A 53,785-nucleotide genomic window follows, 5' to 3' on the forward strand; every position below is an offset into this window, starting at 1 on the left:
TCGCGATCTCAGAATTGGGTCGCGCCGCCGTCGCCGCGGCAGGGCGGGCCGCGGTCGGCCGGGGCGTGTGGCGCCGGAGCGCCGTATAGGGGATCGGGCCCTTGGGGCCGGCGGCTGTCGTCGCCGGCGCATCCTGGGCCAAGGTCGCCGCGGGGATCAGCAGGAGCGCCGCGAGGGCGGCGAGGGCGGTCTTGGCGGAAAGGCGCATATCTAAGGGGACGGCTCGGAAGTCGGTGGGCGACGGGAGGTGGTTGTAGGGCGCCGAGCCATGGCCTCCAACCGCCTATGGCCGCTCACCCCCCTTTCGGTGGCGGAGTGGGGAAAGCATACAACGGCAGCATGGGCCTAAGCTGCGGACCGATGAACAGCTGGGGCTCCGAGGGCGGCGTCATGCCCTCCTTGATCTCCCGCGCGGCCACGCAGGCCCGCACGGCGCCCGCCAGGCTCGGAAAGTCGCGGGCCTGGGGCGCCGAGGACAGGAAGCAGTCGTCGAAATAGGGATAGCGGTCGGCCTCGCCGCAGCCGAACGAGGTGCGGTCGGGCCGCGCGGCGGTCAGCACCATGCGGTTCGGCTGAGCCAGTTCCGGGATGAACACGCCGGAGAAGCAGGCGGAGATCACCACCACGGTCGGCCGCGCGCCACAGGTGCGATTGAGGATTTCGCCCAGAATGCCGGGCGGCAGGATCTTCTGATCCACCACCACCCCGGTCGGGGCGCCATGGCTGGAGAAATAGACCATGCAGCCGTCGGGCGCCTTGGCGGTCAGTTCGACCAGGGCGTTGTAGATGCCTTCGGGATCGGACTTGGCCAGGCCCGCATCCTTGTAGCGCTCGGGCCGGACCGAGAACTGGCGCAGATTGGCCTTGTCGAAGCCGATCCGCTCGAGCTGGCCGACCACATCGTGTCGGGCGTTGTCGAAGGCTTCGGAGGGGCCGCCGGAATGGGCGTGCCAGTCGCCGGCCACCACCACGGCGGCCCAGTTGGCGAACGGTCCGGCGGCAAGCGCCGGTCCGGTCCAGGCCAGGGTCAGGGCTACGAGCAAGCCCGCAAAGCCCGCCCGGCCCATGGCCCTACTTCTTGTAGGACTGGAACGGGGTCGGCACCGCCGTCCCCGTGGCCTTGGCCAGCAGCCGGCCGTCGGCGTCATAGAGTTCACCCTCGGTGAAGGCGATGGTGCGGCCCCACTTCGCGACCCGGCCGATCCCCTTCAGGGTTCCCGGCATGGCGGGGCGGAAGAAGGTGGTCTTCATCTCGGCGGTCGGCGCCACATGGGTCATGCCCGACGCGACCATGCAGGCGACGCTCATGCATTCGTCCAGCATGGCGCAGAGATAGCCGCCCTGGATCTGCTTCATCGGATTGAGCAGCAGCTCGGCCTTGGCCTCGAACGCGACCTCGACGGTCTTTTCGGCCTGGTTCACGGCGACCATCCGGAAGCCCAGGGTCTGGGAGCCGGTCGGCTGGTTCTTGGAGCGCAGGAACCGGGCGAGGATCGCCTCGTCGGTCAGGGCTTCGGGTTCGCTCGCGGCGACGTCGGTCATCGGCCGCTCACTTCTTGCGGAAATGGTCGAGGGAGACGACGTTCGGCGCGTCGGGGTCGGCCGGCGCGGACTCCTCGGCCGAAGCGCCCGCCTGGGCCTGGGTCGCCGCAGCGGCGGCTGCGGCGCTGGCGGCGGCCGCGGCCGGGGTCTCGAACTGCAGCAGGAACTGCACGCTCGGATCATAGAAGCGGGTCAGGGCCGCATAGGGCACCGAGAGGCGCTTGGGCTGGCCGCCGAACTTCAGGGTCACGGTGAAGAAGGTCTCGCCCGGCGCCAGGTCCCAGTACTGGTGCTGCAGCACGATGGTCATCTCGTCCGGGTACTTGGAGAGCAGATCGGCCGGACCGGACACCCCCGGCGCCTCGGTCTTGAAGGTGATGTAGAAGTGGTGCGCGCCCGGCAGGCCTTCCGGCGCCGCGGCCTTTTTCAGCGCAGCCTTCACCACGCCGCGCAGGGCCTCCTGGGCCATGGCCTCGTAGTGCATCTGGTCTTGGGCCGGCGGGTCCTGGGCCATGTGATCTCCGAGAGCGTTGCGCCCATACAGGGTAACGCGTCGCGCCGGCCGCGCAAGGCGCGTCCAGCCACAACGCCGCCGCTTTTGCGCAGCTTGTCGAAATGAGAGGCGCGTGATCGGCGGGAGAGGTGAGTGGGGGGGTTCTGTTGCCAGGCCCCCCCCGGGCCCCGCCTAGAGGAGCTAAACCCCCTAGGGCTTGATGTCGAAATCAGTCTGACGCTTACGCGGCCAGACGGACTTCTTCAGCGAAGTTATCGTTCGCATTTAGTTTAAAGCCCGAAACGGTGGGCAAAGCCGAGAGAAAGCAACCCCTTTAGACGTCTGTCGATGCTGATCGGCCCCGCACTTTCCGGCGAATAACCCGGAGGAAGATTGGTGGAGCCGCCGGGAATCGCACCCGGGTCCAGTCCGCTTATTACGAGCGCGTTTATCTCCATAGTCCGGCGAACCGGACAGGACTGATATAGGCGCTTACGCGCCGACTTAGAAGGTCTGACGCGAAATTCGGGGCTTGAGCCGTTCGCGAAGCGTGGGCGGCGGGGGCCGTTTCGCCGATCGACGTCGAACCTTCGCGGACGGATTTCCGGTTTTGGTGCCTGCGCCGCTAGCTTCGGGTCATCGCTTTTCGAGTTCCCGAGGACGCCATGAACAACCTGATGTACGCCGCCCGCCCGCTCCTGGAAGACTTCTTCTCCACCCTGATCTTCCTGGTCCTGATCGCGCTCAAGGTCGATGTGCGCATCGCCACCGCCGCCGCCATCGGGGTGGGCGTGCTGCAGCTCGCTTGGCGCGTCATGCGCGGCCAGCCCATTCCCGGGCTGCAGTGGATGGGCCTGGGTCTGGTGGTCGTGTTCGGCACGGCCAGCCTGATCACCCACGACGTCCGCTTCGTGATGTTCAAGCCCTCCATCATCTATGTGATCGTCGGCGGCGCCATGCTGCAGCGGGGCTGGATGCTGCGCTACATGCCGCCGGTCGCCGCCGGCCACGGCCAGGAGATCATGACGCTCTTCGGCTATGTCTGGGCCGGCCTGATGTTTCTGACCGCCATCCTCAACGCCGTGGTCGCGATCCGCTTCACCAGCCAGTGGGTGGCCTTCGCGGCCATCTTCCCCCTGGCCTCCAAGATCGGCCTGTTCGTGATCCAGTACGTGACGGTGCGCGCCATCGTGAAGCGCAAGATCCTCGCCGCCCGCGCGACGGAGGGCCTGGCCCAGGCGGCGTAAGACCGCACACCCCTCTCCCCGTTCATGGGGAGAGGGCCTCGGCTCAGGCGCTGGCCTTCTTGGCTGCGGCTTCCGCCATCAGCCGGTCGACGAGATCTTCCTTGTAGCGCTTGAGCAGGCCATAGGCCCGCTCGATCCGGGCCGGATCGTCGGTCAGCAGCATCTCGAGCGACAGGCCGCGCATGGCGGCCATGTGCAGGGTGACCATGCTCTCGATCGCCTCGGCGTCGTCCACCCCGATCTCGCGGGCGAAGTCGATCATGAAGCTGCGGCGGCGCGCCTCGATGGCGTTGAACATGGCGGGCAGCTGATCGGCCAGCTGGGGGTCCGACCGCGCCGCGACCATGATCTCCAGCTTGGCCATCACCGCGGGCGTGGTCTGGGCGCGCCAGACCGTGTCGGTCTGGTCGATGAACTGGGCGCGCTTGTCGCCGTCGTCGTTCAAGGCCCTGGGCGCCTGGGGCCGCTCGTCATAGCCCGAGGCGAAGGCGACCACCGCCAGCATCAGGTCCACCTTGCTGGGGAACTGGTGCAGCATGCCGCCGCGGCTGACCCCGGCCTCCTCGGCGATGGTGGCGAGCGTTGTGGCCGAATAGCCCAGGCGATTGAGACAGACGACCGCCGCATCGATCAGGCGCGCGCGCATGGCCGCGGTGCGTTCCGCCTGGCTGCGGCGCGGGGTCTTGATCGCCTCGGTCATGGCGGGGTCTGACGCCATAGGGGCACGGTTCTCCTCGGTTACGGCCATGCTTGGCGCAAACTCACCCCGAAGCAAGCCTACCCTTAGGGAAAGCCGCCGGCGCGACGTTGGCCGCCGCGCCGACGCAGTAAGCCCACCGGCAAGGGAGGCCAATGGGGGGATCAGGAGAGATCAGGTCGTAACGCCGACCAAGCGTGGGCGCGACGCGCGATTGTCGCCAATCGCGCGCCGGCGCCTCAGGTCGTCTCGACGTCCGGCCGCGACCCCGAAATAGGGGCCGCTGAGAGGCCGGGCCGTCCTGTAGTCACTATCGTTCCTGAAAAGGTCCGGCGCGCCCCCGGCCACGGAGGGTCGTGGGCGCTGAAAGGTCTAAAAAATCGTCAGATCAAAATAACGAGCCCCGGCGGCGAACACCTCGCCCGTCGCCGGGCGGAGCGACCGCGCCGGCCCTCGACGGCGAATGGATCACGGCCGCCGAAAGCCGTCAATAAACAAACCGACCAATCGGTCGGTGTTTGGATTGGGCCCCGCCCTCCCAATTTGGGGCAGGCGTTCGCCACGACGGCCCCGCTCGCTGCTAGCCTCGAATGAAACAGGAGGGTCCGACATGTCGAAGTACATCGCCGAGTTCGTGGGCACGCTGAGTCTGGTGTTGTTCGGTTGCGGCGCGGCCGTGCTGGGCGGGGATCACGTGGGTCAGCTGGGCATAGCCCTGGCCTTCGGCCTGGCCATCGTCGCCATGGCCTATGGGATCGGGCCGATCTCAGGGTGCCACGTCAATCCGGCCGTGAGCCTGGCGGTGTTCATCGCCGGCCGGATGAGCCTGCGCGATATGGCCGGCTATTGGGTGGCGCAGTTCTCCGGCGCCCTGGCCGGGGCGGCCCTGCTGGCCGCTATCGCCGGCACGGCGCACGGCCTGGGCCAGAACGGCTGGGGGCCCGGCTATCTGGGCGAGTTCCCGCTGTCCGCCGCGGCGATCTTCGAGGTGGTGATGACCGCCCTGTTCGTGATCGTGATCCTGGGCTCCACCGGGCCCGGCGCCCCGGCCGGCTTCGCAGGCCTGGCCATAGGCCTGACCCTGGCGGTGATCCACATCGTCGGCATCCAGGTGACCGGCGTGTCGGTCAATCCGGCCCGCAGCTTCGGACCGGCCGTGCTGGTGGGCGGTCACGCCCTGTCGCAGTTGTGGCTGTTCTTCGTGGCGCCGGCGGCCGGGGCCGTCCTGGGCGCCGCCCTGTTCCGCTTCCGAGTGCTGGCGGCTTAGACGCGGTCTCTAGATCGCCTCGCCGCCGCGGGTGATCGACAAGACGCCGGTGCGCGACAGTTCGACCAGGCCGAGCGGCCGCATCAGATCGACGAACTTGTCGATCTTGTGCGAGGCGCCGGTCAGTTCGAAGACGAAACTGTCGATGCCGGTGTCCAGCACCTTGGCGCGGAAGATGTCGGCGATGCGCAGGGCCTCGACCCGGTCGGCGCCGGAGCCCTTGACCTTCACCAGCGCCAGCTCGCGCTCCAGGCCGTTGGGGTCGCGGCTGACGTCCTGCACGTGGCGGGTGGCGACCATCTTGGTCAGCTGGGCCTCGATCTGGGCCAGGACGTGCGGGGCGCCGCGGGTGACGATGGTCACCCGGCTGGTATGCGCCCGCCGGTCGGTCTCGGCCACGGTCAGGCTTTCGATGTTGTAGCCACGGGCGGCGAACAGTCCGACCAGCCGGTGCAGCACGCCCGGCTCGTTGTCGACCAGGATCGCGTAGGTGGCCAGGCTCTCGGCCTCTTCCTGGTGGGCGAGGTCGTAGACGGAGGCGGGCTGGGCGTCGGACATGGCGGCGGTCCTAGGAGGCGAAGACAAGGCCACGACCTGTCACATGCTGGGCCCGCCTGCAACCGACCGCATCAAACCGGGGCGGGTTCCGGGGCTTGCGCGGCGCGCGGGGCTGGTCCACTCCATCGGCCGATGGCGGATCAGCACGACAGCAAGACGGTCGCGAACCCAGGGCGCGCCTGCCCGGCCTGCGCCCGGACCCTCGCCCCGTGGCGCCATGACTGGCTGTTCCGCTGCCAAGGCTGCGGACTGCTGCACGCCGACTTCGCCGTGGAGATTCCGGACGTCGCGGGCGGCGACCTGGTCGACGAAACCCGCCGCGAGGCCGGCCTGGAGGCGGTGCGCGACCGCAACAACGCCCGCCTGCTGGACACCCTCAAGACCCTGGCGCGGCCTGGCGCCCGGCTGCTGGACGTGGGCGCAGGTCCTGGGTTCCTGTTGCAGCACGCCGCCGGCCTGGGATTCTCGGTCGAGGGAATCGAGCCCGACGCCAATGTGATCGCCGCCGCCCGCGCCCGCGGCGTTCCGGTCCGGCATGGCTATTTCCCCGACGCCCTGGACGACGCCGACCGGTTCGACGTGATCGTCTTCAACGACGTCTTCGAGCATATCCCGGACATCACGACCGCCTTCGCCGCCTGCGCCCGGCACCTGAATCCCGGCGGCGTGCTCTGCCTCAACTGCCCCAACCGCGACGGCTTCTTCTTCAAGGTGGCCGAGGTGCTCGACCGGCTGGGTCTGGGCGGCGCCTATGACCGGCTGTGGCAGAGGGGCCTGCCCTCGCCGCACCTGTGGTACTTCGCGCCGCGCGATCTCGCCCGCGCCGCCGCGACCGTCGGGCTCACGGCCGAGCGCCGCCTCGACCTCGACACCGTCCAGATCAAGGGCCTGTGGAGCCGCATCCGCTGCGTCCGCGACGAGCCCCTGCTGCGCTCCATGGCCGCCTATGGATTCGCCGTAGCCACCTATCCGGTGGCGCGCCTGGCGCCGGCCGACGCGGTCGCCTCGTTCTTCCGCAAGCCGGGCTGACCCCGATGATGAGTCCGGGCGACCTGATCCTCTGCTCGGTCTTCGCCCTGACCCTGCCGGCCGGCCAGCTGATGTTCAAATGGGCCGCGCTCGGCCGCGACGCGGACCGCCCGGCGGTGGGGCTCGCCATGCTGACCAATCCGCGGCTGATGCTGGCCGGGGTCTGGTACGGCTTCACAGCGCTCTTCTGGTTCTATGTCCTGACCCGGGTGGCCTTCACCCGCGCCTATCCCTTCGCCATAGCCGGCTCCGCCCTGGTTCCCGTCCTGGCCCGGCTAGTGTTCAAGGAGCCGCTGACCCGGACCATGCTCGGCGGCTATGTCCTGGTCTTCTCCGGCCTGGCCCTGGTCGTCTGGGGCAAGATCTAGGCCCGGCGCAAAAAGCGCTGGCGCCGACCCGCCCGCCTCGTCGATAGGGGAGGGATAACAAAACCCCTGGGGAGGCCCGCATGGCCATTTCGCTCTACGACGTCAGCGTCACTTCGTTCCTGCAGGTGCTGGGGGGCGTCTCCGGCTTCCTCGACCGCGGCCTGTCCCATTGCCAGGACAACAACATCGATCCCGAAGAGATCGTCGCGGCCCAGCTGTTCCCCAACATGCTGCCCTTCCGCTTCCAGGTGCTGTCCGTCGCCCACCATTCGATCGGGGCCATCGAGGGCGCCAAGAAGGGCCTCTATTCGCCCTCCGCCACGATGGAGCCGCTCGATTATGCCGGCCTGCAGAAATACGTCGCCGACGCCGCGACCGCGCTGAAGGCCCTGACCCCCGACGAGGTCAATGCGCTTGAGGGCAAGGACGTCACCTTCCAGTTCGGCGAGCACAAGATCCCCTTCGTCGCCGAGGGCTTCCTGATGAGCTTCTCCCTGCCGAACCTGCATTTCCACGCCACCACCGCCTACGACATCCTGCGGACCAAGGGCGTGCCGCTCGGCAAGCGCGACTATATGGGCCAGATGCGCATCAAGGCCTGATCGGCCTTGCGGAGGTGGGGGCCTTAGTCCCCCATCTCCGCCATCCGGTCGGCGACCCGGCGGGGATCGAGGCGGCTGGCCGCCAGGGCCACGTCGACGCTTTCGCCGACCTTGCCGGTGGCGGGCGAGGCGGTGCGGCTGCGGCCCACCTCGTGCTGCATGCGGGTGACGAAATCCTTCAGCGCGTCCTCGGCGATCAGGCTCAGCTGGGCCCGTGTCCGGGCGTCCGCGCCCTCCAGCCTCAGGGCCGCCTGGTGGGCGGCGATCAGGTCGTCGAGCAGGGCGGGACGGCGGCCGCGATAGGCCAGCGGCTTCTTCGCCCCATAGTCGCCCCAGGGCTTGTTGCGGAAGAACAGCCGCCCGCGCTCGACCAGGATGGAGGTGTCGAAGATCACCTCGGCCAGCCGACGGCCCGCCTCGTCCGCGGGGATCCGGCCCGGTGGCAGGGCGGTCAGCAGCACCAGGCTCTGCAAGGCGGTGATCGCCTCATTGGCCCAGTCCTGGACGTCCTCGCGCCGCAGGGATTGCTCGCGCCAACGGAACACCGCGCCGCCGACCGTCAACAGGCCGATCACCGCCGAGACGATGGCGGCGATCCCCTCCCAGGAGGTGAAGTCGGTCAGGTTCACGCGAGCGCCCCATCGTTCGAGGCGGCCAGACTAGACCATTCAGTAGACGATGGGCGCCGGCTTGGCCGGATAGTGCTCGCAATTGTCCTCGGTCCAGCGCATGCCGCGCCGGGCCAGGTCGGCCTTCTCCCGCTCGATGTCGGGATTGTCCAGGCAGGGCAGGATCTTGGTCATTGGGATCTGCTGCTGGGCTGAGAGCGCCAGGACGAACTTGGCCAGGCTCTGCTTCATCATCTGAAAGTCGGCCTGCTTGGCCCGGGTCAGGCCGTCGCGGGCGCCGAAGCCTCGCGTGGCCAGGTCGCCCTCGCGGGCGTGGGCGCGCACCTCGGCGTTGCGGCCGAAGGTGTTGGGCGAGGCGATATAGTTGGACGGCGAGGCGAGGTTGGCGGCGACGAGCGGCGCGCCGATCACGCTGTAGGCCAGGATCGCGTCATCCTCGTTCAGCCCGACGAAGCGGGCGCTGAAGCCCGCGTCGACCGTGCTGGTGAAGGCGACGCGGCCCGTGCGGCGCTCGACGATGCGATAGACCGCCCGGCTGCGGCTGTCGAAATCGGTCCCGAACACCGAGCCCTTGAGGTCGACGAACTCGATCTGCAGGCCATAGCGGGCGGCGACCGGCGTCGGCGCCATCATGCCGGACTCGACCAGCAGCTTCTCCACCTGCGGGCGGAAGGCCTTCTGGTTGGCCTCGGCGAACCAGAAGGAGTGCTGCGACATGCCGGAGATGTAGTCGAGCACCACGGTGTGGGCGAGCGGGTGGGTCGGCGGCACCGAGAAGGTCAGGGCGTTGGCCACCGGCGGCGACTGCAGGGCGAGCGCCGTCTGGTGGGAGGCGCAGGAGGCCAGTCCCAGGCTCGATACGGCCACAAGGCCCAGCAACCAGCGCATGCGCATTCCCCCTGCTCATCCGCCTCTAACGCGCTCATGGATAACGGAAGATTACGCGCGCGCCCTGTCGGGGCGGGCCGTATCGCCGCGTCTTCCAGTTGACCGCCCACCCCGATAAGGTTCGCTCATGTCCATCCTGCGCCCCATCGCCGCCCTGTGCGGCCTGCTCGCCGCCCTGACCTTCGCCGGTCTCGCCCAGGCCGCCTGTCCCACGGGCCTGCCGCCCGGGGTCTATTGCGGCGACAAGGATCCCGCCGCCGCCGTGGCCGGGACCTACAAGCTCGATCCGGGCCATGCCGGCGTCATCGCCCGGGTCTCGCACATCGGCTATTCGATGAGCATCTTCCGGTTCGACACCGCCCAGGCGACCCTGGTCTGGGATCCGGACCACCTGGACAAATCCAGCTTCAACGCCGCGGTCGACACCGGCTCGGTGGCGACCAATGTGCCGGGCTTCGCCAAGGAGATCGCCGGCACCTATCTGAAGTCGGCCGACTTCCCGAAGGCGACCTTTGTCTCGACAGCCTTCCGCCGCACCGACCCCCTGCATGGCGAGATCGACGGCCAGTTCACCCTGCTGGGCAAGACCAAGCCGGTGACCTTCAAGGTCGAGCTGATCGGCGCCGGCAAGGGTTTCGGCCATCCGCGCCTGGGCGCCCAGGCGATCGCCTGGATCAACCCCCAGGACTACGGCATGTCGCCCTTCTTCCTCGACCCGATCCAGCTGGTGATCGACGCCGAGTTCGAACGCACGACCTGATCCTCCAACCGCGGAGCCCCCCGCCATGATGCTGATCGGTCAGTACGATTCGCCCTTCGTGCGGCGGGTGGCGATCGCGCTTCGGCTCTACGCCATCCCCTATGACCACAAGCCCTGGTCCACCTTCGGGGACGCGGAGACCATCGCCGCCTACAACCCCTTGATCCGGGTGCCGACCGTGGTGTTCGACGACGGCGTCGCCCTGATGGACTCTTTCGCCATCCTGGAGACCCTGGACGAGATGGTGGGCCCGGACCGCGCCATGATCGCCGCGGCGGGCCCCGACCGCCGCCAGGCCTTCCGCCTCATCGCGCTCGCCGCCGGCGCCGCCGACAAGGCCGTCTCGCTGCTCTATGAGCGCGCCCTGCGCGGCGAGGCCCTGCAGATGTGGGTCGACCGCTGCCGCACCCAGGTGTCCGGCGCCCTCGACGCCCTTGAGGCCGCCCGCGCGTCGCGCACCACCCCCTGGCTGTTCGGCGACCGGATCGGCCATGCCGATATCATCCTGGCGACCATGCTGCGCTTCGTCCGCGAGGCCCTTCCCGGCGTCTTCGATCTCGCCGCCTGGCCGGCCATCTCCGCCCACGCAACGACCTGCGAGGCCCTGCCGGTCTTCCAGGAGATCAGCCAGCCCTACCACCTGGTGAAGCCGGGGGAGGGATGATCCTGCCCCGGGTTCGCTCATGGCGTGTCATTTGGGCCACAACCATGGGCTGTTCGGTCGGCGAGGTTAACCTTGGTCTTGCCGGCTGCGGGTCGTCATGACACACGCCGCGCTCCCGAAAGGACCCACGACCATGGCCTGCAAGCCAGCCAAAGAGATGAACGTCCGCAGCTTCGACTATCAGGTCGAGGGTCTGCGCGCGCGCGTCCGGAGGAAGGCTTCGAGCTAGGTCGGCGATCCGATCTGGACTGTACGAAGGAACCCCTCCCGGCCCGGCCTGGAGGGGTTCCTCGTTTCTGGGGCTCCGTTCAGCCGCGACGCCGGGAGGGGCAGAGCAAAGAAGGGGGAACCCCATGAGCGGGTTCGATCTGATTGAAAGCGACGGCCGGCCGATCAAGGCCTGGACCAAGGGGGTGCCGATCGAGGAATCGGCGCTCGCCCAGCTGCGCAATGTGGCCAGCCTGCCGTTCATCCACAGCCACGTCGCGGTGATGCCCGACGTGCACTGGGGCAAGGGCGCGACCGTGGGCTCGGTGATCGTCACCTCCGGCGCCATCATCCCGGCGGCGGTGGGGGTCGACATCGGCTGCGGCATGATGGCGGTGCGGACCTCGATCCGCGCCGAGCAGCTGCCCGACAACCTGTCGGGGATCCGCTCGGCCATCGAAGCCGCCGTGCCCCATGGCCGGACCGACAATGGCGGTCGCAATGACGTGGGCGCCCATGCCGGCGACCCGCCCGACCTGGCCAAGGCCAAGTGGGCGGAGCTGGCGGACGGCTATGCGGCGGTGATCGACAAGCATCCCAAGGCGGCGCACCCGCGGGGTCTCGGCCACCTGGGCACGCTGGGCACGGGCAACCACTTCATCGAGCTGTGCCTCGACGAAGCCGGTGACGTGTGGGTGATGCTGCACTCCGGCTCTCGGGGCGTCGGCAACCGGTTTGGCAGCTACTTCATCGAGCACGCCAAGCACGATATGCGCCGGTGGTTCATCAACCTGCCCGACGCCGACCTGGCCTATTTCCCGGAAGGCTCGGACGGCTTCGTCGACTACATCCGCGCGGTGAGTTGGGCGCAGAAATACGCCGCGGCCAACCGCGAGGTGATGATGGACCAGGTGCTGGGCGTTCTGCGCGCGGCCTTCCCGGATCTGTGGACGACGGAGAGCGCGGTGAACTGCCACCACAACTACGTCACCACCGAAACCCACTTCGGCAAGAAGGTGTTCGTGACCCGCAAGGGCGCGGTGCGGGCGGGCGAAGGCGACCTGGGCATCATCCCGGGCTCCATGGGCGCACGAAGCTTCATCGTGCGCGGCAAGGGGAACGCCCAGTCCTTCTGCACCTGCTCGCACGGCGCCGGCCGGGCCATGAGCCGGGCCGAAGCCAAGCGGCGGTTCAGCCTCGACGACCACATCGCCGCTACGGCGGGGGTGGAGTGCCGCAAGGACGCCGAGGTGATCGACGAAACGCCGATGGCCTACAAGGACATCGACGCGGTGATGGCCGCCCAGGCCGACCTGGTCGAGGTGGTCCACACCCTGCGCCAGGTCGTGTGCGTGAAGGGGTGAGACGCGACGGCCCGCCGTTCAGGCGGGCCGTATGCGATCGTGAACGCTTTCACGATCGCCGCGTCGAACGCCCGAAGCGCCAGCGGAGGGCCGGAAGAGACGCGACAAGAAAAGTCAGATTTCGTGTTGCATTATGCAACATATGCGGATATCAGACCGGCCTCGTCGCTTCGGCGGCGAGAGATGTTGGCGGCGTAGGGCACGAATACTTCGTGTCGCGGGTTCGAATCCCGTCACGGGATGCAAATTCCGTGTAGCTCAGCCCGGTAGAGCAGAAACCGCGCGCCCGCCTGTACCCCAGCATCTCGACGACAGTGGCGTAGAGATCGGCTTCATCGTTGGACCCTGGTGTCGCGGGTTCGAATCCCGCCGGAGGGCGCAAGCTCGCCGTAGCTTAGTTGGAAAAGCTCCGGGCTGCCGGTCTCGCCTGTTCCCTGTCGTCGACCCCAGCGCCAGGCTGGCCTGTGGGATCCGGAAGCGGCGGGCTTGGAACCGCGCGCACGGATCAACAAACAGGCTTGGCCGACGTGCTGGCGGTGACGTCGTCCGCGGTGGCGATGATCCCGGATTCATCGCTCCAAACCCGTGGGCGGCCAGAGTCCAAGCTGAGGTCTGACGTGGCGAGCGTCGGCGGAAGCGCCCCCCGGGATCGCATATTCCCCGCGGACGACGTCATCATTTTTGTTGCATTATGCAACAAGACGGACTATCAAGATCGTGTCCTGGCGATCGCGATTGATCGGTGCGGTTTGAGCCGCGTCGCTCCGGCGCGTTCGGCAGGACCCAATCTGGGGGCGAAGAGAACGAATACTTCGATGGTTAAGGCTGCAAAGCTGAGCGGGTTCGAAACCCGCGTCCCGACGTAAGGCCGAAGGGTCGATCGTCGGGAGAGGCGTTCTCGCCCTTTCCCCGGATTGGCCCTTTCAACGACGTCAGGAGGTTGGCGCCATGCGTTTCAACATCTTTTCCCCGCGCCCGGGCGTCACGCACGAAGGCGCTCCGGCCGCGATCCTCTCGGCCGAACAGAAGCTGCGCCGGTCGGTGCTGTCCTGCCTCCTGTGGGAGAGCGAGTTCTATGAGGACGGCGAGACCATCGCCGACCGCATGTCCGCTCTGGCCGCCGAACTCGATCCCGCGATCGTCGCGGCGCTCGCCGTCGAGGCGCGCGAGCGCTTCAATCTGCGCCACGCGCCGCTGATGCTGCTGTCCGTCCTGGTTCGCACCGGGTCTGGGACCTCGCTGGTCTCGGAGACCATCGAGCGCGTCATCCAGCGCGCCGACGAGATGTCGGAGTTCCTGGCGCTCTATTGGCGCAACGGTCGTCGGCCGCTGACCAAGCAGATGAAGCGCGGCCTCGCCCGCGCCTTCGCCAAGTTCGACGGCTATCAGCTCGCCAAGTACGATCGCGACGGCCCCGTGAAGCTGCGCGACGTGTTGTTCCTGGTTCACGCCAAGCCGAAGGACGAGGCTCAGGCCGCGCTCTGGAAGCAGGTGGCGAACCGTGACCTGCCGTCGCCGGACACCTGGGAAGTCGCCCTGTCGGGCGGCGCGGACAAGCGCGAGACCTTTGAGCGCCTGCTCGCCGAGCGCAAGCTTGGCTACCTGGCCCTGCTGCGGAACCTCCGCAACATGGATCAGGCGCAGGTCGACGAGGGTCTGGTGCGCGACGCGATCATCGCCCGGCGCGGCGCCGAGCGGGTGCTGCCGTTCCGCTATGTGGCGGCGGCGCGCGCCGCGCCGCGGTACGAGCCCTTCCTCGATCAGGCTCTGATGGAGGCGGTGCTTGCGGAGCCGGTGTTCGAAGGCCGCACGATTGTCCTGGTGGACGTGTCCCCCTCGATGAACGTGCGTCTGTCGGCGCGATCTGACCTCACCCGGATGGACGCCGCGGCCACCCTGGCCTCGATCGTTCCGGGCGATGTGCGGGTCTTCTCGTTCTCGAACGAAGTGGTTGAGGTGCCGGCTCGCCGCGGCATGGCCGGGGTCGATGCTGTCATCCGTTCGCAACCGAGCAACGGAACCCTGTTGGGTAAGGCGGTGGCGCATGTGAACCGGCTGCCGCACGACCGCCTGATCGTGATCACCGACGAACAGTCGCAAGATCCGGTTCCGGCGCCTAAGGCGGCCAAGGCCTACATGGTCAATGTGGCCAGCGCCCGCAACGGCGTTGGCTACGGCGACTGGACCCGCATCGACGGCTTCTCGGAGTCGGTGCTGCGGTACATGCGCGAACACGAGGCCCCGCTGGCGGAGATCTCTCAGGCATGACCCCTGAGGAGCTCCGTCTGGCGGCGATCCTTCTCTTCGGCGACCGGGGCTGGATGTCCCGGCTCGCCGAAGGGTTGGATGTCGACCGCTCGACGGTCTCGCGCTGGTTCGCCGGCCTGCCGATCCCGGGCCCGGTGGCCGCGGCCCTGCGCAGCTGGGTCAAGCTCTACGAACTGACCGGTGAGAAGCCGGAGGCGCTCAAGGTCACTGGGCGACGCTAGATACTCAGCGCCGCCCTTACCCCAGATGGGTGTGCTTGAACCCAGTCGCGTATTTCAGGCCGTAGCCCATCAGTCGGTCGAAGCCGATGTGGGCGACCCAGATCAGGGCGATTGAGACGCAGAGCGGCGCGGCGCTCCACAGGCCGTAGGCGGCCAGGGCCGCGGGGCCCAGATAGCTGTGGCCGAGATTATAGCCGAAGGCCCCGATCCGGCGGCCGGCCAGATAGCCCAGCATCGAGAGATCGGGGACCAGGAACAGGATCGCGAACAGCAACCAGCCGCCGTCCGTCTGGGCGTAGGCGGCCGCGGCGGCGAGCACGACGCCGCCCTCGAGACGCAGGAGGGCCTTGGGCCCGCCCACGGCCTGGCCGCGGGTCTGAGGGGCTTCGACCGTCTTGGCGCGGCGGGCGGGGCGGGGATCGGCGGTGGGGGACAGGGTCGACATGGCGGGGATCCGTTCGGGTGGCTGTGGAGCCCCCCGATCATGTCGGATCTCAGCCTATTCGGAATTGCGCAAATTCGTGGCGCAGAAGTTCACAAGCGCATGGGGCTCCTAGCCCCGCCATCTCAGATACAGGCGGTCGCCCTTCACCTGGAACGACTCCAGCTTGGTGAGGAAGCTCATGCCGAGCAGGGAGCTATCCATCGCCGTCTGGTTCACCACCATCGGCATGTCGGTCATGCGGATCGGGCCTATGGCTAGGCTGTCGGCCTTGAAGTCGGCGCCGAAGCCCAGGCCGTTGGCGGTCTGGGCCGGGCGACCATAGACGAGCTTGGCGGTGTCCAGGCCCAGGCGCCGGGCGTCGGCGGGGCTCAGCACCGTATCGGTGGCGCCGGTGTCGACCATGAAGCGCACGGTCTGGCCGTTGACCTGGCCGATGACGAAGAAGCCGCCCTGTTCGCGGCTGACCACCAGCTCGTGGTCGCCGGCCGCGACCGGATGCGCCCCGGTCAGTTCGCCCTGCAGACGCTGGCCCAGCCCGGCCAGCTCGCCGCGATAGCTGTAGCCCAGGATCAGCACCATCCCGACCGCGACCCACATCGCCGCGTGCCGCGCCTTTTCCCCCCAGCGGATCGGTCCTCCGCGCAGCAGGGCGGAGGAGAGCAGGGCCACGATCGCGACACTGCGCGCCGTCCACATCCAGTCCTCCTCGGAGCTCACCGCCCCGGGATTGGCCCGCGCCAGCCCCCAGACCGCCGCGCCCGTGGCGACCATCACCCCGACCCAGATCAGCAGCCGCTGGCGCGGAATGGGCGGGCGCGACGGCGCGGGCTTGGGCGCCTCCGGGCGCGGTCGCCCCCACGGTCCGCCGTCATCGGTCATCTGAGGTCGTCTCCCTGGTGCGGCGGTCAGGCTAAACCAGGACGGGTGGGGTGGCTATCGGCGGCAGTTCCGCGCCTGGGTTGAATTTATTCGCGACACTCGCAAGATTGCAGTGGCGCCCTGGGGCGAGGATTGTGGTGTGAGGTAAGGGCGAATGACTACAGAAATCGTGATCCTAAATCGTCAGGGCATTGCGCTTGCAGCTGACAGCGCAGTAACGACCGGTAGGCAGCGGGTGTGGAAAACAGCCAACAAGCTCTTCTCTCTTGGTCCGGCGCACGACATCGGGATCATGATTCATGGATCCGCTGACGTGTCTGGCGTTCTGTGGGAGAACATCATCAAGATGTTTCGGAGAGAATGTCAGTCAAAATGTTATAATACGGTCGAGGAATGTTCTGAAGATTTCATAGAATTTTCTAATAGACCTATATTCGATGATTTGACATTGCAGCAAGTTGGCTTGGCGGCAAGATTTATAGATATTCTAAATTCTGCGAAATCCCATATTAAGTATGAATCGAAGAAAGAGTTCCGTGAAAATGCAATTTCATACATGAAATCAGCGAGGGCAAGCTTGGATGATGAGTTCCAGATAGTTGATATCCAGCTTTCTTTAGAAAAATTCTCCGAAGAGTGGTCGAAAGACATAAAAGCGCTGGCTGGCGAGGTCTTTGAAGAAGTAATCACGGCGGCTGTGTTGAATGCGATTCTAGGATACCTGCACGCATTTGTAATTAGAAACATCCAATCGGAATACTCCACGGGAATAGTAATGGCGGGGTTCGGTGATAGTGAAATACTTCCCGTGGCCAACGTGACGATTTTCGACGGAAAATTTAAAAGCATAAATAGATGCTGGAGGGACAGTCGGTCTCAAAATCTAAACACAGATGAGGATCCGGGGGGCGTGGTGCTGCCATTCGGTCAGATGGATATTATATCGCTTATAATTGAGGGCATTAGTGCCGAAACGAGAAGTTATATAAGTAGCCTATTTGGTAGAATATTAAAGAACAAAAGCGACTCTCTTGTAAGGAGATACATATCTGATGCAGATGAGAGGGTCGTGGAGGGCGGTATTCAATCCGGTGAAAATCGGAAAATAATGGAGATGTTTAAGGAGGAGCTGGGAAAATTTCATCAGATTAATTCAATTAATCCCATTCTGAGTGTCGTAAATGCGCTTCCAAAGGAAGAGATGGCAAGTATGGCGGAGGCTTTGGTTGATATTACGGCCCTTAGGCGCCGGGTCGACTCCTCTCTGGAATCTGTGGGTGGCCCGGTGGATGTTGCTGTTATATCTAAAGGGGATGGATTTATTTGGATTAAGAGGAAGCATTATTTTAATATTGAAATGAATCGGGATTTCCTTTATAGAAAACATCCGCGTGGAGGTTCGTGAAGTGAACGCTGAAGTTCGGGCGACTTTGGCCCCTGCATCTCTCGTTGCCGCCGTTGAGCAGATGCTTGACGGTAAGCGGGCAGCAATCAGTGCGCTTGATCCCGTTGATGCGGCACGAAGATCGGCCGATCGGATCATAGCGGAGTTGGAGCGCGGTAGGCGTGCGTCCCGTCGAGAGAAATCGCTCTAGCGGCTGTTAAGGTGTGGCTTTGAGCTAAAGCTTCCGCCGCACCGCCACCACCAGCCCCGACGCCCAGGCCATCTCCACCACGGCCCAGCCCTCTCGGCCCTGCAAGGCTTGCAGCAACCCCGCTACCCGCGCCTCATGCCCATCAGGCCAGTTGCCTTGGAGCAGCATGTCGTCGCCGATCCAGATCCCGCCGGGTCTCACCCGAGCCAGGGCGTCCTCCAGCCCCTCATACTTGCCCGGCATGGCGTCGGCGAAGATCAGGTCATAGCTGGCGGGAGTCTGGCGCTGCAGGAAGGCCAGGCCGTCCTCGATCACGAACTCCACGCGGGGATCGTCGCCCAGCTCGGCGCGGGCCACGGCCTGCAGGTCGGGCGCGACGTCCACGCTGGTCAGCCGCGCATCCGCATCCATCCCGGCCAGCAGCCAGGCGGTGGCCAGGCCCGTACCGGTGCCCAGCTCCAGCATCCGGCCGCCGGGCTTGGCGGCGGCGAGCATCTTCAGGAAGGCGCCCGTCCTGGGCTCCGACGGCATGTCGAAGCCCAGCCGGGCGGTCGTTTCGGCGATCCGGCGCCAGGTCTCTGGAGCGCCGGTCTCGGGGGTCCGATCCAGCGCTGGCATGGGATCAGACCAGACGCTTGCCCGCGTCGTCGATGATGCCGCCAAGATCGCGGCCGTCGTCGGCGAGGATCATCTCGTTGTGGGCCTTGCCGGACGGGATCATCGGGAAGCAGTTCTCGTCCTTGGTCACCCGGCAGTCGAACAGCACCGGGCCGTCATAGTCGATCATCTGCTTCAGCTTCTCGTCCAGCTCGCTGGGATGCTGGGCGCGCAGGCCCAGAGCCCCGAAGGCCTCGGCCATCTTCACGAAGTCCGGCAGGCTCTCGGAATAGGAGTGCGAATAGCGCTCGCCGTGCAGCAGCTGCTGCCATTGGCGCACCATGCCCATCCACTCGTTGTTGAGGATGAAGATCTTGATCGGCAGGCCGTACTGCATGGCCGTCGACATTTCCTGCATGGTCATCTGCACCGAGGCGTCGCCGGCGATGTCGACCACCAGAGCGCCCGGATGGGCCATCTGCACGCCCAGCGCGGCCGGCAGGCCATAGCCCATGGTGCCCAGGCCGCCGGAGGTCATCCAGCGGTTCGGCTCGTCGAAGTGGAAGAACTGGGCGGCCCACATCTGGTGCTGACCGACCTCTGTGGTGATGTAGACGTCCTTGTCGCGGGTGAGCGCGTACAGGCGCTCGATGGCGTACTGCGGCTTGATGTACTCCGCGTCCGGCGCATAGCGGAACGACTGGCGGGCGCGCCAGGCCTCGATCTGCCGCCACCAGTCGCCCATGGCCGCCTTGTCGATCGACAGGTTGCGGGACTTCCAGGCGGCGATCATGTCCTCCAGCACGCTGCCGGCGTCGCCGACGATGCCGATATCGACCCGGACGTTCTTGGAGATCGACGAGGCGTCGATGTCGATATGGATCTTCTTGGAATGCGGGGCGAAGGCGTCCAGGCGGCCGGTGACCCGGTCGTCGAAGCGCGCGCCGATCGCCACCATGACGTCGCAGTCGTGCATGGCGTTGTTGGCCTCGAAGCTGCCGTGCATGCCCAGCATGCCCAGCCACTTCGGATCCGAGGCCGGGAAGGCGCCCAGGCCCATCAGGGTCGAGGTGACCGCGCGCCGGTCAGGGTGGCGAACTCGCGCAGCAGCTCGGCCGCCTTGGGGCCGGCGTTGATCACGCCGCCGCCGGTGTAGAGGATCGGCCGCCGGGCGCCGGCGATCAGGGCCACGGCCTCGGCGATCCGGCCCGCGTCGCCCTTGGTGCGCGGATGATAGTTGTGCGCCCAGGTGACCTCGTTCGGCCCCTGATAGCCGGCCTTGGAGAACTGGACGTCCTTGGGGATGTCGATGACCACCGGGCCCGGACGGCCCGAGGTGGCGATGTGGAAGGCCTCGTGCATGATCCGCGGCAGCTCGGCCACGTCCTTGACCAGGTAGTTGTGCTTGGTGATCGACCGCGTGATGCCGATCGTGTCGCATTCCTGGAAGGCGTCGGTGCCGATCAGGTGGGTGGCGACCTGGCCGGTGATGACGATCAGCGGGATGGAGTCCATCAGGGCGTCGACGATGCCGGTGATGGCGTTGGTCGCGCCGGGGCCGGAGGTGACCAGGACCACGCCGGGCTTGCCGGTCGAGCGCGCATAGCCCTCGGCGGCGTGGGTCGCCCCCTGCTCGTGACGGACCAGAACGTGCTGCAGCCGGGGCTCGTTGAAGAGCGCGTCATAGATCGGCAGCACCGCCCCGCCCGGATAGCCGAACAGCACCTCGACCCCCTGGTCGATCAGCGAGCGGACGACGATCTCCGCGCCGGTGAGGATCTCCTGATCCTGCTTGGCGGTGTCGGCTTGGATGGTTTGGTGGGCGGTCATGACGTTCGGCCTTGATGGGGCAATAAAAAAGGCCCTCTAGGGGCCCGGGTGCAAGCGACCTTTCACGGCTGACGACATCGTCAGTCCGCGGCGGGTCGCCTTACGAGTACAAGGATGCGGCGCAACGGTTTGCTCCAAACGCTATCGTGGGGGTCATCGCATGCCCCGATCAGAGCGTCAAGCCGGGGTCGAGGGCAATAAACTGCCTCCACTGTTCCTCGGGCGCGACGGCGGTGATCCGCGACCAGTCGGCCATCTGGCCGCGCATCCAGGTGGTCTGGCGCTTGGCGTAGCGGCGGGTCTCCATCTGCGCCGCCGCGATGGCGGACTTCAGGCTGGTCTCGCCCGCCAGATGAGCGGCGAACTCGCGATAGCCGACCGCCTTCAGGGCGGGCAGGGCGGGGGCCAGCCGGCGCGCCGCCAGGGCCTCGACCTCGGCCAGGACGCCCGCCTCGACCATGGCCTCCAGCCTCTGGTCGCAACGGTCATAGAGGGCGTCGCGAGGCGGCTCGAGGGCCACCGCCGTCCAGCTTCCGGCAGGCAGGGCGCCGGTGCTGTCGGCCTGCCAGTCGCTCAGGCTGCGGCCCGTCGCCTCCAGCACCTCCCAGGCGCGCGCCAGCCGCTGCTTGTCCCCGGGCGAGATCCGCGCGGCGGCAAGTGGGTCTCGTTGTGCAAGTTCCTCACGGAAGTCCTGTTCAAGAACTGTATGAACTTTCCGCCGCGCAGCCTCCCGCAACGTCTCGGGGATCGGCGGCACCTCGGCCAGGCCGTGGGTCAGGGCCCGGAAATAGAGCCCGGTCCCGCCCACGATCACCACGGATCCGGGGATCTCGGCCAGCCGCGCCAGGGCCGCCCTCTGCCAGTGACCGACCGACCAGCCCTCGGCGGCGTCGACCTCGCCCACCAGGTGGTGGCGGACCCGGGCGCGCTCGGCCGCACTGGGGGCGGCGCTCAGGATCGGGATGTCGCGATAGAGCTGCAGGGCGTCGGCGCCGATGATCTCGGCCCCCGTCGCCTCGGCCAGACGCAGCGCCAGGGCCGACTTGCCGCTTGCCGTAGGCCCGGCGATCAGCCAGATGCGGCGCGTCATGCAGATCGCTCTCACCCTCGTCAGTCCGCAACCGGACCAGGTCCAGGCCGCCCTCGGCCGTCTCGCCCCAGCGCTCGCAGCCGCGGGGGCCCGCGTCAAGGAGCCAAGGCCGCTCGGCCCCGGCGCCCTCGACCTCGCGCTTGAGGGCGAGCACATCGACGCCATCCGCGCCGCCGCCGCGACCGTGCTGGAGGGCGCGCCCATCGACCTCTGCGTCCAGCCCTGGAACGGCCGGCGCAAGAAGCTGCTGGTCGCCGACATGGACTCCACCATCATCGGCTGCGAATGCCTGGACGAGCTGGCTGACTTCGCCGGGGTGAAGGCCCAGGTCTCGGCGATCACCGAGCGCGCCATGCGCGGTGAGCTGGAATTCGAGGGCGCTCTGCGCGAACGGGTGGCCATGCTGAAGGGGCTGCCGGTCGCCGATCTGCAACTGGCCTATGACCAGCGCGTCCGCCTGAACCCCGGCGCCCGGACCTTCGTGCGCACCATGGCCGCCTCGGGCGCCCGCTGCCTGCTGGTCTCCGGCGGCTTCACCTTCTTCACCTCCCGGGTGGCTGTCGCCGCAGGCTTCCACGAGGATCGCGCCAATACGCTGGGCGAGGCGGACGGCGCGCTCACCGGCACGGTCGGCGAACCGATCCTGGGCCGCGAGGCCAAGCTGGCCGCCCTGGCGGGCGAGGCGAAGGCGCTGGGCCTGGACCTGTCAGAGACCCTCGCCATCGGCGACGGCGCCAATGATCTCGCCATGATCGAAGCCGCGGGGCTCGGCGTCGCCTATCGGGCCAAGCCGATCGTCGCCGCCCAGGCCGACGCCAAGGTCGACCACGCCGACCTGACGGCGCTGCTCTATTTCCAGGGCTACGCCCAGGCCGACTTCGTCACGGACTGAAGCGCGGTGTGATTTCCGCCGGGTCGCAACCTGCGCTAGTCAGCGGCCCATGAGCCTTCCCCGCGTTCCCCAAGCCGTCGTGTTCGACATGGACGGCCTCCTGGTCGACACCGAGACCGTCTATCACGCCGCCGTCGTCGCCACGGCGGCCGGGATGGGGCTCGAGTTCCCCAAGGCCCTGTTTCTGAACATGGTCGGCCTGACCTGGGCCCACAACGAACACCAGTTGCTGGACCACTTCGGCGCCGACTTCGACGCCACGGCCTTCCGCGCCGCGGCCAGCCTGAAGTTCCATGAATTGGCGGCCGTGGAGCTGGCCCTCAAGACCGGAGTGGTGGAGATCCTCGACCGGCTGGACGAACTGGGCCTGCCGCGGGCCATCGCCACCTCCTCGCATCACCGCGAGGTCGAGCACCATATGGGCCATCACGGCCTGCGCGACCGCTTCCACGCGGTGGTGGCGCACGGCGACTACGCCCGGCCTAAGCCCAATCCGGATCCCTACCTGCTCGCCGCCGAGCGGCTGGGGGTCGCGCCGCATCTGTGCCTGGCCCTTGAGGACAGCCACAACGGCGTCCGCGCCGCGGCGGCGGCCGGCATGATGACGGTGATGGTGCCCGACATGCTGCATCCCACCGACGAGATGCGCGAGCTCTGCGTCCGCATCGCCACCGACCTGCACGAGGTGCGGGGCTGGCTCGGCTAGAGCTCGATCCAGAAGTGCATGGCCTCTTCGCCTGGCCGCCAGATGTGCGGGACGGTCTGGGTGTGAACCCCGCCGTTCTTCTGGATGACACGGATCGAATGCGAGTTGCTGGGATTCACGGTCAGCAGCACGCGCTTCAAGGGAAGGTTCGCGCGGATCCAGTCGAGGCCGGCCGCCAGGGCGGCGCTCGCGTGACCCTGGCCGCGGGCTGACGGGCGCATAGCGTAGCCCACGTGGCCGCCGACCCTCGACAGGCTCTCGTTGAGCTCATGGCGCACATGCACTGTGCCCAAGAACCGGTAGTTCTCCACCCACCACAGAGCCGTCCACGGCATGGCTTGGCCAAGGGAGCCGTCCGGCTGGACGAAGGTGTCCGGCGGATTGAGCTGGCTGTCCAGGAAGGCGAGGGGATCAGCCTCAACCTCGGCGATGCTCTTAGGCGTCTCGGGGCGCAGGTTGTCGCGGCTGTAGCCCTCATGCAGGGCCTCAAGGAACGAGGCCATGTAGCGGACATGCGGGACGACCAGCTCAGCCAAGGCTATTTCGCGCCCGGCCCGCGCTCGAAGTACTTGAAGAAGGCGCTGTCCGGCGAGAGCACCATGGTCGTGTCGCCCTGTCCGAGCGACGCCTCATAAGCCTGCATGGACCGATAGAAAGCCGCGAAGCTCGGGTCCTTGCCGAAGCTCTGGGCGAAGATCCGCGTGCGCAGGCCGTCGCCCTGGCCGCGGACGTTCTCGGCCTCCTCGGTGGCGGTGGCGAGCGTGATGGCGACCTCCTTGTTGGCCTCGGCGATGATCTCGCGCTTCTGCTGTTCGCCGCCGGCGCGGATGCCCGCCGCTTCCTGCTCGCGGCTGGTGCGCATGCGCCGGAACACCGCCTCCTGATTGCCCTGGGGCAGGTCGGCGCGCTTGATCCGGACGTCGATGATTTCGATGCCCAGGCCCGAGGCCTTGGCCCGGGTCTCGACGTCGCGCTTGGTGGCGGCCATCAGGTCGCCGCGCTTGGTCGAGACGATCTGCTCGGTGGTGGCCGAGCCCAGGATCTGGCGCAGGGAGGAATTCACCAGCCGCTCGACGCGGTCCTGGGCGATCGTCTCGGTGCGCAGGGTCCGGTAGTACTGGAGCGGATTGGAGATCCGGTAGCGAACGAAGGCGTCGACCACCAGGCGCTTCTGGTTGACGTCGACGATCTCTTCCTTGTCGGCGACCAGGGGCAGGTTGCGCTTGTCGACCTTGATGACGTTCTCGATGAACGGCGCCTTGAGGTGCAGGCCGGGATCATCGGCGCCCATGGCGTTGATGACGCGCACGGGCTCTCCGAAGTTCAGCACGATGGCCTGCTCGCGCTGCTCGACCACGAACAGGGTGTTGCTGAGCAGCACGAAGGCGAAAACGGCCGTGACGAGGGCGGCGATCTGGGCGCGGGTCATCGGGCGGCTCCGGGAATGACGGAGCCCGAGGCCGCGGGGCCGTCGGAGGCCGAGGGCGGCGGGGCGGCCACGGGCGTATTGCGCGGCTTGAAGACGTCCGGCGGCAGGATGATCGGGGCGCTGGTCCCCTTGCCGTCCACCACCACCTTGTTCGACTTGGCCAGCACCCGCTGCATGGTCTCGATATAGAGCCTCTGGCGGGTCACGGCCGGCGCGCGGCGATATTCCGCATAGATCTGGTTGAAGCGCGCGGCCTCGCCCTTGGCCTCGCGCACCGCCTGCTCGCGATAGCCCTCGGCCGACTGGGTGATGGCCGAGGCGTCGCCCTTGGCCTCATTGACCACGCGGTTCTTGTAGGTGTTGGCCTCGTTGACCTTGCTCTCGGCGTCCTGCTGGGCGTTGGCCACCTGACGGAAGGCGTCGATCACCTCGGCCGGTGGATTGGCGGAGCGGATCTGGACCTCGACCACGGTGACGCCGGCGCCCCAGCGGTCCAGGGTCTTCTGCATCAATTCGGCCGTCTCGATCTGCACCTGGCCTCGGCCGCTGGTCATGATCGAGCCCAGGGTGGTCTTGCCGATCACCTCGCGCATGGCGCTCTCGGCGGCGGCCTGAACGCCGTCGTTCGGGTCGCGCACGGTGAAGAGATAGGCGGCCGCGTCGCTGACCCGCCAGGTCACGCTGAAGTCCAGGTCGACGATGTTCTCGTCGCCGGTCAGCATCAGGCTCTGCTCGGGCGCGTCCGTGCTGCCTGATCCGCCGATGTCGGTTCGGTTCAGGCTGGTCACCGCGACCTTCTCGACCGCCTCGATGGGGGAGGGCAGGTGATAGCGCAGGCCGGGCGATTCCGAGCGGGTGTAGCGGCCGAAGGTGGTCACCACCGCCTGCTCGTTAGACTGGACCACATAGAGGCCGGACAGCGCCCAGATCCCGAAGGCCACGGCGGCGACAATCACCGCCACGCCGGAGCGCGGCGCGCCCGGACCGCCCAGCAGGCCGCGGAAGCGGCGCATGGCGTCGTCGAAGGAGGGCGGGATGTCGGGCCCGCCGGGCCGGCGCGGACCTCCGGGCCCGCCAGGGCCACGGCCGCCGCGGGGCGGATCGCGTCGTTCCCCGTCGCCGCCGTTGGACGGCGATCCCCAGGGGCCGGGGTTTGCATTGTCATTCCAGGGCATGGTCGCGTCGTCTGACTTCTGATCTCGGCGCGGCCGCGTCGCACAGGTCCCCGAGCGGACTTGTAAACCGGCGCTGTCAGCCGGATATGAGGCGGCCCCACCGGCAAAGCAAGACAAAGCCCGACAAAGACCTCATGACCCCTGACGCCCCTCTCGACCGCGCCGGCCTGATGGCCGTGCTGAACCAGGTGATCGATCCGCGGAGCGGGCAGGGATTGTCCGACGCCGGACTGGTCCGTGGCCTGATCCTCGCGCCCGGCCGGCGGGCTTCATGCTCGAGGTTCCCGCCGATCAGGTCGAGCAGTACGCCCCGGTGCGCGACGCCGCCGAGACGCTGCTGGCCGGCCTGCCCGGCGTCACCCGCGCCCAGGTGGTGCTGACCGCCGAGGCGCCGCCCGCCCCGCCGCCCGGACCGGGCGTCACCCGGGTCCGTAAGGGCGCCCGCCTCGCCCACGACCCCCAGGCCCAGCCCGCGCCGCCGGCCGAGGCCGAGCGTCCCGCCCATGTGAAAAAGGTCATCGCCGTGGCCAGCGGCAAGGGCGGGGTCGGCAAGTCGACCATTTCGGTGAATCTCGCCGTGGCCCTGGCCCGCCAGGGCCTGCGGGTCGGCCTGCTGGACGCCGACGTCTATGGCCCCTCGGCTCCGCGCATGCTGGGGGTCGATGGCGAGCCCGGATTCGGGCCGGAGAAGAAGCTGATCCCGCTGGAGGCCTGGGGCATCAAGGTGATGTCCATCGGCTTCCTGGTCGATGAGGCGGCGCCGATGATCTGGCGGGGACCCATGGCCTCCTCCGCCGCGCGCCAGATGGTGCATGACGTGGCCTGGGGCTCGGCCGCGGAGCCCCTCGACGTGCTGGTCGTCGACCTGCCGCCCGGCACCGGCGACATCCAGCTGACCCTGGTCCAGAAGCTGAAGCTGGACGGGGTGATCATTGTCTCCACGCCCCAGGAGATCGCCCTCATCGACGCCCGCCGGGCCGCGGCCATGTACGTCAAGACCGCTACCCCGATCCTGGGCGTGGTCGAGAACATGGCCTGGTTCGTCGATGCATCAGGCGCCCGCATCCCGATCTTCGGCGAGGGCGGGGCCAGGGCCGAGGCCGCCAAGCTGGGCGTGCCCCTGCTGGCCGAGATCCCGCTCGACATGGCGCTGCGCCAGGCCTGCGACGACGGCAAGCCCGTGGTCGCCACCGCCCCCGACAGTGCCTCGGCCCAGGTCTTCGCGGCGATGGCCAAGCTGCTGAGCTGAACCCTCGCCCCCAGGGGGCGAGGGCAGAGCGTTCCTATCGCACCGGCGCGGTTCCGCCGGGACCCGTCGACAGGCCCGACAGCGGTTCGGCCTCCAGGGCTTCGGTGAGCGCGGCGTCGCGGTCATCGAGCTGGCGGCGGATGTCGGCGTGGCGGTCCTTGTCCAGCTTGTAGCCGAAGAACAGCGCGCCCCCGACCAGCACCAGGATGATCGGCGCGAAGAGGTAGCACATCTCCAGGCCGTGGATGGCGGCCTCGGTGTTCACCGCCTCGTCCTTCGCGTTGTAGCCGACCGCCGCCAGGATCGGGAAGACGATGGCCACGGTGATCGAGGAGCCGAACTTCTGGGTCACCGTGACCAGGGCGTAGAGCAGGCCGGCCTGGTTCTGGCCGGTCTCCAGGCGGATCTGGTCGGAGATGTCGGCGACCATGGCGCGGATCAGCAGCACGAAGGCCGAGGCGCAGAAGCCGACAGCGAACATGCCGACCGCCGTCATGGCGAACTCGGCCTTGGGCAGGGCCATCAGGGCGGTCTGGCAGATGGCGTAGCAGACGCAGGCGATCTGCAGAGTGCGGTGCTTGCCGAGCTTCTGGGCGATGCGCGCCCAGACCGGCGCCCCCACGAGGCCGGCGCCGATATAGGGGATCAGCAGCAGGCTGACCTCCTTGATCGGGAAGCCTTTCGCGTCGTGGAAGAAGAAGATGTAGATCGGCGAGGTGGTGCCGGGACCCAGCACCAGGAACAGGTCGGCCAGCACCAGGCGGAACATGCCGGGCGTGGTGAACACCGCCAGATAGTCCTTCAGACCCGCGGCCTTGTGGTCCGTCGCCGCCGGCTTCTCCGGTGCGAAGAACACGCTGGCGGCGGTGGTGAAGGGCAACAGGCCGATGATGATCCAGGCGATGGCCGACATGCTCTCGCCCTTGCCGGGCTGGATCGCGCCGTGGGTCAGGATCGGGGTCATCAGGAGGCTGACCGAGCCCATGACGCCGACCGCCTGCATCCAGCCATAGATGCGGCTGCGCTCGTTGTAGCCGGTGGCGAGCGCCGCGGCCCAGGCGGCGTGCGACAGGGTGACGATCGAGGTGCCGGTATAGATGATCAGCAGCCAGGTGATCAGATAGCTGACCCCGGCGTCCACCGGCGGATTGAGGATCTTGTAGGTGGCGTAGGCGAGCAGCGGGACGCCCAGCGCGAACCAGACCCGATAGCGGCCGAACCGCGTGCGGGTGCGGTCCATGCCGAAGCCGATGATCAGGTCGAAGCCGATGTCGATCAGCCGCACCAGGGCCACGGCCCCGGCGACGGCGGTGAGCGCGATGCCGAGGTGGCCGGCATAGAAGCGCGGCAGATAGGTTCCCAGGATCAGCTGCAGCATGACGGCGGGAATGCCGGCGCTGGCGAAGGCGAATATGGTGGGCGTCGACAGCCGACCAGCCGCCGGGGAGGCGGAGGGATTGGACACGGGGCGTCTCCTCAAAATCAATGGTCGCCCTCTGACGGGGCGCTAATGATCGGAAACAGACCGTGCGGTCGGCGTTTGCGCAAGCCCCTTTCGGCGGTTCCGGCGCCGTACCCGGCGCCAGAACCGATCCGGGATCAGCGCTGATTGGCGGCCGGAGGCTCCCCGCCCAGGCTGATGCCCGAGGCGGTGGTCAGCTGGGCGGCCTCGGCGGCGAGCGCATCGCGGATATCCAGCTGGCGGCGCACCTCGCCGTGGCGGTTGGCGTCGAGCTTCCAGCCGATGAAGGCCGCGCCGCCCAGGAACACCAGCAGGATGGGGGCGAAGACGTAGCAGAGCTCCAGGCCGTGGATGGCGTCGGGCGTGTTCACCGCGCCTTCCTTGGGGTTGTAGCCCACCAGCTGCAGCACGGTGTAGCTGACCGTCACGGTGATCGCCGCGCCGATCTTCTGGGTGGTGGTGACCAGGGCGTAGAGCAGGCCGGCCCGCTCCTTGCCGGTCTCCAGCCTGACCTCGTCGGCCACGTCGGCGACCATGGCGCGCACGATCGGCACGAAGCCCGAGGCGACGAAGCCCACGCCGAACATGCCGGGAATGGCGAGCGACATGGTGGCCGGCGGAATGATCATCAGCATCGACTGGGCGACCGCGTAGGCGACGGCCGAGACCATCAGCGCCCGGTGCTTGCCGGTCTTCTGGGCGAGCCAGCCCCAGAACATCGAGCCGACCAGGCCGGCGGCGATGTAGAACAGCAGCAGGATCGAGGTCTGGGGCCCGGTGTAGTGGCGGGCGTCGTGGAAGAAGAACAGGTACAGGGCCGCAGTGGTGCCCGGGCCGAGCGCGATGACGAAGTCGGCGAACACCAGGCGCAGCATTTCCGGGCGGGTGATCAGGGCCCAGTAGTCGGCCAGCCGCACCCGCTCCTCGCTGTCGCTGGGCGGCGCGATCCGCTCCGGCGTGACCAGCACGCACAGCAGCACGGTCAGGGGCGTCGTGATGATCAGGAACCAGCCCATGGCCCCGACCCCGCCATGCGCCCCGGCGGGCTTGCCGGCCAGCAGCAGGGGCAGCAGCAGGATCATCACCGAGCCCAGCACGCCGACGGCCTGGATCACCCCATAGACCCGGCTGCGGTCGTGATAGCCCGTGGCGATCGAGGCGCCCCAGGCGGCCTGGGCCAGGGTCAGGATCGACACCCCCACATAGAGGATCAGGAGCCAGGTGATCAGGTAGCCGAGGCTGATCCCGGGGCTCGCCAGGAACAGCATGTAGGTCGCCGCCATCACGATCGGGGCGCCCAGCACCAGCCAGGGCCGGTAGCGGCCAAAGCCGATCTTGGTGCGGTCCATGGCCAGGCCCAGCAGCGGGTCGACCGCCATGTCGATCAGGCGGACGATGCCGAAGGCCGCGCCCACGGCGCCCAGGGTCAGGCCGATATGGCTGGTGAAGAACCGGGGCAGATAGACCCCCATGACGAGCGCGATGGCCGCGATCGGCGCCGCCGTGGCGCTGAAGGCTGAAACCACGGGCAGGGATAGGCGCGGACTGCCGGCCATGGACGTCTCCGAAATCTAGTGGCGCGAATGAAATGCGCCGTCGTTGAAAATGGTCCGGACGACCGAGCCTGAATCAGGCCCCGACGAACCGGCGAATAAGGCGGCAACAGACCCCGCGCGGCGACCGCGCGCAAGGGGCGGCGGCGCGGATCAGCGGCTCTCCACGAGGGTCTGGGCGGGCTCAGAGGTCAGGCCCTCCAGCACGGGCGCCTCGTCATAGAGGGCGTCGCGGGCGTCCAGCTCGGCGCGGATCTCCGCGTGCCGCTCGGCGCTCAGCTTGTAGCCGACGAAGCAGGCGCCTCCGAGCGCCACGAACAGGATCGGTCCCGACAGGAAGGCGATCTCCAGGCCGCGGATGGCGTCGGCCGTGTTGACCGCATGCTCCTTGGGGTCGAAGCCGATCCGCGCCAGCACGCTGTAGGTCAGGAAGATCGAGAAGGCGCCGGCCACCTTGGAGGTCATGGAGGTGAGCGCATAGAGCAGGCCGATCTGCTCCTTGCCGCCGTGCAGCCGCACCTCGTCGCCCACATCGGCGGTGATGGCGCGGGTGGTGACCGTGAAGCCGGCGGCCAGGAAGCCGGTCAGGAACATGACCGGCGCGGCCGCCAGGGCCTGGCCCCTGGGCAGGGCGAGCAGCGAGAGCAGGGTGAGCGAATAGAGGCCGGTGATGGCCATCATCGCCCGGTGCTTGCTGATCCGCGTGGCCAGCCAGCCAAGTGCGGCGCGACCACCCCGGCCAGGATGTAGACCACCAGCAGCAGATTGGCCTGATTGACCGTGTAGCCGCGGCTGTCCTTGGAGAAATAGATGTAGAGCGCGCTCATCCAGCCCGGGCCCAGGGCCAGGCACAGATCGGCGGCCATGATCCGCCAGACATTGCCGTGCCGGAACAGGCCCGCATAGTCGGCCAGGCGATAGCGCGCCTCGGACTGCTGGCGGGTGATCTTCTCCGGCGTGCGCCAGACCACCACGCCCACCGCCAGCGGGGTCATGGCGATCAGGAACCAGCCCATGGCGCGGACGCCCTCGCCCTCTTCGAACCCCTGGCGGTGCATGACGATCGGAATGATCAGCACCATCACCGAGCCGAGCACGCCGACCGCGGCCATGATCCCGAAGATCCGGGCCCGCTCGTTGTAGCTGGTGGCGAGGGACGCGGCCCAGGCGGAGTGCGACAGGATCAGGATCGAGGTCCCGAGGTACATGACCAGCAGCCAGACCATCAGATAGGACCGGCCGACGCCTGGTGGGGCCATGAACAACATGTAGAGGGCGGCCATCAGGATCGGGGCGCCGATCAGGGTCCAGAGCCGATAGCGGCCGAACCGCGTGCGGGTGCGGTCCATGATCACGCCGAGCGCCGGGTCGAGGGGAATGTCGATCAGCCGCACCAGGGCGAAGGCGCCGCCGACCACGGTCAGGCTGACCCCCAGGTGGCTGGCGAAATAGCGGGGCAGGTGGACGGCGACCGCGAGCACTAGGGCCGCGAGCGGCAGGCTGGTGCCGGAAAAGGCGAGAATGGTCGGCAGCGAGAGCCTCGCCGCCGTCGGGGCCTGGGACAAATGCGCTTCCTCCCGCCTCCGGCCCCTGTTTCGGCGCCTGGATGCGTGGAACGAGTTACGCCCGGCCAACCCCGCCCGTGCAAGAGGTTTTATGTTACCGAAACGCAAGACGGGCGACCTTTCGGCCGCCCGTCGAACAGTGTTCGGATTGTATAGAGGGCGATCAGCCGCCGGCGAGCTTGCGGAAGAACTTGCCGCCTTGTTCGCCGCCATTGACGTAAGCCGCCTGGCCGGTCGGGTCGCTGATCTTGGCCCAGTTGTCGCGGACTTCCTCGACCGACAGACCGTCTTCGCCCAGATAGACGCCCTCGGTCTCATAGATGCGCGACAGGGCGAAGGCGCCCGCGCCGGCGGTCAGGATGGCGCCCGTCGGGGCTTCGTCTGAGGCCAGATAGACCACGCCGGGGGTGACGTATTCCGGCTTCAGCTTTTCCAGCATCGCGGGCGGCATCAGGCCTTCGGTCATGCGGGTCGCGGCGACCGGGCTGATGGCGTTGATGTGGATGTTGTTCTTCTGGCCTTCGAGCTTGATGGTGTTCATGAAGCCGATGATGCCGAGCTTGGCCGCGCCGTAGTTCGACTGGCCGAAGTTGCCGTACAGGCCCGACGACGAGGTCGTCACGACGATACGGCCGTAGTTCTGGGCGCGCATGATCTCCCACACGGCCTTGGTCGGCTTCACGGTGCCCATCAGGTGGACGTTGAGCACCAGCTCGAAGTCGGCGATCTCCATCTTGGAGAACGACTTGTCGCGCAGGATGCCGGCGTTGGCGATCAGCACGTCGATGCGGCCCCACTTGTCCATGGTCTGCTGGACCATGTGGGCGACGCCGGCGTCGTCGGTGACCGACGAGCCGTTGGCGATGGCTTCGCCGCCCATGGCCTTGATCTCTTCGACCACGGCGTCAGCCGCGGCGGAGGACCCGCCCGAACCGTCCATCGAACCGCCCAGGTCGTTGATCACGACCTTCGCGCCGCGGCGCGCCAATTCCAGGGCGTGCTGCTTGCCCAGGCCGCCGCCCGCGCCGGTCACGATCGCTACTTTGCCGTCGAAGCGGATGTCCGCCATGGAAGTCTCTCCCGGTCCCAAACAAGGGTTTGAATTGCGGCGGCGTTGTGCGGTGCGGAACGGCGGGCGTCAAGCGTCCCCAGCGGCAGCGGGGTCTAGGGCAGGGCGGCGACGCTCGCCCCGCGCATGAACTTCACCAGGACGCGCTGACCGATCAGGAAAGGGGCGCCCTCGGCGCTGACCACCACCTCGACCACGCGGTCGTCGGCGCGTTCGGTAGGATCGTCCGACTGCAGCTTGCGGGCGCCGAACACGGCCGCCTCGCGCATGACCTTGCCGTTATAGATCTTGGTCGGGTCGGACTCGGTGGCCACCTGCACGGTCTGGCCGATGGCGACGAAGGGCAGGGCGCTTTCCGACACCTCGGCGCGGATGATGTGCGGGGCGGCGGGCTCCAGGTCGAACATGGTGGAGACGTTCAGGGTCGAGGCGCCGGCGCCGGGATTGGCGTAGCGCCGCGCGATGCGACCGTCGGCCGGGGCGCGGATCACCGTCAGGTCCTGGTTGTAGCGCGCCTCGGCCAGGGCGGCCTCGGCCGTGGCGACGGCGGCGCGCTGATAGGCGAGGTTGGCCTCGGCCTGGCGGATGGTGTCGCCCGCCTGGTCGAGCTTCTGGGCGGCCACGAAATTGGAGGCCGCCAAGGTGGCCAGCCGGCTGTGCTCGCGCCGCGCCGCGGCCAGCTGCACCTGCAGGGCGGCGATCTGGGCGCGGGCCTGGTTGGCGGCGGCGGCGGCCTGGGCGGCGGCCAGGCGCGCGTCGTCGTCCTCCTGGCGGGCCAGGACCTGGCCCTTGGTCACGTGGTCGCCCTCATTGACCAGCACCTCGCGGACGATCCCGGCCCGGCGGGCGGCCACCTGGATCATGCCGCCCTCGACGTCGGCCTTGCCGTTGGCGATGGCGACATAGGGGCTCTTGGGCGCGGCCGCGGCGGCGAGCTTGGCGGCGGCCGCCTGCTTGGCCTTGGCCTGGTTCTGCATCACGACGAAGCCCGCGCCCAGGGCGAGGACGACGACCAGAACGATCCAGGTCGCGGGGCGGCGGAAAAGGGCGAACATGTCTTCAGGCTCCGATGAGCTCGGCCGCGACGTCCCGTTCCGGCGTCGTGCGCCGGTCGTCCAGGATGCGGCCGTCTTCGATGTGGATGATGCGGTCGGCATAGGCTTCCAGCCGCGGGTCGTGGGTCACGCAGATCACCGCCGCGTCATGGCTCTTGGCCGCGCGCTGCAGGAGCTGGATGACGATCTGGCCGTTCTCGCCGTCGAGCGCCGAGGTGGGTTCGTCGGCGAACAGGAGGCGCGGCTGCTTGGCGAGCGCCCGGGCGATGGCCACCCGCTGCTTCTCGCCGCCCGATAGCTCCGAGGGGCGCTGGTTGAGGCGCGAGCCCAGCCCCACCTCATTCAGCGCGATCGCCGCCCGCTCCTTGCATTCGGCCGGGGTGAGGCCGGTGTATTTCAGCACCGTCGTCACCTGCTCCAGGGCGGTCAGGGCCGAGAACAGGTTAAAGCCCTGGAAGATGAAGCCGCAGTGGTCGAGGCGGAACTTGTCGATCCGGCCCTGGCGCAGACCCCAGAGGTCCTCGCCGAGCGCGCAGACGTCGCCGCTGTCCGGCTTCAGGAGCCCCGACAGGGTGGCGACCAGAGTCGACTTGCCCGAGCCCGAGGGGCCCATGACCATGGTCACGTCGCCATGGCGGGCGTCGAAATCCACCGACTTCAGCACTTCGATATAGGTGCGGCCGGTCTTGAAGCGCTTGCTCAGGCCCTTGGCCTGGATGGCGTGGCGGGGGGTCATCGCAGGAGGTCCGCGGGTTGGCTGCGCTTCAGGACGCCCAGCGACATCAGGCCGGAGACGATCGAGATGGACAGCAGCAGGATGGTGACCGTCGTCACCCAGCCGAGAGGAAAGGCCATTGGCAGCCCGATCGACTTGCCCACCAGCGACACCAGGTAGGTGAAGATCGCCGTCGCGCCCAGGCCGACGACGCCGACCCAGAATGAGAGTTCGATGACGATCAGGTTCAGGGAGAACATTGAGACGCCCAGGGCTCGAAGGCTGGCGAATTCCTTGATGTTGGCGAGGATCGCCCCACGCAGGGTCTGGGAAGTGATCCCCACCCCAATCAGCACGCCCACGAACAAAGTGAAGCCCAACAGGATGCCGATGATTTGCTCCTTCATCAGGGCGCCCTCGTTGGCCTTGGAGAGCTCCTGGCGGGTCCAGGCCCGGTAGGCGCCGGCGGAGGTCGCGTTGAGCTGGTCGCGCACGGCCTCGGCCCGGGACGGGTCCTTGATCCGCACCATCAGCGGGCCGGACCGGTCGCCGCGGCTGCCCATGCCCAGCAGGCGCATGGTGTCGCGGGACATGACCACCGAGGGCTGGTTGATGTCGGGATAGTTGTCGAGAATGGCGCGGACCTTGACGGTCTTGTTGTTCAGGGCTGCGCTGTCGCCCAGCTTGACGCCGAGCCGGGCGAGCGCCGTGCGGTCGAGCGCTACGGCGTAGGGCTCCTGCAGGGCCAGGCGGACGCTTTCCGGATAGTCGGTGGGCAGGGTGACGGCGCCCTCGCGGGTGTCGACCATATTGACCTGGACATAGGTCGTGATCGCCTTCTTGCCCTCGCCGGGGCGGTTGTTCCACCGCGCGCCGTCGCCGTTGAAGCTGGCCACCTCGACCACCTCGGGGTTCAGATAGATCTGCGGCTGGACGCGGCGCGGCAGGCCCGAGGGGCCGGAATTGATCAGGCTCTCGTTCTTGGGCGCCAGGATCATGATGTCGGCCCGCGACCGGTCGATGGTCGCGGTGGCGCCCTTCACGATGCCGGTGAACATGCCGACCTGGGCGAGGATCAGCAGGCCCGAAAAGGCCAGCGCGATCACCGCCGCCAGATAGCGACGCCATTCATAAATCAGGGTGGCCAAGGCCAACGACATGGGAGCCCTCTCAACCCCTCAAGCATGGGAGCGGGGCTCGCCCGGAACCTAGTTAAATCGATGTAAGGCGCGATTGCGGCGGACTGTTCAACGGATCGTCACAAGGTTACACCGCAAGGCGAGGCGCGCCGCGGGGGTCCGTCTAGTCTTGGCTAAGTGAATGTTTCGATTGAAGTTCGGGGCGGCTCTTGGGCTCTCCGCCGCCCTGTCTCTGGTGTCCTCCGCGGCCCTCGCGGACGAAGGCATGTGGACCTTCGACAATTTTCCGCAGACCAAGGTCCAGGCCGCGTACGGGGTGAATATCGACCAGAAATGGCTGGACCGGGTGCGTTCCGCCTCGGTCCGCCTGACCAGCGGCTGCTCCGCCTCCCTGGTGTCGCGGGACGGCCTGGTGTTCTCCAACCACCACTGCGTGGTCAGCTGCGTCCAGAGCCTGTCCACGGGCGACACCGACTATGTGAAGGACGGCTTCGCGGCGGCGACGCGCGAGGAGGAGCGCCGGTGTCCGGGGATGCAGGCCGAGGTCCTGACCTCCATCACCGACCTGACCGGCCAGATCAACGCCGCGGCCGCCGGCGCGACCGGCGAAGCCTTCGTCCGCGCCCGCAACGCCGCCATGGCCGCCGCCGAATCGGCCGCCTGCGCCCAGGACGAGACCGCCCGCTGCCAGGTGGTCAGCCTCTACCGGGGCGGCCAGTTCAAGCTCTACAAATATCACAAGTATTCGGACGTCCGGCTGGTCTTCGCCCCGGAGTTCGCGACCGCGTTTTTCGGCGGCGATCCCGACAACTTCAACTTCCCGCGCTACAATCTCGATATCAGCTTCGTGCGCCTCTATGAGCGCGGCAAGCCGGTCAAGAGCCCGCAGCATCTGATCTGGCGCGCGGCCCCGCCCAGGGTCGGCGAACCGACCTTCGTGGCCGGCAATCCCGGCGGCACCGAGCGGATGCTCACCGTCGCCCAGCTGGAGACCCAGCGCGATGTGGCCCTGCCGATCGGCCAGCTGCAGCGCTCGGAGCTGCGCGGCCGTCTGATCCGCTTCAGCGAGGAGAGCGCCGAGCATCGCCGGGTCGCGACCGATCCGCTGTTCGGGCTGGAGAACGCCTACAAGGTCTATTTCGGCCGGCAGTTCGCCCTGAGCGACAAGGGTTTCATGGACGCCAAGCGCGCGGCTGAAGCCGAGCTCCGCGCCAAGGTCGCGGCCGATCCGCGGATTGCGGCCGAGGTGGGCGATCCCTGGTCCGCCATCGCCCAGGCCCAGGCCGCCTATGCCGAGACCTATGTCCGCTACCGCCAGCTCGAGACCGGCGCAGGCTCCATGTCGGACCTGTTCATGTACGCCCGCGAACTGGTCCGCGCGGCGGAGGAGCGCGCCGTCCCCCCGGCCGAGCGCCTGCCCGAATACGCCGACAGCCGCCTGTCTCTGATGCGCAAGCAGCTCCTCGATCCCAGCCCGATCGATCCGGACCTGGAGCAGCTCTATCTGGCCTTCTGGCTCTCCAAGACCCGCGAGTACCTCACGGCCGATGACCCGGCGACCCAGATGCTGCTGGGCAAGGAAAGCCCTGAGGATCTGGCCGACCGCCTGGTCGCCGGAACGACCCTGGCCGATCCCGCTGTGCGCGAGGCCCTGTGGGACGGCGGTCTCGCCGCGGTCCAGGCCTCCCAGGATCCCATGATCCAGCTGGTCCTCAAGCTCGACCCGGCGGCCCGCGAGGTTCGCAAGGCCTGGGACCAGCGGGTGGCCGGGCCCACGGACTCCGCCGCGGCCCAGATCGCCCGCGCGCGGTTCGCGGTCTTCGGCGACATGGCCTATCCGGACGCGACCTTCACCCTGCGCCTGTCCTACGGCAAGGTCGCCGGCTGGACCTGGCGGGGCGTGACCGTGCCGCCCACCACGACGTTCGCCGGGCTCTACGCCCGCGCCACCGGCGCCGAGCCCTATCGGCTGGCGCCCCGCTGGATTGCGGCGAAGGACCGGCTGAACCCCGACACGGTGTTCAACTTCGTCACCACCAACGACATCATCGGCGGCAATTCCGGCTCGCCGGTGATCAACGCCAAGGCCGAGATCCTGGGCGCGGCCTTCGACGGCAACATCCATTCCCTGGGCGGGAACTACGGCTATGACGGGTCGATCAACCGCACGGTGGTGGTCGCGACCTCGGCCGCCACCGAGGCCCTGCAGAAGGTCTATGGCCAGACCGCGCTGGTGAAGGAGCTGATGGCGAAGTGAGGGCCGGCGCCCCCGCGGGGACGCGCCGTCAGTCCATCGACCGCACGATCACCGACTGGCTGGCCACGGCCATCAGCTCGCCGTCCTGGGCGAACAGCCGCATGTCCCCGTGGGCGAAGCCCGAATGCATGCCGTGGATGTGGATGTCGCACAGCACCCATTCGGTGGGCACGATCCGGCGGATGCGCAGGGTGTTGTCCAGGCTGTTGCCGCCGCCCTGGCGGCCCAGCGCCGCGCCGACGCCCGAGGGCACATAGTCGGCGATTATCGCTAGCATGGAATTGTCGATGGCGTGGTCGCCGCGGGGGCGCACCCACATGACGCTGCGCCCGTCCTCGCTGAGCTGGCCGGTGCGGGGCACGGCGCCATAGCGGCCGGGCGCGACCCGCACCTCCAGCCGGCTGTTCAGGTTCCAGCCCTGGCCGGTCCACAGGGTCGAGAGTTCGCACTCTTCCGGCGGGGGCATGTCGGGCGCCTCGACCCACTGGTGAGAGACCGCGCTCTCGCGGCTGCCCAGGGCGGCGTTGACCGTGAAGATCTCCTTGTCGCCGACATGGCCGATCACCCGGGCCTGGCTGTTGTACTTGCCGTGCACCGGCACCCAGACGTCGAGGTCGACGATCGAGGGCGGCCGCGCATAGGACAGGTACTGGGCCGTCGCCCAGATCACCGGCCGGCCCGTGGTCCGCTCCATGGCCGCGATGGCCGAGGCCAGGCCGATGCCGCCGTACATGAACAGATTGTCCGGCGGCCCGACGCAGACCCCGTCGGTCAGGGGCAGGAACCAGCGGTGCGGGTTGTGGGTCGACTGCAGGTCGAAGAACAGCTCGGTCATGGGCGGGTTTTGCGGGACGGCCGGGCGGCGCGCAAGCCTTGCCGCGCCGGGCCTAGCCCGCCGTCCGCATCTTCCGGGCGAAGTCCTGCAGGGTGGCGCGCAGCTCCACCAGCTCGGTCGGCGCCAGCGGCAGGGCGCAGGCCAGTGTCGCGGGGATGGCGGCGGCCTGGGCGCGCAGGTCGGCGCCCTTGTCGGTCAGGCCGATCTGCACGCGGCGTTCGTCGGCGGGATCGCGGGTGCGGGTGACGAAGCCGGCCGCCTCCAGCCGCTTCAAGAGCGGGGTGAGGGTGCCGGAATCCAGGCTGAGCGCCTCGCCCAGTTCGCTCACCGTGCGCGGCGACCGCTCCCACAGCACCAGCATGGCCAGGTACTGCGGATAGGTCAGGCCGAGCGGCTCCAGCAGGGGGCGATAGGCGCGGGTGACCAGCCCGCTCGCCGCGTAGAGGGCGAAGCAGAGCTGGTTGTCCAGGCGCAGGAACTCGGCCGCCAGGTCGGCGGCCGGTCCGGGGCCGGGAGTTTGAGGCTTGAGACTCATTGCGCCCTTACGGTTATCCCAACATCGATATTGCCGCGAACCGCATTCGAATAGGGGCAGACCTGGTGGGCGGCGGCGATCAGGGTCTCGGCGGTGGTCTGATCGAGCCCTTGCGTCTCGGCGTCCAGCGACACGCCCAGCTTGAAGCCGCCCTCGGCGCGGGGGTGAAGCTCCACATGGGCGGTGACGGCGGCGCCCTTCAGCGGCAGCTTCTGTTGCCCAGCAATGAAGCGCACGGCGTTCTCAAAACAGGCGGCGTAGCCGGCGGCGAACAGCTGCTCGGGATTGGTCGCGCCGCCGCGGCCGCCCATTTCGGCGGGCAGGGCGAGGTCGACGGACAGCAGGCCGTCCGGGGTTTCGACATGGCCGGCGCGGCCGCCGACGGCGCGGGCCTGGGTGGAATAGAGGGCGGACATGGGGGAGGTCTCCTTGCGTGTGAGCAATTAGATAGTGTACAATCTAATTGATGTCAATTGCTCCTCGGCTTGCGAAATTCGGCCGCATGTTCTTCTAGTGTGACAGTTCCGGTGCGAATCCCGCCGGCAGGGGCCCAAGACATATGTTCCGACCTGAAAACGCCCAGAGTCTCGTAGGCTTGGCGCTGATCCTCCTGGTCTGCTGGGCCCTGTCCGAGGACCGCTCCAAGTTCCCGTGGAAGCTGGCGGTCGGCGCGATCGTGCTGCAGGCGGCCCTGGTGCTGGCCCTGTTCGGGGTGCCGGCCCTGCGCGCCGGTCTCGGCGGGGTCGGCGCGGCGGTCGATGGCCTCGCCTCCAGCACCCAGGCCGGGGTGTCCTTCGTCTTCGGCTTCCTGTCGGGAACCCCGGACCAGCCCTATGCGGTGCAGAACCCGGCCGGTCTGTTCGTCTTCGCCTTCCGCGTCCTGCCCGTGATCCTGGTGGTCTGCGCGCTGGCCGCCCTGCTCTGGCACTGGAAGATCCTGAAGTGGATCACCCAGGGCTTCGGCTTCATCTTCGAAAAGACCATGGGGCTGCGCGGCGCGCCGGCGCTGGCCACCGCCGCCACGGTGTTCATGGGCCAGATCGAGGGCCCGATCTTCATCCGCTCCTATCTCTCCAGCCTGTCGCGCTCCGAGCTGTTCCTGCTGATCGCGGTCGGCATGAGCTGCGTGTCCGGCTCGACCATGGTGGCCTATGCGACCATCCTGAAGGGCGTCCTGCCCAACGCCGCCGCCCACGTGCTCACCGCCTCGATCATCTCGGCGCCGGCGGGCGTGCTGCTGGCCCGCATCCTGGTGCCGCGCAATCCGCGGATGGAGGACGGCAAGGATCTCGATCCCACCGCCAACAAGGTCTACGAGAGCTCGATCGACGCCCTGATCAAAGGCACCACCGACGGCCTGCAGATCGCGCTCAATGTCGGCGCCACCCTGATCGTGTTCGTGGCCATGGTCGCCATGGTCAACGGCATCCTCGGCATGTTCCCGCAGGTCCAGGGCGCGCCCCTGTCGGTCGAGCGGATCCTCGGCGTGATCTTCGCCCCGCTCGCCTGGTCGATCGGCGTGCCCTGGCGCGACGCCCCGACGGCGGGCTCGCTGCTGGGCGTGAAGCTGGTGCTCACCGAATTCACCGCCTTCATCAAGCTGGGCGCGATCCCGGTGGGCGAACTCGGCGACCGCACCCGGGTGATCATGACCTATGCGCTCTGCGGCTTCGCCAATATCGCCTCGGTCGGCATGAACGTCGCCGGCTACACCGTGCTTGTGCCAGAGCGCCGGGGCGAGGTGATCGGCATGGTCTGGAAGGCGATGTTCGCCGGCTTCCTGGCCACCTGCGTGACCGCCGCCGTGGTCGGGGCCATGCCCGCGGCCCTGTTCGGACAATAACGACAAGGCCTCAGGGAGGGCCGCGCGATGAAGCTCTATGACACCCCGCTGGCGCCCAATCCGCGCCGCGTCCGCTGGTTCATGGCTGAGAAGGGCATTGAGGACGTCGAGATCGTCCGGCTGAACCTGATGGAGGGCACCCACAAGCAGCCCGACTATCTGGCCAAAGCCGGCCTGCCCAATGTCCCGGCGCTCGAGATGGACGACGGGACCACCATCACCGAGAGCCTGGCGATCTGCCGCTATCTCGAGGCGCTTTATCCGGAGCCCAACCTGTTCGGCCGAGATCCCAAGGAGACCGCCCTCATCGAGATGTGGACCCGTCGCGCCGAGATGCTGGTCGCCACGCCCCTGATGATCGCCGTTCGCCATCTGCACCCGGCCATGGCCGCCCTGGAGCAGCAGGCGCCGGAGGTGGGCGAGCATAACAAGACCGGCGCGCTCAAGGCGCTGAAGGTCCTGGACCGGCGTCTGGGCGAAAGCGAATGGCTGGCCGGCGACCGCCTGACCATCGCCGACATCGTGGCCTTCATCGGCATCGACTTCACCCGGATGATCAAGCTGGTGATCCCGGAGGAGCTGAAGAACGTCCACCGCTGGGCCGAGGCCATGCGGGCGCGGCCTGCGGCCAAGGCGGGGATGAAGTAGGGGGCTAGTCCCGCGCGACGCTCGCCTCGACCCGCCGGTCCGGGATCAGCCACATCAGGGCGACGGCCAGGTAGAGCAGGCCGGCGACGGCGGTGTTGACGAACGAGAGCCCCACGCCCGCCAGATAGAGGAAGGGCGACAGGGCGCCCTTGAGGTCACGGCCGAGCGCCCGGCGCAGGGCCGAGTCCGGGCCCTGGGCGTTGATGATGGTCCGCTGCATGATCACCCAGGCCACGGCCGGCGCCAGCAGCGACAGGCCGTAGACCGCGGTCGGCACGGGGGCGAAGTGGTTCTCGCCCATCCAGGCCGTGGTGAAGGGCACGAGGGACAGCCAGAACAGCAGGTGCATGTTGGCCCACAGCACCGCCCCGTTCACCACCGGCACCAGGTGGAAGAAATGGTGGTGGTTGTTCCAGTAGATGGCCACGTACAGGAAGCTCAGCACATAGCTCATGAACACCGGCAGGAGCTCGGCCAGGTTGCTCAGCTCGACCCCGTGCGGCGGCCGCAGCTCCAGCACCATGATCGTCACGATGATGGCCAGCACCCCGTCCGTGAACGCCGTCAACCGCTCGCGACCCACTGATCTCTCCTGTTCAGTTCACCCAGCGTGCCGGGGCCACGGTGCGGGCGCAACCGGAACTATGGCGTGTCGAGCTTGTCGTTCTCGGCCGAGATGTCCGCCGGCGATCGGGGAAGCTGTCCCAGGGCAGCTCCTTGTGCAGGGTGACCGCCCAGCGGCTCAGCCACTCGTCGCCGTCGGGATTTCCGCGCGTGTCGACGATCTTGTAGGCCGGGTCGGCCATGGCCTCGGCCAGGGGCTCGGGACGCAGGTGATTGCGCTTCAGGATCCTGGCCAGGTCGCCGACCGTGTCGGCGTTCAGCCGAGTCGCGTGCAGCAGGAACACATAGTCCGGCCTGCGGCCCAGCAGCTCCAGCCCCGCCTGGCGGTACCACTGCACGCACTTCTCGGTATAGGTTAGATAGGTCTGCTTGACCTTCGCGGCCTTGGCCCTGTCGTGGCGCAGGATGGCGTCGTCATAGACGAGCGCGAACATCCAGTCGGAGTTCTCCATGGTCACCGGCGCGACCTTGTAGCCGTGGGCGGCCAGCCAGTCCTCGAAGGTCTTGCGGGCCTCCGCCGTGGTCCCCGTCTCGAGATAGGGATGGCGGAACCAGACCGGGGTCTCGCCCTTGGCCGCCAGGATCGGGCGCAGCACCGCATCGGCCGCGGCCACGTCGGCGATGTAGTCGGCGACCGGGGTCTTGTTCAGGCTCTCATGGGAATTGGTGTGGTTGCCCAGCACCACGCCGGCGTCGCGCCACTTGACCACCATGGCGGTGCGGGCGGCGTGCTGGTCGCCCTCCAGCCGATCGCCGATGACAAAGCCCGTGGCGTGGAAATGATGACGCCGGATGCCGCGCAGCAGCCGGTTGGTGGTCAGATCCGCATAGGCGACGGAGTCGGTGAGGGCGAAGCCCGGCAGGTCGTCATAGGTCAGGGCCACGCCCTCGGCATGGGCGGCCTGGCTGAGGCCGGCCGCGGCCATCACGCCGGCCAGGAGAAGGGTCCAGAATCTGCGGCGCATGGGGGACTCAGATGCGGGGAGGGCGCGTGGATTTCGAGAAGTCTTCGCAGAGCCGGCGGCGTCACGCCACCCCTGGATGAGCTCAGCCGGGCTTGATCAGCTCCAGCGACCGGATGCGGCTCGGAAGGTCCGGTCCGACCGCCATGACGAACAGTTCGTCGACCCCTTCGCGCTCGGCCTTGGCCGCCAGTTCGGCGCGGACATAGCTGGCCTCTCCGACGACGCCGCGGGCCATGACCATGGGCATCAAGGGGCTGTCGGCGTGCTCGGCCAGGAAGGCCTGGGCTTCGGGGATCGAGCGGAACCGGCGGCGCTGGTTCATCAGCATGGAGAGATTGCCGGCCCGCAGCGGCGCGGCCAGGCGCTGGGCCTCCGCATCGGTCTCGGCGGCGAGCGCGATGGTCGCGACGGCCGCGTAGGCCTTGTCGCGGAAGGCTGAGGGCTCGAACGCCTTGCGATAGGCGGCCACGGCCGGCGCGCCATTGGTCTGGGCGATGAACTCGGCGAACACCATGCCCACCCCGGTCTTGCCCGCGAACACCCCGCTGTCGGGCGAGGAGCAGAGCAGGAACAGGTCCGGGTGACTGGGCCCGGCCGGATTGGCGTGAATCTCGCGGGCCGGGTGGGCGTCGGTGATCGGCTCGACGCCCGCGGCGTCCAGCAGCCAGGCGTTCAACAGGGCGAAATAGTGCGGGAAGGCCTCCGAGCCCGAGGTGCGCAGCGCCGCCCCCGTGCGCCCGTCGGTGCCGAGCGCCCGGCCGACGCCCAGGTCGATGCGGCCGGGGGCCAGCGCCTCCAGCTCCATGAACACCTCGGCCACCTTCAGCGGCGAGTAGTTCACCAGCATGACCCCGCCCGAACCCAGCCGGATGGTCGAGGTCTGCTGCGTCAGGGCCGCGATCAGGATCTCCGGGGCGGGCGAGCCGAGCGTGCCGATATTGTGGTGCTCGGCCACCCAGAACCGGTGATAGCCCAGCCGCTCGGCCGCCTTAGCCACCTGGATGGTGTCGCGCACCGCCTGCGCCTGACTGTCGTCGCCGCTCACCGGCGACAGGTCGAGGACGGAGAGGGTGGCGGTCATGGGCGTCAGGTCCTGGGCCGGGTCTTCTTGATGACGGCCGAGAAGCTCATCACCGGGGCGCCTGATGTGGTGATCAGGCCGCGCAGGAACACCATGGAGCGCGCGTTTTTCACGACCTCGCCCTTGCACTCGACCAGGGCGCCCAGGGGCGCGGAGCCCACGAACTCGCCGTTGAAGGTCGCCGTGACGCTATGGACGCCCTCCAGGCAATCGCGGGCGATCACGAACAGGCAGTAGTCGGCGAAGGTCATGATGCAGCCGCCGTGCATGAAGCCGCCGCCGTTCATGTGCTTCTTCTCGGCCCGGAAGGCGCAGCGCGGCGTCCCGTCGGGATCCATCTTGAAATAGAACGGCCCGGCGTGATCCTCGAAGGGATCGCCGCCGACATATTGCAGCCAGTCGGCCCACTCGCCCTCGCCCGGGATCGGCGGGCCCCAGCCCGTGCTCTCTTCTTCGCCGCCGTCCATGCCATCCCCCGAAAAAGAACCGCGCCCAGGGTTTGCCCGGCGCGCGTCCAGTCACTAGTTTGCACGCGACCTAAGTGGCGGGGCGGGATCGTGCAAGCTCCCAGGTCTCCGCCGCCTCCGACATCCGCGACCTTGAGAACCCCAAAATGGCCCTAGACCTCGAAACCCGCGACCAGCTGATCGACACCGTGCGCCGGTTCGTGACCGAACGCCTGCGCCCGCTGGAGGCCCAGGTCTCGGAAACCGACACCATGCCGCCCGAGGTCATCGAGGAAATGAAGGCGCTCGGCCTGTTCGGCCTGTCCATCCCCGAGGAATTCGGGGGCATGGACCTGACCATGGAGGAGGAATGCCTGGTCGCGGTGGAGCTCGGCCGCACCAGCCCGGCCTTCCGCTCGGCCTTCGGCACCAATGTCGGCATCGGCGCGCAAGGGCTCGTGATGTTCGGGACCGACGAGCAGAAGGCCAAGTACCTGCCCGGCATCGCGTCGGGCGAGATCATCACCTCCTTCGCGCTCACCGAGCCGGAGGCCGGGTCGGACTCGGCAAATGTCCAGGTCCGCGCCGTGCTGGACGGCGATCACTATGTGCTCAACGGCTCCAAGCGCTACATCACCAACGCCAACAAGGCCCACCTGTTCACGGTGATGGTCCGCACCGACGCGTCCAAGCCCGGCGCCGGCGGCGTCTCGGCCCTGCTGGTCGAGCGGAACCTGCCCGGCCTGTCGGTCGGCAAGCCCGAGAAGAAGATGGGCCAGCAGGGCGCCCACATCTGCGACGTCAATTTCGACAACGTGCGGGTGCCGGTGGGAAACCGTCTGGGCCGGGAGGGCGAGGGCTTCAAGGTCGCCATGCAGGTCCTCGACCGCGGCCGCCTGCACATCTCCGCCGTCTGCATCGGGGTGGCCGAGCGGCTGATCGCCGACAGCGTCGCCTACGCCTCCGAGCGCAAGCAGTTCGGCCAGGCGATCAGCCAGTTCCAGCTGGTCCAGGGCATGATCGCCGACTGCAAGACCGAGGCGCTGGCCGCCAAGGCGCTCACCTTCGAGACCGCCCGCAAGCGCGACGCCGGCCAGAGCGTGACCATGGAGGCCGCGGCCTCCAAGTACTTCGCCTCGGAAATGGTCGGCCGGGTGGCCGACAAGGCCGTGCAGATCTTCGGCGGCGCCGGCTACATCGCCGACTACGGGATCGAGCGCTTCTATCGCGACGTCCGCATCTTCCGGATCTATGAGGGCACCAGCCAGATCCAGCAGGTGGTGATCGCCCGCGAAACCCTGAAGCGGGGCGGCTGAGCATGTCCGTCGACATGGAGGCCGTCATCCTCGAGGTGCTCGGCAAACTGGCCCCCGGCAAGTCCGCCTCCTCGGAGGAGGTGGCGCGCGCCGCCGATCCCGAGCGCTGGCGCAAGCTGACCGGCCACGTCCGCAACACGGCCCGGGGCCTCGCCCGCCGCGGCGCGATCGTGGTCACCCGGCACGGCAAGCCCGCCGATCCCGAGACGTTCAAGGGCGTCTATCGCCTGCGCCTGCCCACCGACGCCGAGCGCGCCGCGGGCCCCATCCTGTCCGCCCCGGAAGGAGACTCCGAATGATTGTCTATGGCTCGTCGATGTCGCCCTATGTCCGCAAGACCCTCGCCTTCGCGGCCGAGAAGGGGCTTGAGGTCGAGCTGCAGCAGGCCGGCTTCGGCGGCGGCCCGCCGGAGTTCAAGCTGGCCAGCCCGTTCGGCAAGATGCCCGGCTTCAAGGATGGCGATTTCCTGATCTCCGACTCCACCGCCATCATCACCTATCTCGAGGCGCTGAAGCCGGATCCGAACCTGATCCCGACCGAGCCCAGGGCCCGGGCCCGGACCATCTGGTACGAGGAGTTCGCCGACACCATCATCGGCGCCTGCGTCGGCAAGGTGTTCTTCAACCGCGTGGTCGCGCCCAAGTTCATGAAGCGCGAGGGCGACCAGAAGGCCATCGAGGAAGGGGTCAGCGTCGATTTCCCCAAGCTGGTCGACTATCTGGAGACCGTGGCCCCGGCCTCCGGCTTCCTGATCGAGGACCGCATCACCCTTGCCGACATCGCCGTCGCCAGCCCGTTCGCCAACCTCGCCCATGCCGGCTGCCCGATCGACGCGGCGACCCATCCCAAGGCGGCGGCCTATGTCGCCGGCATCCTGGCGCGCCCGTCCTACGCCGGCTGGGTCGCCAAGGAAAAGGCGATGCTGGGCGCAGCCTAGATTTCGGACGGCGATGTCTCTCGACGCGATCCTGAGCGACATCGCCGCCTGCCGCGCCTGCGCGGGCGAACTGGCCCACACGCCCAGGCCGGTGGTGATGGTGGCCCCTGAGACCCGCCTCCTGATCTGCGGCCAGGCGCCGGGCCAGCGGGTGCATGAAAGCGGTCTGCCCTTCACCGATCCGTCCGGCGACCGGCTGCGGTCCTGGATGGGCGTGGACGCCGAGACCTTCTATGGCCGGCCCGAGATCGGGGTCGCGGCCATGGCCTTCTGTTATCCAGGGACCAATCCCAAGGGCGGGGACTATCCGCCGCCGCCCCGTTGCGCGGCCCTGTGGCGCCAGCCCCTGCTGGCCGCCCTGCCCGGGGTCGAGCTCACCCTGCTGGTCGGCGGCTACGCCCAGGCCTGGGCGCTCGGCGATCGGGCCAAGGCCAATATGACCGAGACGGTGCGGGCCTGGCGGGATTACCTGCCGCGCTACCTGCCCATGCCGCATCCGTCCTGGCGAAACACCGGCTGGCTGAAGCGGAACCCCTGGTTCGAGGCCGAGGTTACGCCCTATCTTCGCCAGACCGTGAAGACCATCCTGAGCTCGTGAAGCGCCTCCTTGTCATCCTGTCCGCCCTGCTGCTCACCGCCTGCACCCCGCTTGTGGTCCAGCAGGCGGGGCGACCCGACGTGACCTTCCAGGGACCCCGGCTGGGATCGGACGCCTTTGTCAGTTTCGACGGGACGCGGCTGGGCCTCACCACCTGGGCGGCGAAGGCCGGCGAGCCCTGGGCCGTGGTGATCGGGGTGCACGGCATGAACGACTACGCCAACGCCTTCCACCTCGCCGCGCCCTGGTGGGCCGAGCAGGGGGTGACGACCTACGCCTATGACCAGCGCGGCTTCGGCCGCTCGCCCGACCGCGGCGTCTGGGGCGGCGACGACCTGATGACCGAGGACCTGCGCACCATCGTGGCGCTGGCCAAGGCCCGGCACCCGAACGCGGTGATCGTGGTGGCCGGCGAGTCCATGGGCGGAGCGGTGACCATCGAGGCCTTCGCCTCGGACCGGCCGCCCGCCGCCGACCGGGTGGTGCTGCTGTCGCCGGCCGTCTGGGGCTGGTCGAACCAGCCTCTGCCCTACAAGACCACCCTGTGGTTCGCCGCCCGCCTGACGGGGCCGCATGTCTATGAGCCGCCGGAATGGCTGACCAAGCGGGTGTTCCCCACCAACAATCGCGACGAGCTGATCGCCATGGGCAAGGACCCCCTGATGATCTGGGGCGCGCGGTCCGACACCCTCTACGGCCTTGTGGCGATGATGGAGCGGGCCTGGCGCGAGGCCGGCGCGGTCAAGGTCCCGGTCCTCTATCTCTATGGCGCCCACGACCAGATCATTCCCAAGCGCCCGGCCTTCCAGGCGGCGCACAGGCTCAAGCCCGGCGACCGCACGGCCTATTACGCCGAGGGCTGGCACCTGATGACCCGCGACCGCCAGGGCCCCAAGGTCTGGGCCGACATCCTCAGCTATGTCAGGGATCCCGCCGCGCCCTTGCCCTCGAACCCGCCGCCGATTCCGCCGCCGGAGACCCTGGATCACCTGATCCATCACGACGGAAGCCGCGACGCGGGCTTGTGAAGCCGCCCGCTCGGGCGTAGAGGCGGGCAAACCGTTCCCTCATCCGAGCGTTTCATGAGCATGACCTTGTTCGATCATCCCGATTTCGCGGGACACGAAACCGTCCAGGCGGTCTTTGACGAAACGACCGGCCTGAAGGCGATCATCGCCGTCCATTCGACGGCCCGCGGCCCCGCCGCCGGCGGCTGCCGCATGTGGCCCTACGCCAGCGCCGACCTGGCGCTCACCGATGCGCTGCGGCTCTCGCGGGCGATGTCCTTCAAGAACGCCATGGCCGACATTCCGCTCGGCGGCGGCAAGGCCGTGATCCTCGGCGACGCCCGCAGCCAGAAGACGCCGGCCCTGTTCGAGGCCTTCGGCCGCGCGGTCGACGGCCTGGGCGGCCGTTATTGGACCGCCGAGGATGTCGGGGTTTCGCCCGCCGATCTCGCCCATGCCCGCCGCGCGACCTGCTTCGTCGCCGGCCTGGACGGCCACGCCGCCGCCTCCGGCGATCCCAGCCCGGTCACGGCCGAGGGCGTCTTCCGGGGCGTCCGTCTGGCGGTGCGCAAGGCGCTGGGCCGCGATCTCGACGGCGTGACCGTGGCCCTGCAGGGCGTCGGCCATGTGGGCGCCTATCTGGCCGACAAGCTCGCCGCCGCCGGCGCCAAGCTGATCATCACCGACGTCAACGCCGAAACCCTGAACCTGGTCGCCGACCGCACCGGCGCGCGCATCGTCGCCCCGGCCGAGATTTTCGACGTCGAGGCCGATGTCTTCGCCCCCTGCGCGCTCGGCGGGGCGATCAACGCCCAGACCCTGCCGCGGCTGAAGGCCAAGGTCATCGCCGGCGGCGCCAACAACCAGCTGGCGTCGGCAGACGTCGGCCGCGCGGTGTTCGAGGCCGGCCTGCTCTATGCGCCGGACTATGTGATCAACGGCGGCGGCATCATCAATGTGGCCGGCGAGATCCGCGCGCTGGACGCCGGCGAGGCCTTCGATCCGGCCTGGGTGGCCGCCAAGCTCGACCGCCTGACCGAAACCCTGGAAGAGGTGCTCGACCGCGCCGCCGCCGACCGCCGCCCCACCCACGAGGTCGCCGACGAAATGGCCCAGGCCCGCATCGCGGCGGCGAAGGCGCAGAAGCTGGCGGCGTAACTCGCTCAACGCCCTCCCCTGTAGGGGAGGGCCAATCCACTACATCGCCGCCAGGCGCGCGGTGCGCGGTTCCTTGACCATGGTGATCAGCACGGCCAGGCCGGCGACCAGGAATCCGATCGAGATCCCGAACACCGTGCCATAGCCCAGCTTGTCGGCGACGAAGCCGCCGATCAGCGGGCCGATCGAGGCGGTGATGCCCTCGGCGGTGGACGAAATGGCGATGCGCATCGGCATCTCGGCCCGGTTGCCGAACTCCAGGATCATGGTCTGGGCGGCCATCATGTAGCCGGACTGGGCCGCGCCCAGGCCGAAGAAGGCCAGGAACACCATGGCTGGCGCGTGCAGGGTCATCAGCAGGACCGTGGCGCCGATCCAGATGCCCAGCGAGACCAGCAGCACCAGGCGGAACCCGGTCTTGTCGCCCAGATAGCCCCAGACGATGTTCGACGCCGTGTCGGCGCCCAGGAAGGCGAGGCTGAGCGCGCCCAGGCCCAGGACCTGGGCCGCGAGCGGCAGGGAGGAGGTCACATAGATGGCGTAGAACGGCGCGGCGATCCGCGAGGCCGTGGCCAGCATCTGCACGATCAGGAAGGCCGCATAACCCGGGTCGGCCATGATCAGCTTGGGGAAGTCCTTCAGCCGGTCCTTGAAGGCCGTGCGCTCGGGCAGGTGCGGCGGCTCGGGTTCGCGCAGCAGGAACTGTAGCGCCCACAGGCCGGTGGTGGTCAGGAAGGCCGCCAGCATGAAGGTGGTCGAGTAGCCGTTCCCGAACAGGTTGGCCTTGATGATGTACTTGCCCGCCGCATAGGCCAGGACGGCTGCGATCGCACCCCCGGTGGCGTTGCGCCAGGCCTGTAGCCGGCCCCGTCGGCTCAAGGGGATCACCTTGGCCATCAGGAGGCCGAACACCACCCGCTGGGTGCCCATGAACAGGCCGAACAGGAACATCAGCACCAGCATGGCGATGACCAGGGGCTGGCCTTTCAGGAACCAGCCGGCGAGCGCCATGCCGACGATCTGCACGCGGGCGAGCCCGCCCATCCAGATGGCCGCCGGCATCACCTTCTTGCGATGTTCGATCTGGGTCGCGCCGAAGATCGGCGAGATCACGCTGCCCACCTGCTGCAGGGCCATGCCGAGGCCCACAATGGTGTTGGAGCCGGAAATCAGGTGCAGGTAGGCCGGCAGGAAGGTGGGCGCGTTCACCAGCCGGAAGCCGGTCATGCCCAGCATGCCGTGCAGATAGTTGCCGATATAGTTGCGTTTCAGATTGTCCCAGACGAAGCGCTCATAGGCCGCTTCCTTCTCGGCCATGGTCTCGGGACCGGCGGGACCCTTGACGAACTGCACGTCCTCGGTGGGCGCGCCCTGGGCGGTCTCAGGCTCTGGAATCTTGTCCATGTTTTTTATGCGCCCGCACGCTGAGGCGGAAAATGTCCGCGCGGGCCCTCCCTCAAGGTAACCACTAAATTCAATGCGTCCGGTCTAGCAGAGTCCGGACAGGGGGGAACCCCCTACCCCGGGGGCGGGAGGTCGCGGATCAGGCCGCGGGCCGGCGCATCACCATCAGGGCGGCGAAGGCGATCAGGGCTGCGCCGGCCAGCACCTCGAGCGCCAGGTTCGCCGAGCGGGCCATCAGCAGGGAGAGCAGGAAGGGCGAGGCGGCCTGGGTCAGGCGGTTGGGAATGTTCAGCAGCCCGAGCCTGCGGCCATAGCCGGCCTCGCCGAACAGGGCGAGCGGCAGAGTCCCGCGGACGATGGTGAACAGGCCGTTGCCCGCCCCGTAGAGGATCGTGAACGGCGCGGCGGCCGCGCCGCCGACCAGGATCAGCAGGGTTGCGCCGATCGGGAACAGCGACACCGCCACCCGCCCGGAGATCAGCGGATGGACGCGCCGGACCAGCACGAACTCCGCGATCCGCGCGGCGACCTGGGAGGGCCCCACCAGGGCCGCGGCGGCGACTGCGGCGGCGGCGCTCGCCCCCGTCGCCATGAGCAGCGGCGGCAGGTGGGCGGAGATCGCCGAGCCGATGCCGCCGAGGATGGCGAAGGCGACGCCCATCAGCACCATGCGCCAGACGTCGTCAGGACTGTCCTGAATGGGCGTTGCCGCCGGCGCCTCGCCGGCCGGCCTGGGCTTGGCCCCGCCGCGCGGCAGGCTGAGATGCAGGGGCAGGGCGACCAGGGCGTTGGCGGCCGCCCAGAACAGGCAGGCGCCCCGCCAGCCGACCTGATGCTCCAGCCACGCGGTCAGGGGCCAGCCGATGGTGCTGGCGAAGCCTGCGATCAGGGTGACGCCGGTGATCCCCCGGCGCGCATCGGCGCCGAACCATCCGACCAGGCCGGCGAAGGCGATGTCATAGAGGCCAGCGCCCATGGCCAGGCCCATCACCGCCCAGCCGGCGACCATCTGCCAGGGGTGCTGGGCGACGGCTAGCAGGGTCAGGCCGAGCGCAAACAGGGCGCTGCCCGCGACGAGGGGCCCGCGTCCGCCGCGCGCGTCGACCAGCCGTCCCAGGCGCGGTCCGAACACCGCCTGAAGCAGCAGCGCGCCGGAGAAGGTCAGGAACACGGTGGACTCCGAGACCCCTACCGCCTGGGCCATCGGGCGCGCCAGACTGGCCGGCAGATAGGTGCTGCCCGCATAGCCGATGGTCTGGCTGATCCCCACCGTGGCCACGGCGCGGCGCAGGCTGAAGGTCATGGCGCGCCGCTCCCTGTCTCGCTGCGGCAAGTTTAGGGAGAGTCGCGGGGCTGTCCGCGCCTGCGGACGTCAGTGCGCCGGGCGGGGCTGGAATGATCGCGGTTCGGGCGGTGATTTCAGCTTCAGGTCGGCTTTCTGGCCGTGCTGCGGCGCGGGCGCGGTCTTGGGGACGACGAAGCCGCGCATCGGGTCTTGCTGCTGGAGGCCACGGGTCATGGTCATATCCTCCTCGTGCGCAGTATCGCTCAGGCGGCCTGGGAGATTGTGGCGTCGGCGCGCACATCTACGTGAATCGTCAGCTGGGCCGCGCCGGGGAAGCCCTTAATGGTTCCACTGATCGGCGAGGCCTCCGCGGGCGTGCGGCTGATCGCCACCGGGATCAGTTCAGAGGACTCCGCCAGGCCGTTGGTCGGGTCGAACTCCATCCAACCCAGTTCCGGCAGGAACACCTCGCACCAGGCGTGGGTGGCGCCGGCGCCGCGACGTTCGGCGGCCTGGGGCGAGTAGAGATAGCCGGTCACGAAGCGTGCGGCGTAGCCCAGCCGGCGCAGCAGCTCGACCATCATCCAGGCCAGGTCGCGGCAGGCGCCGGAGCGAACCGACATGGTGTAGGCGGGGTCCTGGACCCCTTCCTCATAGCGCTCGCGATAGCTGAAGCCGAAGTGGATGGCGTTGTTCAGGCGCAGCAGGAAATCCAGCACCGGCTCATAGGCGCCGCCGGCCTGGCGTCTCAGCCAGTCGAGCAGCAGGCCGTCGGGGTCCTCGGTCGCGGGCGAGATGAACGGGTCGAGCACCGCCCGGTCGGCGCGGTCATAGACGATCGGCGTCGAGGTGTGCGGATTGCTCACCGCCAGGGGGGCGAGCGGGGCGGGATATCGCTCGATCTTCAGCTCGCTGATGATGGTCAGCTCGTCCGACGATCCGGCCGGATGGAACAGGCAGACGCAATTGCCCAGCGCGTCATAGACCCACCGCGTCGCCCCGGCGGGCGAGAAGGTGAGCGCCGCGTCCAGGATGCGGATGGCGTGGCTGTCGCGCGGCCGCACCAGCAGGCGGTGCGGGCCGAAGCTCACCGGTCGCTCATAGCGATAGCGGGTCTCGTGTCGGATGATCAGCCGGGTCATGCGCGGTCAGAACGGCGCCCGACGCGGTTCGTTCCGGCGCGAGGGCGGTGTTGGGCGTCAGGACCTGCTGGGCCGAGGCCTTGGCGATCAGCTCACCGTCGGGCCGGCGGAAGTCGGCCTCGACCGAGATCAGCTGCTTGGTCTGGGCCAGCACCCGGGCCTCGATCTCCAGGGGATGGGCGCGGCCGACCCGGAAGAACTGGATCTGCAACTGGGTGGTGCGGAAGTAGGCGGTGTCGGGAACCACGGTCATGGTGGCGAAGGCGAGGACCTGATCGGCCAGGGCGGCGAGATAGCCGCCGAACAGAGAGCCGTCTCCGTTCAGCACCTCCGGGCGCGGCGTCCAGCCCTTGCGGACCCAGCCAGGCCCCCAGGCCTCGACCACGCCCAGGCCCAGGGTGGTCACCACCGGCGGCAGCTCCACGCCGCCCGCGATCAGTCCGTCCAGTCGATCC

At 68.2% G+C, this 53,785-nt stretch carries 54 protein-coding genes, 1 other RNA gene and 4 pseudogenes (1 of these 59 cut by a window edge); 23 read left to right on the forward strand and 36 right to left on the reverse strand.

Features of this window, described 5'->3' with window-relative positions; translation table 11 throughout:
* The 5 genes and pseudogenes from MQH10_RS16740 to ssrA form a co-directional block, all read right to left on the reverse strand.
* Positions 1–208: pseudogene (locus tag MQH10_RS16740) on the reverse strand (hypothetical protein); the annotation flags it as partial.
* Positions 209–293: 85 nt separating this feature from the next.
* The gene (locus MQH10_RS16745) at positions 294–1,067 is read right to left on the reverse strand and encodes a C13 family peptidase (protein WP_242565158.1); all 774 of its coding nucleotides are present in this window, start codon (positions 1,065–1,067) and stop codon (positions 294–296) included.
* Positions 1,068–1,071: 4 nt separating this feature from the next.
* Entirely contained in the window at positions 1,072–1,542 is a 471-nt protein-coding gene (locus MQH10_RS16750; protein ID WP_242565159.1) for a PaaI family thioesterase, read from the reverse strand.
* Positions 1,543–1,549: 7 nt separating this feature from the next.
* Complete coding sequence (locus MQH10_RS16755) at positions 1,550–2,056, reverse strand: SspB family protein (RefSeq protein ID WP_242565160.1); 507 nt, start codon at positions 2,054–2,056, stop codon at positions 1,550–1,552.
* Positions 2,057–2,187: 131 nt separating this feature from the next.
* Positions 2,188–2,549, reverse strand: a transfer-messenger RNA (tmRNA) gene (gene ssrA / locus MQH10_RS16760).
* Positions 2,550–2,700: 151 nt separating this feature from the next.
* On the opposite strand from ssrA, the gene MQH10_RS16765 reads away from it, so the two are divergent.
* The gene (locus MQH10_RS16765; RefSeq protein ID WP_242565161.1) at positions 2,701–3,282 is read left to right on the forward strand and encodes an inner membrane-spanning protein YciB; all 582 of its coding nucleotides are present in this window, start codon (positions 2,701–2,703) and stop codon (positions 3,280–3,282) included.
* 43 nt (positions 3,283–3,325) lie between these two features.
* On the opposite strand, the gene MQH10_RS16770 is transcribed toward MQH10_RS16765, so the two are convergent.
* Complete coding sequence (locus MQH10_RS16770; protein WP_242565162.1) at positions 3,326–4,000, reverse strand: TetR/AcrR family transcriptional regulator; 675 nt, start codon at positions 3,998–4,000, stop codon at positions 3,326–3,328.
* A gap of 589 nt (positions 4,001–4,589) precedes the next feature.
* Here MQH10_RS16770 and MQH10_RS16775 point away from each other — a divergent pair.
* On the forward strand, positions 4,590–5,246 hold the full coding sequence (locus MQH10_RS16775; RefSeq protein WP_242565163.1) for an aquaporin: 657 nt from the start codon (positions 4,590–4,592) through the stop codon (positions 5,244–5,246).
* A gap of 9 nt (positions 5,247–5,255) precedes the next feature.
* Here MQH10_RS16775 and ilvN read toward each other — a convergent pair whose 3' ends face one another.
* Positions 5,256–5,804, reverse strand: coding sequence for an acetolactate synthase small subunit (gene ilvN / locus MQH10_RS16780; protein ID WP_242565164.1), 549 nt, complete (start codon positions 5,802–5,804; stop codon positions 5,256–5,258).
* 132 nt (positions 5,805–5,936) lie between these two features.
* Here ilvN and MQH10_RS16785 point away from each other — a divergent pair, with 132 nt between their 5' ends.
* From MQH10_RS16785 to MQH10_RS16795, 3 genes are all read left to right on the forward strand, one after another.
* Entirely contained in the window at positions 5,937–6,833 is an 897-nt protein-coding gene (locus tag MQH10_RS16785) for a class I SAM-dependent methyltransferase (RefSeq protein ID WP_242565165.1), read from the forward strand.
* A gap of 5 nt (positions 6,834–6,838) precedes the next feature.
* Complete coding sequence (locus tag MQH10_RS16790; protein WP_242565166.1) at positions 6,839–7,201, forward strand: EamA family transporter; 363 nt, start codon at positions 6,839–6,841, stop codon at positions 7,199–7,201.
* 80 nt (positions 7,202–7,281) lie between these two features.
* Positions 7,282–7,803: a DUF1993 domain-containing protein gene (locus MQH10_RS16795; RefSeq protein ID WP_242565167.1), complete on the forward strand. Its 522-nt coding sequence runs from the start codon at positions 7,282–7,284 to the stop codon at positions 7,801–7,803.
* Positions 7,804–7,826: 23 nt separating this feature from the next.
* Here MQH10_RS16795 and MQH10_RS16800 read toward each other — a convergent pair whose 3' ends face one another.
* Together MQH10_RS16800 and MQH10_RS16805 are read right to left on the reverse strand one after the other, a co-directional pair.
* Positions 7,827–8,432, reverse strand: coding sequence for a hypothetical protein (locus MQH10_RS16800; RefSeq protein ID WP_242565168.1), 606 nt, complete (start codon positions 8,430–8,432; stop codon positions 7,827–7,829).
* A 39-nt stretch (positions 8,433–8,471) separates the two neighbouring features.
* A complete protein-coding gene (locus MQH10_RS16805) occupies positions 8,472–9,320 on the reverse strand; it encodes a hypothetical protein (protein WP_242565169.1) in 849 nt (282 codons plus the stop codon).
* Positions 9,321–9,447: 127 nt separating this feature from the next.
* On the opposite strand from MQH10_RS16805, the gene MQH10_RS16810 reads away from it, so the two are divergent.
* The 5 genes from MQH10_RS16810 to MQH10_RS16830 all read left to right on the forward strand — a co-directional run bounded on the left by MQH10_RS16810 (position 9,448) and on the right by MQH10_RS16830 (position 14,804).
* Positions 9,448–10,080, forward strand: coding sequence for a YceI family protein (locus MQH10_RS16810; RefSeq protein ID WP_242565170.1), 633 nt, complete (start codon positions 9,448–9,450; stop codon positions 10,078–10,080).
* A gap of 25 nt (positions 10,081–10,105) precedes the next feature.
* The gene (locus tag MQH10_RS16815) at positions 10,106–10,744 is read left to right on the forward strand and encodes a glutathione S-transferase family protein (RefSeq protein WP_242565171.1); all 639 of its coding nucleotides are present in this window, start codon (positions 10,106–10,108) and stop codon (positions 10,742–10,744) included.
* A 353-nt stretch (positions 10,745–11,097) separates the two neighbouring features.
* Positions 11,098–12,315 (forward strand): RtcB family protein, encoded by a 1,218-nt coding sequence (locus MQH10_RS16820; RefSeq protein ID WP_242565172.1) that lies wholly within the window; start codon positions 11,098–11,100, stop codon positions 12,313–12,315.
* A 948-nt stretch (positions 12,316–13,263) separates the two neighbouring features.
* On the forward strand, positions 13,264–14,583 hold the full coding sequence (locus tag MQH10_RS16825) for a TROVE domain-containing protein (RefSeq protein WP_242565173.1): 1,320 nt from the start codon (positions 13,264–13,266) through the stop codon (positions 14,581–14,583).
* The gene (locus MQH10_RS16830) at positions 14,580–14,804 is read left to right on the forward strand and encodes a hypothetical protein (protein WP_242565174.1); all 225 of its coding nucleotides are present in this window, start codon (positions 14,580–14,582) and stop codon (positions 14,802–14,804) included. Before MQH10_RS16825 ends, MQH10_RS16830 begins: the two co-directional genes overlap by 4 nt.
* A 16-nt stretch (positions 14,805–14,820) precedes the next feature.
* On the opposite strand, the gene MQH10_RS16835 is transcribed toward MQH10_RS16830, so the two are convergent.
* A complete protein-coding gene (locus tag MQH10_RS16835) occupies positions 14,821–15,249 on the reverse strand; it encodes a DUF4260 domain-containing protein (RefSeq protein WP_242565175.1) in 429 nt (142 codons plus the stop codon).
* Between the two features lie 108 nt (positions 15,250–15,357).
* Positions 15,358–16,128 (reverse strand): retropepsin-like aspartic protease family protein, encoded by a 771-nt coding sequence (locus MQH10_RS16840; protein ID WP_242565176.1) that lies wholly within the window; start codon positions 16,126–16,128, stop codon positions 15,358–15,360.
* 154 nt (positions 16,129–16,282) lie between these two features.
* Here MQH10_RS16840 and MQH10_RS16845 point away from each other — a divergent pair, with 154 nt between their 5' ends.
* Entirely contained in the window at positions 16,283–17,533 is a 1,251-nt protein-coding gene (locus tag MQH10_RS16845) for an Ntn hydrolase family protein (protein ID WP_242565177.1), read from the forward strand.
* A gap of 214 nt (positions 17,534–17,747) precedes the next feature.
* On the opposite strand, the gene MQH10_RS16850 is transcribed toward MQH10_RS16845, so the two are convergent.
* From MQH10_RS16850 to miaA, 3 genes and pseudogenes are all read right to left on the reverse strand, one after another.
* A complete protein-coding gene (locus MQH10_RS16850) occupies positions 17,748–18,341 on the reverse strand; it encodes an O-methyltransferase (RefSeq protein ID WP_242565178.1) in 594 nt (197 codons plus the stop codon).
* A 4-nt stretch (positions 18,342–18,345) separates the two neighbouring features.
* Positions 18,346–20,150: pseudogene (locus tag MQH10_RS16855) on the reverse strand (acetolactate synthase 3 large subunit).
* A 169-nt stretch (positions 20,151–20,319) separates the two neighbouring features.
* Positions 20,320–21,240 (reverse strand): tRNA (adenosine(37)-N6)-dimethylallyltransferase MiaA, encoded by a 921-nt coding sequence (miaA, locus tag MQH10_RS16860; RefSeq protein WP_242565179.1) that lies wholly within the window; start codon positions 21,238–21,240, stop codon positions 20,320–20,322.
* On the opposite strand from miaA, the gene serB reads away from it, so the two are divergent.
* Together serB and MQH10_RS16870 are read left to right on the forward strand one after the other, a co-directional pair.
* Complete coding sequence (serB, locus tag MQH10_RS16865; RefSeq protein WP_242565180.1) at positions 21,239–22,132, forward strand: phosphoserine phosphatase SerB; 894 nt, start codon at positions 21,239–21,241, stop codon at positions 22,130–22,132. The genes miaA and serB overlap by 2 nt on opposite strands.
* 49 nt (positions 22,133–22,181) lie before the next feature.
* Positions 22,182–22,838 (forward strand): HAD family hydrolase, encoded by a 657-nt coding sequence (locus tag MQH10_RS16870; protein ID WP_242565181.1) that lies wholly within the window; start codon positions 22,182–22,184, stop codon positions 22,836–22,838.
* On the opposite strand, the gene MQH10_RS16875 is transcribed toward MQH10_RS16870, so the two are convergent.
* From MQH10_RS16875 to hflK, 3 genes are read right to left on the reverse strand one after another with little or no spacing between them, the layout of a single operon-like run.
* Positions 22,835–23,374: a GNAT family N-acetyltransferase gene (locus MQH10_RS16875; RefSeq protein ID WP_242565182.1), complete on the reverse strand. Its 540-nt coding sequence runs from the start codon at positions 23,372–23,374 to the stop codon at positions 22,835–22,837. The two genes, MQH10_RS16870 and MQH10_RS16875, sit on opposite strands and share 4 nt — an antisense overlap.
* A gap of 2 nt (positions 23,375–23,376) precedes the next feature.
* Positions 23,377–24,267, reverse strand: coding sequence for a protease modulator HflC (hflC, locus tag MQH10_RS16880; protein WP_242565183.1), 891 nt, complete (start codon positions 24,265–24,267; stop codon positions 23,377–23,379).
* Entirely contained in the window at positions 24,264–25,280 is a 1,017-nt protein-coding gene (gene hflK, locus MQH10_RS16885) for an FtsH protease activity modulator HflK (RefSeq protein ID WP_242565184.1), read from the reverse strand. Before hflK ends, hflC begins: the two co-directional genes overlap by 4 nt.
* A 296-nt stretch (positions 25,281–25,576) precedes the next feature.
* On the opposite strand from hflK, the pseudogene MQH10_RS16890 reads away from it, so the two are divergent.
* Positions 25,577–26,691: pseudogene (locus MQH10_RS16890) on the forward strand (Mrp/NBP35 family ATP-binding protein).
* Positions 26,692–26,725: 34 nt separating this feature from the next.
* Here the strand turns inward: MQH10_RS16890 and MQH10_RS16895 are convergent.
* From MQH10_RS16895 to MQH10_RS16925, 7 genes and pseudogenes are all read right to left on the reverse strand, one after another.
* Positions 26,726–28,156, reverse strand: coding sequence for an MFS transporter (locus MQH10_RS16895; RefSeq protein WP_242565185.1), 1,431 nt, complete (start codon positions 28,154–28,156; stop codon positions 26,726–26,728).
* Between the two features lie 134 nt (positions 28,157–28,290).
* Positions 28,291–29,709 carry an MFS transporter gene (locus MQH10_RS16900; RefSeq protein ID WP_242565186.1) on the reverse strand — a complete coding sequence of 473 codons (1,419 nt, stop codon included), beginning with the start codon at positions 29,707–29,709 and terminating at the stop codon, positions 28,291–28,293.
* A gap of 150 nt (positions 29,710–29,859) precedes the next feature.
* Positions 29,860–31,484 (reverse strand): annotated as a pseudogene (locus tag MQH10_RS26895) (MFS transporter).
* Entirely contained in the window at positions 31,435–32,340 is a 906-nt protein-coding gene (locus MQH10_RS16910; protein ID WP_242565187.1) for an SDR family NAD(P)-dependent oxidoreductase, read from the reverse strand. Before MQH10_RS16910 ends, MQH10_RS26895 begins: the two are co-directional and overlap by 50 nt.
* Positions 32,341–32,435: 95 nt before the next feature.
* Entirely contained in the window at positions 32,436–33,395 is a 960-nt protein-coding gene (locus MQH10_RS16915; RefSeq protein ID WP_242565188.1) for an HlyD family secretion protein, read from the reverse strand.
* Positions 33,396–33,399: 4 nt separating this feature from the next.
* Positions 33,400–34,131, reverse strand: coding sequence for an ABC transporter ATP-binding protein (locus MQH10_RS16920; RefSeq protein WP_242565189.1), 732 nt, complete (start codon positions 34,129–34,131; stop codon positions 33,400–33,402).
* Entirely contained in the window at positions 34,128–35,270 is a 1,143-nt protein-coding gene (locus MQH10_RS16925) for an ABC transporter permease (protein WP_242565190.1), read from the reverse strand. Before MQH10_RS16925 ends, MQH10_RS16920 begins: the two co-directional genes overlap by 4 nt.
* Positions 35,271–35,430: 160 nt before the next feature.
* On the opposite strand from MQH10_RS16925, the gene MQH10_RS16930 reads away from it, so the two are divergent.
* Positions 35,431–37,506, forward strand: a complete 2,076-nt coding sequence (locus MQH10_RS16930; RefSeq protein WP_242565191.1) for a S46 family peptidase — start codon at positions 35,431–35,433, stop codon at positions 37,504–37,506.
* A gap of 28 nt (positions 37,507–37,534) precedes the next feature.
* Here the strand turns inward: MQH10_RS16930 and MQH10_RS16935 are convergent, their stop codons facing one another.
* The 3 genes from MQH10_RS16935 to MQH10_RS16945 are packed head-to-tail and all read right to left on the reverse strand — an operon-like array spanning position 37,535 to position 39,292.
* On the reverse strand, positions 37,535–38,341 hold the full coding sequence (locus MQH10_RS16935) for an acyl-CoA thioesterase (RefSeq protein WP_242565192.1): 807 nt from the start codon (positions 38,339–38,341) through the stop codon (positions 37,535–37,537).
* Between the two features lie 52 nt (positions 38,342–38,393).
* A complete protein-coding gene (locus tag MQH10_RS16940; RefSeq protein WP_242565193.1) occupies positions 38,394–38,876 on the reverse strand; it encodes a MarR family winged helix-turn-helix transcriptional regulator in 483 nt (160 codons plus the stop codon).
* Positions 38,873–39,292 (reverse strand): organic hydroperoxide resistance protein, encoded by a 420-nt coding sequence (locus MQH10_RS16945; RefSeq protein ID WP_242565194.1) that lies wholly within the window; start codon positions 39,290–39,292, stop codon positions 38,873–38,875. Before MQH10_RS16945 ends, MQH10_RS16940 begins: the two co-directional genes overlap by 4 nt.
* A 143-nt stretch (positions 39,293–39,435) precedes the next feature.
* Here MQH10_RS16945 and MQH10_RS16950 point away from each other — a divergent pair, with 143 nt between their 5' ends.
* Positions 39,436–40,719 (forward strand): NupC/NupG family nucleoside CNT transporter, encoded by a 1,284-nt coding sequence (locus tag MQH10_RS16950; protein WP_242565195.1) that lies wholly within the window; start codon positions 39,436–39,438, stop codon positions 40,717–40,719.
* A 27-nt stretch (positions 40,720–40,746) separates the two neighbouring features.
* On the forward strand, positions 40,747–41,367 hold the full coding sequence (locus tag MQH10_RS16955) for a glutathione S-transferase family protein (protein WP_242565196.1): 621 nt from the start codon (positions 40,747–40,749) through the stop codon (positions 41,365–41,367).
* A 4-nt stretch (positions 41,368–41,371) separates the two neighbouring features.
* Here MQH10_RS16955 and MQH10_RS16960 read toward each other — a convergent pair whose 3' ends face one another.
* The 4 genes from MQH10_RS16960 to MQH10_RS16975 all read right to left on the reverse strand — a co-directional run bounded on the left by MQH10_RS16960 (position 41,372) and on the right by MQH10_RS16975 (position 44,504).
* Positions 41,372–41,950: a TMEM175 family protein gene (locus tag MQH10_RS16960; RefSeq protein WP_242565197.1), complete on the reverse strand. Its 579-nt coding sequence runs from the start codon at positions 41,948–41,950 to the stop codon at positions 41,372–41,374.
* 13 nt (positions 41,951–41,963) lie between these two features.
* Positions 41,964–42,956, reverse strand: coding sequence for a polysaccharide deacetylase family protein (locus tag MQH10_RS16965; RefSeq protein ID WP_242565198.1), 993 nt, complete (start codon positions 42,954–42,956; stop codon positions 41,964–41,966).
* A gap of 82 nt (positions 42,957–43,038) precedes the next feature.
* On the reverse strand, positions 43,039–44,037 hold the full coding sequence (locus tag MQH10_RS16970) for an MsnO8 family LLM class oxidoreductase (protein ID WP_242565199.1): 999 nt from the start codon (positions 44,035–44,037) through the stop codon (positions 43,039–43,041).
* 5 nt (positions 44,038–44,042) lie between these two features.
* On the reverse strand, positions 44,043–44,504 hold the full coding sequence (locus MQH10_RS16975) for a PaaI family thioesterase (protein WP_242565200.1): 462 nt from the start codon (positions 44,502–44,504) through the stop codon (positions 44,043–44,045).
* A 146-nt stretch (positions 44,505–44,650) separates the two neighbouring features.
* Here MQH10_RS16975 and MQH10_RS16980 point away from each other — a divergent pair, with 146 nt between their 5' ends.
* The 6 genes from MQH10_RS16980 to MQH10_RS17005 are packed head-to-tail and all read left to right on the forward strand — an operon-like array spanning position 44,651 to position 49,499.
* Positions 44,651–45,799, forward strand: a complete 1,149-nt coding sequence (locus tag MQH10_RS16980; protein ID WP_242565201.1) for an acyl-CoA dehydrogenase family protein — start codon at positions 44,651–44,653, stop codon at positions 45,797–45,799.
* Between the two features lie 2 nt (positions 45,800–45,801).
* Complete coding sequence (locus MQH10_RS16985; protein ID WP_242565202.1) at positions 45,802–46,098, forward strand: DUF3253 domain-containing protein; 297 nt, start codon at positions 45,802–45,804, stop codon at positions 46,096–46,098.
* Positions 46,095–46,736, forward strand: a complete 642-nt coding sequence (locus MQH10_RS16990) for a glutathione S-transferase family protein (protein WP_242565203.1) — start codon at positions 46,095–46,097, stop codon at positions 46,734–46,736. The genes MQH10_RS16985 and MQH10_RS16990 overlap by 4 nt, the downstream gene beginning before the upstream one ends.
* 13 nt (positions 46,737–46,749) lie before the next feature.
* On the forward strand, positions 46,750–47,334 hold the full coding sequence (locus tag MQH10_RS16995) for a uracil-DNA glycosylase family protein (protein WP_242565204.1): 585 nt from the start codon (positions 46,750–46,752) through the stop codon (positions 47,332–47,334).
* Positions 47,331–48,362, forward strand: coding sequence for an alpha/beta hydrolase (locus MQH10_RS17000; RefSeq protein ID WP_242565205.1), 1,032 nt, complete (start codon positions 47,331–47,333; stop codon positions 48,360–48,362). The genes MQH10_RS16995 and MQH10_RS17000 overlap by 4 nt, the downstream gene beginning before the upstream one ends.
* A gap of 60 nt (positions 48,363–48,422) precedes the next feature.
* Entirely contained in the window at positions 48,423–49,499 is a 1,077-nt protein-coding gene (locus MQH10_RS17005) for a Glu/Leu/Phe/Val dehydrogenase dimerization domain-containing protein (protein WP_242565246.1), read from the forward strand.
* 39 nt (positions 49,500–49,538) lie between these two features.
* Here MQH10_RS17005 and MQH10_RS17010 read toward each other — a convergent pair whose 3' ends face one another.
* The 5 genes from MQH10_RS17010 to MQH10_RS17030 form a co-directional block, all read right to left on the reverse strand.
* Positions 49,539–50,903 carry an MFS transporter gene (locus MQH10_RS17010; RefSeq protein ID WP_242565206.1) on the reverse strand — a complete coding sequence of 455 codons (1,365 nt, stop codon included), beginning with the start codon at positions 50,901–50,903 and terminating at the stop codon, positions 49,539–49,541.
* 139 nt (positions 50,904–51,042) lie between these two features.
* Complete coding sequence (locus MQH10_RS17015; protein WP_242565207.1) at positions 51,043–52,206, reverse strand: MFS transporter; 1,164 nt, start codon at positions 52,204–52,206, stop codon at positions 51,043–51,045.
* A 69-nt stretch (positions 52,207–52,275) separates the two neighbouring features.
* A complete protein-coding gene (locus MQH10_RS17020) occupies positions 52,276–52,422 on the reverse strand; it encodes a hypothetical protein (RefSeq protein ID WP_242565208.1) in 147 nt (48 codons plus the stop codon).
* 29 nt (positions 52,423–52,451) lie between these two features.
* A complete protein-coding gene (locus MQH10_RS17025) occupies positions 52,452–53,330 on the reverse strand; it encodes a transglutaminase family protein (protein ID WP_242565209.1) in 879 nt (292 codons plus the stop codon).
* A protein-coding gene (locus MQH10_RS17030; protein WP_242565210.1) for a PaaI family thioesterase crosses the window boundary here: on the reverse strand, positions 53,287–53,785 show its 3' portion. 14 nt of this gene lie beyond the right edge of the window; the window shows 499 of its 513 coding nt (coding positions 15–513); its start codon lies beyond the right edge, outside the window — the gene reads right to left on this strand; its stop codon occupies positions 53,287–53,289. Before MQH10_RS17030 ends, MQH10_RS17025 begins: the two co-directional genes overlap by 44 nt.

This window comes from Phenylobacterium aquaticum (genome assembly GCF_022695515.1).
Classification (GTDB): domain Bacteria; phylum Pseudomonadota; class Alphaproteobacteria; order Caulobacterales; family Caulobacteraceae; genus Phenylobacterium; species Phenylobacterium aquaticum.

Bases quoted from the DNA above. Each gene is read 5' to 3' on its own strand.
- MQH10_RS16745 (WP_242565158.1), bottom strand. From the start codon at position 1,067: ATGGGCCGGGCGGGCTTTGCGGGCTTGCTCGTAGCCCTGACCCTGGCC.
- MQH10_RS16750 (WP_242565159.1), bottom strand. From the start codon at position 1,542: ATGACCGACGTCGCCGCGAGCGAACCCGAAGCCCTGACCGACGAGGCG.
- MQH10_RS16755 (WP_242565160.1), bottom strand. From the start codon at position 2,056: ATGGCCCAGGACCCGCCGGCCCAAGACCAGATGCACTACGAGGCCATG.
- MQH10_RS16765 (WP_242565161.1), top strand. From the start codon at position 2,701: ATGAACAACCTGATGTACGCCGCCCGCCCGCTCCTGGAAGACTTCTTC.
- MQH10_RS16770 (WP_242565162.1), bottom strand. From the start codon at position 4,000: ATGGCGTCAGACCCCGCCATGACCGAGGCGATCAAGACCCCGCGCCGC.
- MQH10_RS16775 (WP_242565163.1), top strand. From the start codon at position 4,590: ATGTCGAAGTACATCGCCGAGTTCGTGGGCACGCTGAGTCTGGTGTTG.
- ilvN (WP_242565164.1), bottom strand. From the start codon at position 5,804: ATGTCCGACGCCCAGCCCGCCTCCGTCTACGACCTCGCCCACCAGGAA.
- MQH10_RS16785 (WP_242565165.1), top strand. From the start codon at position 5,937: ATGGCGGATCAGCACGACAGCAAGACGGTCGCGAACCCAGGGCGCGCC.
- MQH10_RS16790 (WP_242565166.1), top strand. From the start codon at position 6,839: ATGATGAGTCCGGGCGACCTGATCCTCTGCTCGGTCTTCGCCCTGACC.
- MQH10_RS16795 (WP_242565167.1), top strand. From the start codon at position 7,282: ATGGCCATTTCGCTCTACGACGTCAGCGTCACTTCGTTCCTGCAGGTG.
- MQH10_RS16805 (WP_242565169.1), bottom strand. From the start codon at position 9,320: ATGCGCTGGTTGCTGGGCCTTGTGGCCGTATCGAGCCTGGGACTGGCC.
- MQH10_RS16810 (WP_242565170.1), top strand. From the start codon at position 9,448: ATGTCCATCCTGCGCCCCATCGCCGCCCTGTGCGGCCTGCTCGCCGCC.
- MQH10_RS16815 (WP_242565171.1), top strand. From the start codon at position 10,106: ATGATGCTGATCGGTCAGTACGATTCGCCCTTCGTGCGGCGGGTGGCG.
- MQH10_RS16820 (WP_242565172.1), top strand. From the start codon at position 11,098: ATGAGCGGGTTCGATCTGATTGAAAGCGACGGCCGGCCGATCAAGGCC.
- MQH10_RS16825 (WP_242565173.1), top strand. From the start codon at position 13,264: ATGCGTTTCAACATCTTTTCCCCGCGCCCGGGCGTCACGCACGAAGGC.
- MQH10_RS16830 (WP_242565174.1), top strand. From the start codon at position 14,580: ATGACCCCTGAGGAGCTCCGTCTGGCGGCGATCCTTCTCTTCGGCGAC.
- MQH10_RS16835 (WP_242565175.1), bottom strand. From the start codon at position 15,249: ATGTCGACCCTGTCCCCCACCGCCGATCCCCGCCCCGCCCGCCGCGCC.
- MQH10_RS16840 (WP_242565176.1), bottom strand. From the start codon at position 16,128: ATGACCGATGACGGCGGACCGTGGGGGCGACCGCGCCCGGAGGCGCCC.
- MQH10_RS16845 (WP_242565177.1), top strand. From the start codon at position 16,283: ATGACTACAGAAATCGTGATCCTAAATCGTCAGGGCATTGCGCTTGCA.
- MQH10_RS16850 (WP_242565178.1), bottom strand. From the start codon at position 18,341: ATGCCAGCGCTGGATCGGACCCCCGAGACCGGCGCTCCAGAGACCTGG.
- serB (WP_242565180.1), top strand. From the start codon at position 21,239: ATGCAGATCGCTCTCACCCTCGTCAGTCCGCAACCGGACCAGGTCCAG.
- miaA (WP_242565179.1), bottom strand. From the start codon at position 21,240: ATGACGCGCCGCATCTGGCTGATCGCCGGGCCTACGGCAAGCGGCAAG.
- MQH10_RS16870 (WP_242565181.1), top strand. From the start codon at position 22,182: ATGAGCCTTCCCCGCGTTCCCCAAGCCGTCGTGTTCGACATGGACGGC.
- hflC (WP_242565183.1), bottom strand. From the start codon at position 24,267: ATGACCCGCGCCCAGATCGCCGCCCTCGTCACGGCCGTTTTCGCCTTC.
- hflK (WP_242565184.1), bottom strand. From the start codon at position 25,280: ATGCGCCGCTTCCGCGGCCTGCTGGGCGGTCCGGGCGCGCCGCGCTCC.
- MQH10_RS16900 (WP_242565186.1), bottom strand. From the start codon at position 29,709: ATGGCCGGCAGTCCGCGCCTATCCCTGCCCGTGGTTTCAGCCTTCAGC.
- MQH10_RS16910 (WP_242565187.1), bottom strand. From the start codon at position 32,340: ATGGCGGACATCCGCTTCGACGGCAAAGTAGCGATCGTGACCGGCGCG.
- MQH10_RS16915 (WP_242565188.1), bottom strand. From the start codon at position 33,395: ATGTTCGCCCTTTTCCGCCGCCCCGCGACCTGGATCGTTCTGGTCGTC.
- MQH10_RS16920 (WP_242565189.1), bottom strand. From the start codon at position 34,131: ATGACCCCCCGCCACGCCATCCAGGCCAAGGGCCTGAGCAAGCGCTTC.
- MQH10_RS16925 (WP_242565190.1), bottom strand. From the start codon at position 35,270: ATGTCGTTGGCCTTGGCCACCCTGATTTATGAATGGCGTCGCTATCTG.
- MQH10_RS16930 (WP_242565191.1), top strand. From the start codon at position 35,431: ATGTTTCGATTGAAGTTCGGGGCGGCTCTTGGGCTCTCCGCCGCCCTG.
- MQH10_RS16935 (WP_242565192.1), bottom strand. From the start codon at position 38,341: ATGACCGAGCTGTTCTTCGACCTGCAGTCGACCCACAACCCGCACCGC.
- MQH10_RS16940 (WP_242565193.1), bottom strand. From the start codon at position 38,876: ATGAGTCTCAAGCCTCAAACTCCCGGCCCCGGACCGGCCGCCGACCTG.
- MQH10_RS16945 (WP_242565194.1), bottom strand. From the start codon at position 39,292: ATGTCCGCCCTCTATTCCACCCAGGCCCGCGCCGTCGGCGGCCGCGCC.
- MQH10_RS16950 (WP_242565195.1), top strand. From the start codon at position 39,436: ATGTTCCGACCTGAAAACGCCCAGAGTCTCGTAGGCTTGGCGCTGATC.
- MQH10_RS16955 (WP_242565196.1), top strand. From the start codon at position 40,747: ATGAAGCTCTATGACACCCCGCTGGCGCCCAATCCGCGCCGCGTCCGC.
- MQH10_RS16965 (WP_242565198.1), bottom strand. From the start codon at position 42,956: ATGCGCCGCAGATTCTGGACCCTTCTCCTGGCCGGCGTGATGGCCGCG.
- MQH10_RS16970 (WP_242565199.1), bottom strand. From the start codon at position 44,037: ATGACCGCCACCCTCTCCGTCCTCGACCTGTCGCCGGTGAGCGGCGAC.
- MQH10_RS16975 (WP_242565200.1), bottom strand. From the start codon at position 44,504: ATGGACGGCGGCGAAGAAGAGAGCACGGGCTGGGGCCCGCCGATCCCG.
- MQH10_RS16980 (WP_242565201.1), top strand. From the start codon at position 44,651: ATGGCCCTAGACCTCGAAACCCGCGACCAGCTGATCGACACCGTGCGC.
- MQH10_RS16985 (WP_242565202.1), top strand. From the start codon at position 45,802: ATGTCCGTCGACATGGAGGCCGTCATCCTCGAGGTGCTCGGCAAACTG.
- MQH10_RS16990 (WP_242565203.1), top strand. From the start codon at position 46,095: ATGATTGTCTATGGCTCGTCGATGTCGCCCTATGTCCGCAAGACCCTC.
- MQH10_RS16995 (WP_242565204.1), top strand. From the start codon at position 46,750: ATGTCTCTCGACGCGATCCTGAGCGACATCGCCGCCTGCCGCGCCTGC.
- MQH10_RS17005 (WP_242565246.1), top strand. From the start codon at position 48,423: ATGACCTTGTTCGATCATCCCGATTTCGCGGGACACGAAACCGTCCAG.
- MQH10_RS17010 (WP_242565206.1), bottom strand. From the start codon at position 50,903: ATGGACAAGATTCCAGAGCCTGAGACCGCCCAGGGCGCGCCCACCGAG.
- MQH10_RS17015 (WP_242565207.1), bottom strand. From the start codon at position 52,206: ATGACCTTCAGCCTGCGCCGCGCCGTGGCCACGGTGGGGATCAGCCAG.
- MQH10_RS17020 (WP_242565208.1), bottom strand. From the start codon at position 52,422: ATGACCCGTGGCCTCCAGCAGCAAGACCCGATGCGCGGCTTCGTCGTC.
- MQH10_RS17025 (WP_242565209.1), bottom strand. From the start codon at position 53,330: ATGACCCGGCTGATCATCCGACACGAGACCCGCTATCGCTATGAGCGA.